Below are 56,285 nucleotides of genomic sequence, written 5' to 3' on the forward strand. Positions count from 1 at the left end.
CCCGAAGTAGGTGGCAGTATGGGGCAGACCCAGCAGAAAGCCGCCCGCCACCTTGATGCTCTCAGTCATGGAGCCGGGCAGATAGTGAAAGGTTTTATAATGAATGATGAAGTGCAGCACCGTGGTGAACACCGCAGTGTAGCAAAAGGGCTTGAGCAGGCTTTTGAGCTGCTGGTGGATGCACTTGCTGATGGAGCGCTTGCGGAAGCCGTAGCCGCTGGCAATAAAAAAGGCCGCCATCAGCGTTTCGCGGTAGATAAAGCCGACAAAGGCCGTCAGCGACAGGCCGCCCTCCAGCTGGAGTGGGTAAAGCTCCGCAGTGTGTCCCAGCACGATGGCCAGCATCCCAGCGCCCTTGAGCATATCAAACATCCCGATGGAGTTGACAGTGCGGGGCTTGGTTGTTTCCATGAAAGATTCCTTCCCTGCGCCGGGCCAATACCCCCTCGAGAAAAAAGCCGGATACGGCGCAAATGATCAGTTTTTATACAGCATTGCCATGATATATGGCTAGTATAATGCTTTTTATAGAGACTGTCAATTTTGTTTTGCAGTCTGCACCATACCGGAACTGGTATTTTGCGCTAAAAATTGTAGCACGAAAACCGGCGGATTGCAACGAAAGGTAGAATTTGGCCGGGGCGTATCCCAAGATATGCAATTGAAAGTTGTCAAAGTGAGAAATTAAATGTTGCAGAAGTATTGCATTGCATTGGAAAATATTGTATACTGAGCACAGTACAGCGCACTGCCGCAGGATGAAATAACAACGCAGGAGGAAAATACAATGATCAAGGTATTGGACAACGTGTATGATCTGGTCACCCTGAATATGGAACAGCGTTTTTCGGAGCGTGTGGCGCTCCGCTTTTATGATAAGGAAACGGACGAGGTGACCGCAGTCCATTATAAGGACTACGCGCGGGACATCCGCCGTGCGGTCAGCTACTTCCAGAGCACCATCCCGGATATCAAGGGCAAAAAGATCTGTCTGCTGAACAAGAACTGCTACGAGTATGCCGTGAACACCTTCGGCATCATTCTGGCGGGCGGCGTGCTGGTACTGCTCAACCAGCATAAGAGCTGGGACGAGCTGTCCTACGAGCTGGGGCTGGTGGACCCCGCTGCCATCCTGACCGACGGCGACGACTACGGCACAAAAGAGCAGCTGCAGGCCGCCTACGGCAGCATTCTGCGCCCCATGGACGGCTTCCGCGCTTATGAGCCGGTGGCAGAGATGCCCCGCTGCATCGGCCACGATGACCTGATGATCCTGATGTTCACCTCCGGCACCACCGGACGCAGCAAGGGCGTGATGCTGAGCGAGCGCAACTTCTTCAGCGTGATGCGCGCCCATGTGCAGATCGGTGAGCGCATGATGGAGTATAAGCACGACCCGGAGCTTGTGGTCAGCCAGTACACGGTGCTGCCCATGTTCCATCTGGGCGCATTCATCTGCCTGTTCTCCTGGGCACACGGGGGCTGGGCGCTGAACATCAGCGGCGATATCCGCAACTTCTATAAGGAGATCCGGCGGATGCCCAGTCAGGTCATGGCGGTGGTGCCGGTGATCATGAACTCCCTGCACAAGGACGTGATGCGCGGCCGCAAGGAGCGCTTGGGCGAGCTGTGGGTGCCCATCTGCTCCTCTGCGATGTTTGACCCGCAGGTGATGCTGGATATGGCCACCAACGGGATGTTCGTGGTGCAGACCTACGGCGCTACCGAGACCTGCGGCGATGGCATCATCAACTACGCGCAGGATGCAAAGCACATCGGCGCTGTGGGACAGGGCAACGATTATCTGGACTACAAGCTCGAGCCGGACGGAGAGCTGTGCATCCGGGGCGACAGCATCATGCTGGGCTACTACAAGGACCCCGAGGCCACCGCTGCGGTCATCGACAAGGACGGCTGGTTCCACACCGGCGACCTTGCCCGGGTGGACGAGGACGGCTACTACTACATTACCGGCCGCAAGAAGAACCTGATCATTCTGGACAGCGGCGAGAACGTCAGCCCCGAAGAGCTGGAGGGCATGTTAGAAAAATGTCCTGCCGTACAGGAATGTATCGTAAAAGAACTGGGCAAAAAGATAGGTGTTGTGGTATACTGTGAAAAGGAGCACCAGCAGACGGTGCGGGACTTTATTGCCCAGATGAACCGCACCGTCCCGCTGTACAAGCGCATTGGCGTGGTGGAATTCAGCGAAACGCCGCTGCCCCGCAACGGCGCAGGCAAGCTGGTGCGCAAGTAAAACGCAACAGAAAGGAAGCATAATACGATGGAACGTGCAGAAATCATTTCTCAGATCACGGCTATTCTGGAGGATGTCGCAGAGGTATCGCCGGAGGATGTGACCGAAAGCAGCGTCCTGATGGACGATCTGGATCTGTCCTCTATGGAGATCCTGACCATTGTGGCAGATCTTGAGGAGACCTTTGGCCTGCGCATCCCGGAAAAGGAGCTGCGCAACTTTGTCACCATGGGTGATCTGGTGGATTATCTGGCAGCAAACGTGGGGTAAAAACCAATGGAAACACAGCAGCGCTCGACGGAATATAACTTTCAGGGAATCATGTACTTTTTCCGTCGGGAAAAGATCCAGTGCCGGTACCAGTTCTCGCTGCGGGATGCGGTGGATATCACCCTTTTGCAGCGGGCACTGACAGCGGCCTTGGCAAGTGCGCCTTATTATACGCAGCGTCTGGTGCAGGAAAAGCGGGAGATGTGGCTGGAGCCCAATACGGAGCCCTGCCTTGTGTACCCCGGCAGCACCATGCGCAATATCCCGGAACAGACGAACGGCTACCTGTTCTGCGTCAGCTGCGAAGGGGATACCGTCTACTTTGACTGGCATCACTTCCTGCTGGACGGCCACGGGGTATCGCCCCTGCTCACCAGCATTCTGGAGCAGTACTGCAACCTGCGTTACGGCACGGCCTTTGCGGTGCCGCAGATCGTGTGCGACCCGCCCTATGATATGGAGGCCATGCTGGCAGAGTACCCGCCTGTGGAGTACGGGAGCGATGTCATCCAGCGGGATGTGGTGCAGACCTACGAGGGTGCGCTGCGCCGCACCCGGGTGTGCCTGAGCAAGCAGAGCCTTGTGGAAAAAGCGCTGGCGAACAACGCAAAGCCGGTAAGCGCTCTGATGGGTCTGCTGTGTATGGCCATGCGGGAGTATCTGGGCAAGGAGAAGATCCAGTATTCCTACTCCTCCGATACCCGCGATGTGGCCGGTGTGCCGAATGCGCTGTACAACTGCGTATGCAGCTTTGGGCATACGGTGCAGCTGCAAGCCCAGACCCGCCTGGCAGATTTTGTATCTGATGTAGATGCAGACATCAAGCGGGACCTGCAGCCGGAGTCCAAGCGTCACCGTATGGCCGACCAGATGGGCTGGGTGTACAAGGTGAACCAGCAAAAGGCACCCCTGCGCATCAAGCAGCGGGTGTTCCAGATGGGCGAGTACATCGGCGGCACTATTTCGGATTTCTGGCTCAGCTATCTGGGCAATCCGCTCATGCCCGCCACTCCGGAACTGGCACAGTACACCACGGATTTTGGCGTCTGGGTGCCGCCGGACGGTGCATCCGTGGGCGTGGAGGCTGCCAGCCTGAACGGTAAGATCATTCTGTGCATCCACAACAAGGCACCCAACCCGGGTCTGGCTGATATCCTCCGCAAGACCTTTGAAAACGAAGGCGTTGCGGTGCTGGAAGCCGAAGATCTGGACTGAGAAATACTTATCATAAAAGAAAAAACTGCTGCACGTTTTGTGCGGCAGTTTTTTTGCTGCTTTTTGTAAGAAAATCCGGTTGCAAAGATGCGAAAAAATGGTTAAATAGAGAAAGGATATTTCCGCAAGGAGAGGAACACCATGGAACAACAGAACACGCGCCTGCGCAATGCGGGCTTTGCGACCTTTTTCTTCAGCGGCATCTGTGCCATCAGCGCAGGTGTGGTGGTCAGTCTGCTGCAGGAGCGCTACGGCTTTGCCTACGGCATGACCGGTACACTGCTCTCCCTGATGAGCGTGGGCAACCTGCTGGCAGGGCTGCTGATGGGCATGCTGCCCAGTGCGCTGGGCATGAAACGCAGTGTGCTGCTGCTGACCATCGGCTATGCGGTGGGCTACGCCGTCATGGGGCTGACCGGCGCAGTGGTGCTGCTGGCAGCGGCCTTTTTTGTGGTGGGCATCGCTAAGGGCAGCGTTATCAACACCTGTACCATTCTGGTCAGCGATCACTCCGCCGACCGCACCCGGGGCATGAACCTGATGCACAGCTGCTACGCCTGCGGCGCACTGCTGTGCCCCTTCCTCATTGCGGCGGCAGCCCGGGTAAGCACCGAGCTGGCGGTCTTTCTGCTGGCAGCCGTGGGCCTTGTGCTCTGGCTGGTGTACGTCTTTACCCCGCTGCGCGGCGGCAAGAGTAAAAGCAGCGCCGAGAAGGAAGCCATCGACTGGAGCTTTCTGCGCTCTGCCCGCTTCTGGCTGCTGACCGGGCTGCTGTTCTTCCAGAACGCCGCCGAGCAGAGCGTCAACGGCTGGATGGTGACCTACTTCAAGGGCAGCGGTATCATTGCGGGCACGCTGGCGGCCTACACCGTCACCGTGATGTGGGGCGCTACGCTGGTGGGGCGTCTGCTCATCGCCTTTGTGTTCCCCTTAAAAAATCCCCGCAAGGCCATGGTGGGCATGAGCGTGCTGTGCACCGTGTTCTATGTGCTGCTGGTCATGGCGCACACGCAGGGCGCAGCCATTGCGCTGCTGTTTGCCTTTGCCATCTCCATGTCCGGGCTGAACCCCACCGCCGTGGCCAGCGCAGGCCGCATGACCAGCGTGACCAGCATGGGCATCATGCTGCCGGTGGCCTCCAGCGGCGCCATCCTGATGCCGTGGGTCATCGGCATCGTGGCCGAGCGTGCGGGGCTTGCCGCCGGTATGGCTTCCAACATCGTGCCCTGCGTGGGTCTGGTGGTCTTTACCCTGCTGGTGGCAAGACTGCCGGAGGAATGATGTGCCGCCTCCCTATAACCCTTTCTGTGAAAATGGGGTTCAGGAAAGTCCGCAGACTTTCCTGAACCCCGAAATTATAAATAATGATTCCGCTGATGATGCGCAAAGCGAAGGCGGAGCGCATTTCAAATCGTTTTGCGTTATCCTTCAATGCCTCTTGCCTTTGCGCTGAACTCGCAGCCGCAGTAGTCCTGCCGGTACAGGCCGTACTGCTCCGAAAGCTGCAGGCTGCGCAGGTAGCCGTTGTGCTTTTTGAAGTCCGAGGGCAGGTGCTTTACCCCGAACTCTGCCTCCAGCTCCTGCCCGATGGCATTGATGCGGGCAGCGTCCTTGTGGGGGCTGATGGACAGGGTGGTGGTGAACCAGTCAAAGCCGTTGTCCCGTGCGTACTGCGCCGCGCGGCGCATCCGCAGCCGGTAGCAGACGGTGCAGCGGCTGCCGCGCTCCGGCTCGTTTTCCAGCCCGGCTACGGCGGTGTAGAACTGCTGCGGGTCGTAAGTGTCCTCCACCACGGTCACCCCCAGCGGGTGGGCGGCTGCTACAAACTTTTGCAGCTCCTCGCCCCGGCGGTAATACTCGGCTGCCGGCCATGTGTTGGGGTTATAGTACAGCACCGTGATCTCAAAATACCGGCACAGCTGTTCCAGCACGGCACTGGAACAGGGGCCGCAGCAGGCGTGGAGCAAAAGCCGCGGGCGGGTATCGCCAAGGCCCGCCAGCACGGCGTCCATCTGCTGGGCATAGTTGCGTTGTGTTGCCATTGGTATCATCCTTTGCTATAATGGTCTTGCCTACATTATAGCATATTTTACGATGAAATACAGGAGGTTCCCCCCATGACAGAAGAAAAGATCGCCCGCATCAATGCGCTGGCCAAAAAGAGCAAGACCACCGGCCTGACCGAGGCCGAAAAAGCCGAGCAGCAGGCACTGCGGCAGGAGTATCTGGCCGACATCAAAGCCAGCCTGCGCAGCCAGCTGGAGCGCACGTCCATTCAGGAACCGGACGGCACCATCCACAAGGTGACCCGCCGCACCGACCTGACCGGGGAGCGCAGCTGAGAACGGGATTTTAAAGGGGGAATCCGCCGCAAAAAGGTGCATTCCCCCTTTTTTTGCGCGGCAGACTGTGCTATACTATAATAGCATTGGTGCATGCCGCAAGGGCAGCAAACCGGTGCGTTTTACCCAAGGTAGCGTATCCCGGGCAAGGTGCACGGAAAAGGCTGTCTTTTGAAAAAAGGATAAAGAGGTCATTTATTATGCTTACTGCAATTACGGGTATCAACTGGGGCGATGAGGGCAAGGGCCGCATGGTCGACCTGATCAGCCAGGAGTACGACATCGTTGCACGGTATCAGGGCGGCAACAACGCAGGCCATACCGTTAAAAACGAGCGCGGCAAGTTCGTGCTAAACCTGCTGCCCTCCGGCATCCTGCGCCCCAACGTCGTGTGCGTTATGGGCAACGGCATGGTCATCGACCCGCATCATCTGGACGGCGAGATCAATAAGCTGCGCGAGCAGGGCATTGAGATCACCCCGGCAAACCTGAAGATTTCCGACCGCGCAACCATCACCATGCCCTACCATGTGGAGCAGGATGGCCTGGAGGAGGCACGCCTGTCCAAGACCGGTGCACAGTTCGGCTCCACCAAGCGCGGCATTGCCTACGCTTACGGCGACAAGTACATGAAAAAGACCCTGCGCATGGGCGATCTGCTGCATCTGGACGACGCCGTGAAGAAGCGTCTGGTCACCATGGTGGATTCCAAGAATCTGGTCATGGAGGGCAGCTACAACGCAGCGCCCATCAGCGTGGACGAGATGTGGGCATGGCTCGAAAAGTATGCCGCCATCTTCAAGGACTATATCTGCGATGTGGGTCAGTATCTGGCCGATGCCGATGCAGCCGGCAAGAAGGTACTGTTTGAGGCACAGCTGGGCGCACTGCGCGATATCGACTTTGGTATCTACCCTTACACCACCTCCTCCAACGTCATCGGTGCTTATGCACCCATCGGTGCCGGTATCCCCGGCCACAAGCTGAACAACTCCATCGGCGTCATGAAGGCCTACTCCTCCTGCGTGGGGGACGGCCCCTTCGCCGCCGAACTGGCTATGACCGAGGAAGAGAAGCACGCTCTGCGTGAGGCTGGCCACGAGTACGGCGCAGCCACCGGCCGTCCCCGCCGCGTGGGCCCCATCGATCTGGTGGCAAGCCGCTACGGCGTGTTCTGCCAGGGCTGCGACGAGGTCGCTCTGACCCTGCTGGATGTGCTGGATTACATGGAAAAGATCCCCATGGTCACCGCTTACAAGCTGACCGACGGCACCACCACCACCCGCTTCCCCATGGGTGAGGCACTGGATACCGCTCAGCCCGTGGTGGAGTACCTGCCCGGCTGGCACTGCGATATCACCGCAGCCCGCAAGTGGGAGGACCTGCCCCAGCAGGCCCGCGATTATGTGGAATACCTAGAAAAGGCTGTGGGCTGCAAGATCACCTATATCTCGGTGGGCGCAGAGCGCGAGGCCTACATCCACCGCGGCTGAGCTGCCGCAAAAAGCAGCCCCCGAGTTTCAGAAAAGGAAGCGTCACAGATGTTTGATATCATTACCGACAGCGCCTGCGACCTGACGCTGGACACCGCCAAGCAGCTTGGCATCGAGGTCGTGCCCTTTTATGTATCGCTGGACGGCGAGCATTACCGCAAGGAAGGGCTGGAGATCCCTGTGCGGGACTTTTATCAGTTCATGGTGGATAACCCGGCGGCCTACCCCAAGACCAGTCTGGCCTCCATCGAGGACTTTGAAAAGACCTTCCGCGCACACGCCGAGGCGGGTCGGGCGGTATTGTGTCTGGTGTTCACCGGCAAGATGAGCGGCTGCGTGGGCAGCGCCCGCAACGCCCGGGATCTGGTGCTGGAGGACTACCCCGATGCCCGCATCGAGGTCATCGACTCTGCCGCCGCCACCGTGACCGAATCCACCATGGTGGAAAATGCCGTGGCCATGCGGGATGCAGGCTGCACCTTGGACGAGACTGTGACTTGGTTGGAAGCAGAAAAATCCACCAACCAGATCTTCTTCACCGTGGGTGATCTGGACTACCTCATCAAGGGTGGGCGCATCGGCAAGGTGACCGGCCGCGCCGCCAATATGCTGGGGCTGAAGCCCATGATCCTGTTCAAGGATGGCGAGATCTTCTCCGGCGGCGTAGCCCGCGGCCGCCAGAAGAGCTTTGAAAAGGCGCTGGAGCAGCTGATGAACTATCTGGATGCCCACGGCGGCACCCCGGACGATTACCGCATCACGGTGGGCTACGGCTACGATGCCGACGAGGGCAAGCGTCTGTGGATGCAGACCCGTGCCGCCCTGCGCGCCAAGTACCCCGGCGCACAGTGTGAGGTAGGGCTTTTGCAGATCGGCTGCACCATTGCGGTGCACACCGGCCCCTATGCACTGGGCATGGGTGTCATGCGCCGCTGGAAAAAGCAGAACTAATAATATATAAAACAGAAGAAGGGACAGCCCGCGGGCTGTCCCTTCTTGGTTTTTATAAAAGAAAAAGCGAAATACAGCCAAGCCCGCAGGCTTGGCTGTATTTCAAATCAAAAATATTTTTTCCGCTGAAAAAACGTTCCGCTTACAGCAGCGGGATGCCGGCCTTGGCGCAGGCCTCGCGGGTGGCCTTGTCCCACACGCTGGCCTGCACCTCACCGATGTGGACGCTGCCCAGCAGCAGCATGCACAGGCGGCTCTGGCCGATGCCGCCGCCGATGGTATAGGGCAGCTCACCAGCCAGCACCGCCTTGTGGAAAGGCAGGGTGCGGCGGTCGTCGCAGCCCGCCATGGTCAGCTGCTTGTCCATGCTTTCCGGGCTGACACGGATGCCCATGCTGCTCAGCTCGTAGCTGCACTGCAGCGGGTCGTTCCAGAACAGCAAATCGCCGTTCAGATCCCAGTCGTCATAGTCCGGGGCGCGGCCATCGTGGGGCTTGCCGCTGCGCAGGGGTGCGCCGATCTTCATCAGGAAGGTGGTGCCGTTCTCCTTGACAAAGGCATTCTCCCGCTCCTTCGGGGTCAGATCGGGGTACTTATCCTCCAGCTCCTGTGAGGTGACAAAGGTTACGTTGGGGGTGTGCAGGGGCAGATCCTGCAGCTGGGGGAACATGGCGTGCAGGTTCATCTCGGTGGCGCACACCGCAGACACGATGCAGCGCACCACGTTTTTCAGGTAGGTCTCGTTGCGGTCCTCCACCGTGATGATCTTTTCCCAGTCCCACTGGTCCACATAGACCGAGTGGAGGTTGTCCAGCTCCTCGTCCCGGCGGATGGCGTTCATGTCGCAGTACAGACCCTTGCCCACGCGGAAATCGTAGTCCTTCAGCGCCTGCCGCTTCCATTTTGCCAGCGACTGCACCACCTGTGCCTCGGTGCCACTGTCCTTGATGTCAAAGGTCACCTTGCGCTCCACGCCGTTCAGGTCGTCGTTCAGGCCGGTGGAAGCCTCCAGAAACAGCGGTGCGGACACGCGGTACAGGTTCAGCGTGGCGCACAGGGTATCAGCGAACAGCCGCTTCACCGTGCCGATGGCGCGCTGGGTGTCGTACAGATTCAGCGCGGGTGTGTAGTTTGCCGGGATGATGATCTTGCTCATAACGTTTACCCCTCATTCTGTGTGGTTTGCGCCCCGCTTTCCCGAGCCGGGGCGTGGCTTTTGCAAAGCCGGAATACTGCACCCATTATGGCACAATTTTTTACGAAAGTAAAGTGATAGCAGAAAAAGCAGTTCCGAAACGCCCATGGGCGTTTCGGAACTGCAAATCAAACTATTTTTCCGTTTACCCGCCCAGATAGGCGTTGCGGACGCGCTCGTTGGTCAGCAGCTCGGCACCGGTGCCGTCCATGACCACGCGGCCGGTCTCCAGCACATAGGCGCGGTCGGCCACCGAAAGCGCCATCTGTGCGTTCTGCTCCACCAGCAGGATGGTCATGCCCTCCTTGTGGATGTCGCGGATGATGTCAAAGATTTCCTGCACCAGCAGCGGCGAAAGACCCATGGAGGGCTCGTCCAGCATCAGCATGGAAGCGTTGCTCATGAGCGCACGCCCCATGGCCAGCATCTGCTGCTCGCCGCCGGACATGGTGCCCGCCAGCTGCTTGCGGCGCTCCTTCAGGCGGGGGAACAGGGTGAACACCTTTTCCTTGTTGGCGGCAATGGTAGAAGCGGGCTGGGTGTAGGCGCCCATATCAAGGTTCTCGTCCACTGTCATGTGCAAAAACACATGGCGTCCCTCCGGTACCTGTGCAAGGCCGCTCTCCACGATCTTGTGGGCGCGCACGCCCTTGATGCTCTTGCCCTTGTACAGCACATCGCCGGTGCGGGGCTTCAGCAGGCCGGAAATGGTTTTCAGGGTGGTGGATTTGCCCGCGCCGTTTGCACCGATCAGGGTGACGATCTCGCCCGCATTGACGGTGAAAGAGATATCCTTTACGGCGTGGATGTTGCCGTAGTAGACGTTGATGCCGTCCACCTTCAGTAATGTATCAGCCATGGCTCAGCCCTCCTTTTTGCCCAGATAGGCCTCGATGACCTGCGGGTTATCGCGGATCTCGTCCGGGGTGCCCTTGGCGATGATGCGGCCGAAGTTCAGCACCGCAATGCCCTCGCAGATGCCCATGACAAGGCTCATGTCGTGCTCGATGAGCAGCACGGCAATGTTGAACTCGTCGCGGATGCGGCGGATGGTCTCGGTCAGCTCGGCCGTCTCGGAGGGGTTCATACCGGCGGCAGGCTCGTCCAGCAGCAGAAGCTTCGGGCCGGTAGCCAGTGCGCGCATGATCTCCAACCGGCGCTGTGCGCCGTAGGGCAGGCTGCCGGCCTGTGCGTTGGCAAGGTCTGCCATGTGGAAGATGTCCAGCAGTTCCAGCGCACGCTCGGTGCACTGCTTTTCCTCTTTCCAGTAGTTCGGCATCCGCAGCAGAGAGGACGCCAGATTATACTTCATGGACTCGTGCAGACCCACCTTGATGTTGTCGATGACGCTCAGCTCCTTGAACAAGCGGATGTTCTGGAAGGTACGCGCCACGCCCATGCGGTTGACCTGATAGGTCTTTTTCCCGGCGGTGGGCATCCCGTCGATCAGGATGGAGCCGCGGGTGGGCTGGTAGACGTTGGTGAGCAGGTTGAACACCGTAGTCTTACCGGCACCGTTGGGGCCGATCAGACCGGCGATCTCGTTGCGGCCGATCATCAGGTTAAAGTTGTCCACAGCGGTCAGACCGCCGAAGTCGATACCCAGCTCACGCACGTCCAGAATGGGCTTTTTGTCCTTGTCGCGGTCGGTCAGAAAACCGCCGGAGGGCACACTGTGCAGTCTGGTCTTGAACTCACTCATGGTCAGCGGCCTCCTTTTTGGTATGTTTGCGGAACAGTTCGCCATTCATGGCCTTTTCCACGATGCGGCTCAGGGAGAAATCGTAGCTGCCCAGCAGTCCGCCCGGGCGGAAGATCATCATCAGCACCAGCACCAGCGAATAGACCACCATGCGGTAGCTCTCAAAGCTGCGGGTAGCCTCGGGCAGGATGGTCAGCACGGTAGCGGACAGAATGGAGCCCAGCATGGAGCCCATGCCGCCCAGCACCACCATGACCAGAATTTCGATGGACTTCATAAAGCCGAAGGTGGAGGGGTTCAGCACGCCGATGTAGCAGGCGTACAGGCCGCCCGCCAAGCCTGCAAAGGCAGCGGAGAAGGCAAAGGCCATCACCTTATAATAGGTGGTCTGGATGCCGCAGCTCTCGGCGGCGATCTCGTTGTCGCGGATGGCCAGCACGGCGCGGCCGTGGCGGCTCTTCATCATGGCGTGGATCAAAAAGCAGGTAATGACCACGCACAGGAACACGTTGGTAAAGTTGGAATACTTGGGGATGTTCTTCAGGCCCTTGGAGCCGTAGAACAGCTTGAAGCCCAGCACATCATCAATGTTGTTCAGGGTGATGCGGATGATCTCGCCAAAGCCCAGCGTCAGGATGGCCAGATAGTCGCCGGTCAGGCGCAGGGCAGGGATGCCGATAAGCACCCCGAACAGCCCGGCGATCACCCATGCCAGCACCAGACCGATGGCAAAGGCCACGCCCTTGGGCAGGCCCGAGGATTTGGTGAACAGGGCGCAGGCGTAGGCACCTACCGCCATAAAACCGGCGTGACCCAGCGGCAGCTGCCCCAGATAACCGGTGGCAACGTTCAGCGAGACGGCCAGAATGATGTTGATGCCCACGGTCAGCAGCACCTTATTCTGGTAGGTGGACAGCATATTGCCGGTCACATAGGAAAGCCCCACGAACAGCAGCCCCACCAGCACCAGATTCATCAGGTAGCGCACGGGCATTTTGAGGGTCTTGCGTTTGGTATTCATCGTTATGCCCCCTTACACCTTTTCCTGCACCTTGCGGCCAAGGAAGCCCGTGGGCTTGACCAGCAGCACGATGATCAGAATTGCAAACGTAACAGCGTCCTTCCATGCGGAAAGGCCGATGGCGGAAACAAAGCACTCGCACAGACCGATGGCAATGCCGCCGACCATGGCACCCGGGATGGAGCCGATGCCGCCCAGCACGGCGGCGACGAAGGCCTTCAGACCCAGCATGGAGCCCATGGTGGGGGTAGCCTGCGGGTAGGAGCAGCAGTACAGCACGCTGCCGATACCCGCCAGCGCCGAGCCCACGGCAAAGGTAAAGGAGATGGTGCTGTTGACGTTGATGCCCATCAGACGGGCAGCATCCATATCCTCCGAAACGGCGCGCATGGCCTTGCCGAGTTTAGTCTTTTGCACCAGAAAGGTGAGCACCAGCATGGACAGCACGGTGACCACCAGCGTGATGATGGAGGTAAGACCCAGCGGCACCTTGCCCAGACGGAAGGTCTGGTTGGTGTAGTAGGCGGGGATCACCTTTGCGCCCGAGCCGAGGATCAGCTCTGCCGTGTACTCCAGAAAGAAGGAGACACCAATGGCGGTGATCAGCAGCGAGATACGGGGTGCGCTGCGCAGGGGGGTGTAGGCGATCTTTTCGATCACCACGCCCAGCAGCGTACAGGTGATGATGGTGGCGCACACAGCGGTGACCGGGCCAAGACCCAGCTGGTTCATGACGAACCAGGACATGTATGCGCCCACCATGATGACATCGCCGTGGGCAAAGTTCAGCAGCAGGATAATGCCGTACACCATGCTGTAGCCCAGTGCGATCAGTGCATAGATGCTGCCAAGGGACAAGCCGTTGATCAGCTGGCTAAAGAACACTGTCATGGTTGGATACTTCCTTTCTTTGCGGCGTTTACACTTTTTGATATAAAAAACGGAGAACGCCTGACCAGAAAAAAGCTGTTCCGGCGTTCTCCAAAAAAATCATGGGGTTTGCTCTGTGCGGGCGGCTCCATCACCGGTGGATGGAACAGCGCGGATCAGAACATTTCCTTCAGCTCGGGCTTGCCGTCCACGTAGGTCAGGATGGCAGTGCTCTTGACGGGGTTGTGATGCTCGTCGAAGGTAAAGGTGCCGGTGATGCCCTCGATGGTGCCGCCGGCAATGGCATCGATGACGGCCTGCTTGTACTCGTCGGAGCCGGCCTCGAGGCCCTGCTCCTCGGCAGCCTTAATGCCGTACACGACGGTCATGGCAGCATCGTAGCCCAGAGGTGCAAAGCCGTTGGGGTAGGCCTCACCGTACTCGGCCTTGTAGGCATCCTCAAACGCGGTGCTGGAGCCCTTAGCGTAGCAGGCGCAGAAGTAGGAGTCCTTCAGCTGGTCAGCGGTGGCGTAGCCCTCCAGACCATCCCAGCCGTCGCCGCCGAGGAAGGGAACGGTCAAGCCGATGCTCTCAGCCTGAGCCAGGATCTGACCCACTTCCTGATAGTAGTTGGGGCAGAACACCATCTCGGGGTTCTTGCCAAGGATGCTGGTCAGCTGGGTCTTGAAGTCCACGTCGCCCTCAGAGTAGCTCTCCTGATCCACGACGGTGCCGCCCTTTGCCTCAAACTCCTTGGCAAAGTTCTCGGCCAGACCCTCGTTGTAGTCCTTGCCCTTCAGGAAGATGACGGCTGCCTTGGTGTAGCCCAGCTTCTCGTAAGCGTAATCTGCCATCTTCACGCCCTGGAAGGGGTCGGTGAAGCAGGCACGGAACACATTCCCGTTCACGGTGTCGGTCTCGGCATCGTAGGTAACAGCCTCGGCAGTAGCGGAAGCGGTGACCATAGGCATATTGTAATCGGCGCTCTCGGCGGCAACAGCCAGCGTGGGAGCGGTGGTTACATCGCCCACCAGAGCGGTGATGCCCTGATCCACCATCTTGGTAAAGCAGGTCACAGCCTGCGTTTCATCGCCCTGCTCGTCCATGGTGATGATCTCCAGCTGCTTGCCGTTGACACCGCCATCGGCATTGACCTGCTTCATGTACAGGCTGGCACCGTTTACAACAGCCTGACCGTAAACGGAAGCGTCACCGGTCAGGGGGCCCATCACACCCACCTTGATAGTGCTGCCGGAAGCAGCAGCGGAACCGGCTGCAGAAGAAGCGGCCGTGCTTGCGGAAGAACCGCCGCAGGCAGTCAGAGCGCTTGCTGCGGCAACAACACCGGCAGCAGCCATGAACTGACGACGAGTGATCATCTTTTTCATAAAAATCTCCTCCTCCGGAGTGTTCTATAAAGTAAATTGATAAAAACGGAAGCAAGGCCCTTCCCCTCTAAAGCGGCCTTGCTTCTGTTCTTGTCTGTTATTATAGCTATCTGGGTTCAAATCCGCAATTCACAAACCGTCCATACTTTTGGGCGCATTTTCTCGGCTTTGTTGATACTTTATACAAAAATTAAAGCGTGATTTTGTGCACTATTTCAAATTGTTCATTTTGTTTATCTGTGACATGAAACAAATTCACAAGTTGCAAAATGGTTACAGGGTCTCCATCTCGGCGTCGGCGGCAAATTCGGCCTCGGCGCGGACTTCGGCGGCCTGTCCCTCGGCCTCGGCAACAGCCAACGGCTCTGCCAGTGCCTTGCGGATGGCGGTGACGTAGAACACCATGGAAAGCGCCGTACCGATGCACCAGCCCACAGGCCATGCCATCCAGATGCCGGTGGAGCCCAGCGCGGTGGCGCTGAGCACGGCGGCAATGCCCACGCGCAAAATCAGGTCGGTGAAGGTGGCAATCATGAACCGCACCATCAGGCCGCAGCCGCGCAGGATGCCGTCTGCCACCAGCTTGACCGATACCACAAAGTAGAAGGGGGAGAGGATGCGCAAAAACAGCATACCGGTGTCAATGGCAGGGCCCTGCGGGTCGTTCATGAACAGCAGCAGCAAAAAGCGGCCAAAGAAGAAGTACAGCACCACCAGCGGCACGCACAGCAGCCACACCAGATTGCGGCCTGCGCCAAAGCCTTCCTTGACGCGGTCCATCTTGCCGGCACCCATGTTCTGGGAGGTGTAGTTGGAGATGCCGTTGCCCAGGGTGGTAAAAGAGGTGATGACCATGTTGTTCAGCTTGACGGCGGCAGAGTAGCCTGCAATGACGCTGGCACCAAAGGTGTTGATAATGCTCTGCAGGATGATGTTGCCCACCGAGACAAAGCTCTGCTGCAGGATGCTGGGCACAGCCACCACGGCCACCTTGCCCAGCATATTCCACGAGAACAGCTGCACATGACCCTCGGTGTGGAAAGCGCGGATGCGGCGGAACACCACCACCATGGCCAGCACGCAGCTGACACCCTGACACAGGAAGGTAGCCCATGCCACACCGGCGATGCCCATCTTGAAACCTGCCACAAACAGGATGTCCACGCCGATGTTGGACAAAGAAGAGACTGCAAGGAAGTAGAAGGGGGTCTTGCTGTCGCCAAGGGCAGAGAAGATGCCGGTGGCAATGTTGTAGAAGAACATGAAGGGCAGGCCCAGAACGTAGATATCCAGATACAGCGCAGAATCTGCAAGGATCTCCTCCGGGGTGTTGATGAGCTCCAGCAGGGCGTCGCAGCCAAACAGACCGATGCCCATCAGCACGGCGCACAGCACGGCAGAGCCGATGAGGGAGGTGTAGACCGAGGTCTTCATCTCGCGGTATTCCTTTGCGCCAAAGTAGCGGGACACGATGACCGAGCAGCCGATGTTGCAGCCGAAGGCAAAGGCGATGAAGATCAGGGTGATCTCGTAGCTGTTGCCCACCGCAGCCAGTGCGTTCTCACCGATGAACTTGCCTGCTACCAGACTATCCGCGATGTTGTACAGCTGCTGGAAAATGATGCTGCCGAACATGGGCAGACAGAATTGCCACAATACCTGTGACGGCTTGCCCACCGTCAGATCCTTATTCATTGCAAAAATCCTCCTCTATAACGACTATAAATGGGAAAACAGCGAAAACGCCGCAACCAGTATAGAACCGAATCACCAAAAAGTAAAGAAAATTTTTGGCATATATGCCATATAAAAAACACATGGTAAGCATAACGTATCCCCGCTGCCGCAAGGGGGCAGACTGTAAACGGGTTTTCCACGGCGGTTTGTGTTCCCGTTAAAAATTTAGGTCTGCAAACATACGCACCGGCTCTTGCGCCGGGGTGCAAAGCGTGGTAGGATATTGACGGTTAGTTATATATAACCGTCTAAATAGAGCAGTTCCCCGTCTGCCCGCCCGGGCAGTACGGGAGAGAAAATGATATTCAGGAGGGTTTCAAGATGAATTATCTGGAAATTGAAGCTGTTGTTGGCCGCGAGATCTTAGACTCCCGCGGAAACCCCACTGTGGAAGCCGAAATCACGCTGGCGGACGGCACTGTGGCGCGCGGCTGTGCCCCTTCCGGCGCATCCACCGGTGAGTTTGAGGCACTGGAGCTGCGGGACGGCGACAAGAGCCGCTATCTGGGCAAGGGTGTGACCAAGGCGGTGGAGAACATCAACACGGTCATTGCGGACGCAGTGGTGGGCATGGATGCCTCCGACATTTACGCCATCGACGCCGCCATGATCAAAGCAGACGGTACCAAGGATAAGTCCAATCTGGGCGCAAACGCCATTCTGGCGGTGTCCATTGCAGCCTGCCGCGCAGCAGCCGCTTCGCTGGAGATGCCGCTGTACCGTTTTCTGGGCGGCGTAAACGGCAACCGCCTGCCTGTGCCCATGATGAACATTCTGAACGGCGGCGCACACGCAACGAATACTGTGGATACACAGGAGTTTATGATCATGCCGGTGGGCGCACCCTCTTTTAAGGAAGCGCTGCGCTGGTGCGCCGAGGTGTTCCATGCGCTGGCTGCCATCCTGAAGTCCAAGGGGCTGGCTACCTCCGTGGGCGATGAGGGCGGCTTTGCGCCCAACCTTTCCAGCGATGAGGAGACCATCGAGACCATTCTGGCTGCCATCGAAAAGGCGGGCTATCTGCCGGGCAAGGACTTTATGCTGGCAATGGACGCCGCCGCCTCCGAGTGGAAGAGCCCCAAGGGCAAGGGCTTCTACAAGCTGCCCAAGGCGGGCACCGAGTTTACCTCCGCCGAGCTGATCGCGCACTGGAAGAGCCTTGTGGAAAAGTACCCCATCATCTCCATCGAGGACGGTCTGGACGAAGAGGACTGGGAGGGCTGGCAGCAGATGACCCGCGAGCTGGGCGGCAAGGTGCAGCTGGTGGGCGACGACCTGTTTGTGACCAACACCGAGCGTCTGGCAAAGGGCATCCAGCTGGGTGCGGGCAACGCTATCCTGATCAAGCTGAACCAGATCGGCTCTGTCTCCGAGACCTTGGAAGCCATCAAGATGGCACACAAGGCCGGCTACAACGCCATCAGCTCCCACCGCTCCGGCGAGACCGAGGACACTACCATTGCGGACCTGGCGGTGGCGCTGAACACCTGCCAGATCAAGACCGGTGCACCCAGCCGCACCGAGCGTGTGGCAAAGTACAACCAGCTGCTGCGCATTGAGGAGCAGCTGGGCGAAAGCGCCGTCTACCCCGGCATGGAAGCGTTTTAAGTAAGACGATTTGGAATGCCCTCCGCGCTGCTATGGGCATTTTCAGCGGAAATAGTATTTTTGATTTGTTGCTCAGAAACGCCTGCGGGCGTTTCTGAGCAACTTTTTCACGGGAAGGGGTCGTAAAGGCAGACGGCAGCTGCATTACTCCCAATATTTACCACCACGGCATTTGCAATCCTGCGGCGGGCTGGTTCGTATATAAAGCAGACCGGCACCCGGCAGCAGTCGGGACGGAATGAAACGAAAGGAGCAAACCTTCCATGTTTCAAGGCCTTGGGCCGCTGCTCAGCCTTTTGGGCGGCGGCAGCTTTGCAAAGCTGCTTCTGTTTTTACTGAAGGGGCTGTTCGGCTGAAACGGACGGTCTGAAAGGAGAATACCATGCTGATCGTATTGGAGCATCTGCTGGGTCGGATCAACCTGCCCGGTATGTGGTGGATCATCGCAGAGCGCTGGCTGTGAGGTGACGCCCCGCAAAGCCGCTGCACTTTTTGTGCGGCGGCTTTTTTGCGTTGCCTTACCTGCCTTTCCATTGGCAAAACTGGCAAAAAATGCTTGCATCTAGGCAGTTTTGATAATAGAATTACACTGTTACAGTATGCCCAAAAGCAGGGTGTACAGGAAGGTAAAGTTTGAAATTGCGGTAACAGGGGGTACTGCGTGCTGCGGCGCGCGGAGAAAAAGGCAGGAAAGGTAAAATGGAAACAGACGAGACAATAAAAAAAGGATTTCTGCGGCTGGAACGCTATGCACAGAATATACCGGGCGGCTTTCACTGCTGCGCAGAGGACCCGGAAAAAGGCTATCCCTTTATTTATATCAGCGACCGCTTTCTGGAGATACTGGGCTGGGGGCGGGCAGAGTTTGCGGCAAGGTTCGATAACCGCTACACCGCGCTGGTGCACCCGGATGATCTGGCGACCGGGCTGCGCTACCGGAACGCGGAAAACAGCGCGACTTACGCCAAGAATGGTGACAACATCTTTCGGCTGTTGGGCAAAAACGGCTACCGCTGGGTCACCAACGCTGCCAATCAGGTGGAATGGTACGGCAAAGGCTATATCGTGGGCACGATCACGGATATCACCCCCTATATGGAACTGCGGGAAAAGCTGGAACAGCAGAACCGTACCCAGCGGGAGGCGCTGGAAACCGCCAACCATAATCTGTTGCGGATGATGCAGCAGATGGAGGAGCAGAAGGCGCAGTTTGCCCAGACCGCTGCCCGGAGCATGGAAAAAGAAAAGCGCTACCGGCATCGGCTGAACCACGACGCCCTGACCGGCACCTACAACCGCCGCTTTTACGAGGAAGTGGTGCGCAATAACCTCGGCCCGGCAGGCATCGCCCTGATGGATATCGACGATTTCAAGATCTGCAACGATACCTACGGCCACCACGCCGGAGATCTGGCGCTGGAAACCGTTGCAAAGGCCATCCGCAGCTGCATCCGGGAAACAGATCTGCTGATCCGCTACGGCGGCGACGAGTTTTTGCTGGTGCTGCCCGGCATCCCGGCGGATTATTTCAAGGTAAAGCTGGAGCAGATCCGCACCGCCGTGCAGCAAACGGTGGTGCCGGGCTACCCCCACTTCCGGCTGTCGCTGAGCATCGGCGGCGCGCTGCAGACCCTTGCCGACCCTATGGAAAACGTGGTGCGCCGGGCAGATTTCGCTGGTGCTGCTGGATATCAATATGCCGGTCATGGACGGCTTTGAGGTGCTGCGCACCATGAACACCAACCACACCATCGAGGACGTGCCGGTGATCATGATCTCCAGTGACGACTCGGAGGAAGCCATCCGCAAGGCCTACGAGCTGGGTGCCAGCGACTATGTCAACCGTCCCTTTGACGCAAAGATCGTCTACCGCCGGGTGTCCAACACCATCAAGCTGTACGCCAAGCAGCGGCGGCTGGTGCAGATGGTGTCTGACCAGATCCGCGCGCGGGAAAAGAACACCGATGTGCTGGTGGGTGTGCTGAGCCAGATCGTGGAGTTCCGTAACGGCGAGTCCGGCTCTCATGTGCGGCACATCCGCATCATCACCGAGACGCTGCTGCACCGGCTGATAGAGCTGACCAGCCGCTACGACCTGACCCCCGAGCAGCAGGATAACATCCCGCTGGCGTCGGCGCTGCACGATATCGGCAAGATCGGCATTGACGAAGCCATCCTGAATAAGCCCGGCAAGCTGACCGCAGAAGAATTTGCGGTGATCAAGACCCACAGTATGCTGGGCGCAGAGATGCTGCAAAAGACTGAAAGCTTTGCAGACCAGCCGCTGTTGCAGACCGCCTACGAGATCGCCCGCTGGCACCACGAGCGCTGGGACGGCAAAGGCTACCCGGACGGGCTGAAGGGCGACGATATCCCCATCAGCGCCCAGCTGGTCTCCATGGCGGATGTGTATGACGCACTGACCAGCGAACGGTGCTATAAAAAGGCTTTCCCGCACGAAACGGCTGTCCAGATGATCACGAACGGCGAGTGCGGAGCCTTCAACCCGCTGCTGCTGCAGTGTCTGCTGGACGTGCAGGGGGAACTGAAACAGGAAATTTTACAATGGTAATGTGAGGACATCTACGCGTGACAAAACAGCGATTCAACCATAAAATACCCCGCCGTACCTTTTTAAAGGTGTGCGCGGCGGCAGCGGCAGCCGGGCTGACCGCTTGCGGCAAAACACAGGCGGCGGCAGCGCTGCCCGAGCTTACGGTGGGCAGCGATAACTACCCGCCTTTTATCTACCTGAACAATGACAGCACGCCCACCGGCATTGATGTGGACATTGCCACCGAGGCCTTTGCCCGCATAGGGTATGCGGTACGGTTTGAAATCATTGACTGGGAGCAGAAAACCAATCTGGTGGAAAGTGGTGCCATCGACTGCATCTGGAGCTGCTTTTCCATGGATGGGCGGGAGCAGCTGTACCGCTGGGTAGGGCCGTATATGGTCAGCCGTCAGGTGGTGGCGGTCAATGCCGATAGCGGCATTGAAACGCTTGCCGACCTTGCGGGCAAGACCATGATGGTGCAAAGCACCACCAAGCCGGAGGAAATCTTCCTCGCCGGCACCGACCCCCGCATCCCGCAGTTTGGTGAACTGCTGAGCGCCGAGGACCGCAGCGTGCAGTACGCCATGTTGAACTGCGGCTATGTGGACGCCATTGCCGCCCACGAGGCCGCCATTTTGCGGTATATGCAGGATTGCAATGCCAATTTCCGCATTCTGGAGGAGCCGCTGCTGGTCACCGGCATCGGCGTGGCCTTTGCGCTGAACGACACCCGCGGGCTGGACGAAAAGCTGACCGAGACCTTTGCCGCCATGCGCGCCGACGGCACGATGAAGCAGATCGTAGGCAAATATCTGCCGGACCCGGAAAAATATCTGGAGGTGGACGCCCTTGAACCGTAACAAGAAAACGTTCACGCCCAATATGCGGGTGGCGGCGCTCTACCTGCTGATGGGCGTGCTGCTTTTGCTGGCAGTGACCCTCTTCTCCGGGCGGGAGTCCATGCGCGCTACCGAGGAATACTTTGACCGCACCATCAACTTTGTAAAGGTGCAGTCCACCAGCTACGAAAAATATAACGATACCATCACCGCAAAGTCGCTGCGCCGGATGGCGGTCTCGGTGCGGCAGCTGGCCGAAAATGATACCTTGGATCTCTACGACCCCGAAAGCCTCCGGGCAGAAACGGAGCCCCTCTGGCTTACCGGCATTGCCGTGCTGGACGAAAATGGAGAATCACTGTGCGAATATACGGATGGTAATATCGGCTATGCGCAGTTTGCGGAATCGCTGCGAGAGCAAGCCGCGCTGAACGTGCTGCAAAACCCGCAAAAGACCTACCTCAAGCGCATTCTGTTACAGGATGGCACGGCGGTGGATGTTGCCACCCGCCGCGCCGCAGCAGGGGACGCCGTGCTGCTGGCGTACCGGGTGACCCCGCCGGAGTTTGTGGAGGGGACAGCCCTGTCCATCCAGAGCGTGCTGGACGGCTACCCGAAGAACATCAGCGGCACCATCTTTATCGTGCAGGACAACAAGGTGATCGCCGCAAACGACCCGAGCCTCATCGGACTGTACACCACGAACAGCCCGCTGGTGCAGGGCATCCGCAAGGCCGGTGCGCCCGACATTCTGACCCACACCCGCGACTGGGCAAATTCCGGCTGCTATTTCGGGATGTACAGCAACGGACAGAATTTTGATCTGTATCTCTATATCGACGAAAAATCGGTGTTCCGCAATTTCAGCAGCGCACTGCTGACGGCACTGATCTTCTATCTGATCTGTGTGGCAGTGCTGCAAACGCTGCGCCGCCGCTCCATGAAGCTAGCGGAGCAGCAAAAAAGGGAGCAGGAGCAGAAGTATCACGCCCAGCTGGAAGAGCAGAACCGCAAGCTGGAGCTTGCCGTCCGGCACGAGGCAGCGGCAAACCGCGCCAAGCGGGAGTTTTTGTTCAACATGAGCCACGACATCCGCACCCCGATGAACGCCATTATCGGCTTCACCTCGCTGGCGGCGACCCATGTTGATAATAAGGAACAGGTGCTGGACTACCTGAAAAAGATCTCCACTTCCAGCCAGCACCTGCTCTCCCTCATCAACGATGTGCTGGACATGAGCCGCATCGAGAGCGGCAAGGTAAAGATCGAGGAAAAGGCAGTGCACCTGCCGGATCTCGTGCACGATATACGCTCCATCATCCAGCCCAACATCAGTTCCAAACGGCTGTCGCTGTTCATCGACACCATGGACGTGGTGGACGAGGACATCATCACCGACCCGCTGCGGTTGAATCAGGTGCTGCTGAACATCCTTTCCAATGCTATCAAGTTCACCCCCACCGGCGGCATGGTGAGCATCCGCATTGCTCAGAAGCCCGGCACGCCCAAGGGCTGCGGCAATTATGAGTTCCGCATCAAGGACAACGGCATCGGCATCAATAAGGAGTTCCAGAAGCACATCTTTGAGGAGTTCACCCGGGAGGAAAGCTCCACCGTCAGCGGCATCCAGGGCACGGGTCTGGGCCTTTCCATCACCAAGAATATCGTAGACCTGATGGGCGGCACCATCGCCCTTGAAAGCGAGCCGGGCAAGGGCAGCGAGTTCATCGTGAACCTCTGCTTCCCCCTCAGCGGGCAGAAGGCAGAGATCAAGCAGCTGCCCCAACTGGAAGGGCTGCGGGCACTGGTGGCGGACGACGACACCAACACCTGTCTGAGCGTCAGCACCATGCTTTCCAAGATCGGCATGCGCCCGGAGTGGACCATCTCCGGCAAGGAGGCGGTTATCCGCACGAAGTACGCCGTGGAGCAGGGCGATGCTTTCAGCGTGTATATTATCGACTGGCTCATCCCGGATATGAACGGCATCGAGATCGTGCGGCAGATCCGCAAGGTCATCGGGGACAGCTGCCCCATCATCATCCTGACCGCCTACGACTGGGCGGATATCGAGGAGGAGGCGCGCGCCGCCGGTGTGACCGCTTTCTGCGAAAAGCCGCTCTTCCTCTCGGAGCTGCGCAAGGTACTGGCAGAGCCCTTCCGGGTACAACCGGAGCAGACGACTGCCCCGCAGCCCAAGGCAGACTTCAGCGGTAAGCACCTGCTGCTGGTGGAGGATAACGCCCTGAACCGGGAGATCGCCATAGAGATCTTAAAGGAAGCGGGCTTCCTTGTGGATACCGCCGGAGACGGCGTTGAAGCAGTGGAAAAGATGGAGCAGTCCGTGCCCGGGCAATATGACCTGATTTTGATGGACATCCAGATGCCCCGGATGGACGGCTACGAAGCCACCCGGCGTATCCGCGCCCTGCCCGACCCCCGCAAGGCGGGCATCCCCATTTTTGCCATGACCGCCAACGCCTTTGAGGAGGACAAGCAGAACGCCCTGAATGCGGGCATGAACGGCCACATCGCAAAGCCGCTGGATATCCCGCACCTGCTGAAGGTGCTGGAAGAAGCGCTGAAATAAGAATCCTCTCAGTTATCGCTGCGCGATGACGGCTCCCCCGAAAGGGGGAGCTTTTTTGTTTCTGCCGGTCAGCATCTTTCCGTTCACGCGGTTTTATCTTCCTGCATAGGATGGTGCACAGCGGAAAAGGGGAGATGACGACATGAGGCAGACAAAGCGGTTTGCGGTGGTGGGCAGCGATGCCCGGCAGGCGGCGGCAGGACGTGCACTGGCGCGGGCGGGGTATACGGTGGGCGGCGTGCAGCAGCTGCCGCAGGCAGACTGCATCCTGCTGCCGCTCCCGCTGGAACAGGCGGATTTGCCGCTGGCGCAGCTGCTGGGCATGGCAAAGCCCGGGGCACTGGCGCTGGGCGGTAAGGTGACGGACAGCGCAAGGACTATCGCCCGGGCGGCGGGGGTGGAACTGGTGGACTACTTTGCCCGCCCGGAGCTGACCGTGTATAACGCCATCCCCACCGCCGAGGGCTGCATCGGCATTCTGCTGGAACGGCGCAGCCGTACCCTGTGGGGCGCGGCGGTGCTGGTGCTGGGCTTTGGCCCGGTGGGGCGGGCGCTTGCGGTGCGTCTGGCGGCACTGGGCGCGCGGGTGACCGTGGCGGCACGCCGCCCGGTGCAGCGGGCCATGGCAGAGGAACTGGGTCTGCGGGCGGTGTCGCTGACAGACCTTGCTGCCGCAGCTGCCGCCTTTGATACGGTGGTGAACACCATCCCCGCGCCGGTGCTGACAACGCAAGTGCTGGCGGCGCTGCCGAAGGGGTCTCTGATCGTGGATCTGGCCTCAAAGCCCGGCGGTACGGACTTTGCCGCCGCCCGGCGGCTGGGGCACACGGCGCTGCACGCGCTGAGCCTGCCGACGGTCTGGGCGCCGGAAACAGCAGGGGAGGCGCTGGCGCGCACGGTGCAGACCATTTTGCAGGAGCGGGAGGAGAAGATATGACCACAGAGAAAAAGGGCTGTCTTGCCTTTGCGGTGTGCGGCAGCTTTTGCACGTTGGAGGACGCCTTGGGCGCGGCGCAGGCACTGACGGCACAGGGCTGGACGCTGCTGCCCGTTATGAGCTTTGCCGCGCAGCAGGATACCCGGTTCGGCACCGGGGAAAGCTGGCGGCAGCGCTTACAGGCCGTTACCGGGCAGCCGGTGCTGGACACCCTGCAGGCGGTGGAGCCGCTGGGCCCCCGGCGGCTGGCGCAGGCGCTGGTGGTCGCCCCCTGCACCGGCGCAACGCTGGCGCGGCTGGCGGCGGGACTTTCGGATACGCCGGTGACCCTTGCCGCCAAAAGCCTGCTGCGGGTGGGCAGCCCAGTGGTGCTGGCAGTGTCTACCAACGACGGCCTTGGCGCCTCCGGCGAAAATATGGCGCGGCTGTGCCAGCGCAAGCACTATTACTTTGTGCCCTACGGGCAGGACGACCCCTTTGCCAAGCCCCAGAGCCTGAAGGCCGACCTTGCCCTGCTGCCCGCCGCCGTGGACGCCGCTTTGCGGGGTGAGCAGCTGCAACCGGTGCTGCTGGGACAAAGGAATGTGTAAATCTCTTTTCAGCGGGGAAAAAATGTGGTATACTTCAAATGATGTCTTGTCGGCATAAAACGGATAAGCGGAGAATACCAGATGAAAAAATTTACCGCAGCACTGTGCACTGTGCTGCTTTTGATAGGCGCTGTGCTGGTGCCCGGCGCAGCAGCAGCCGGCCCGGCGCTGGCCAATACCCGGGCATACTGCATCATGGATGCAGACACCGGCCTTGTGCTGGCGCAGCAGAATATGGACGAGGAGCTGCACCCGGCCTCCATTACCAAAGTAATGACCCTTGGTCTTGCCTGCGAGAAGGCGCAGGGAGACTGGGATGACGTAAAGCTGACCGTGACCCATGAGGATGTCTACTCGCTGGCGGGCACGGATTCCAGCCATATTGCCCTGCGGGAAGGGGAAGAAGTCCCCTTGGTGGATGCACTGTACGCCACCCAGATGGCCAGCGCCAACGACGGTGCCAACCTGCTGGCGGAGTATTTCGGCGGCGGCACCATCGCGGACGGCGTGGCGGCCATGAATGCACAGGTGGAGGAGCTTGGCCTTGCCCACACCCACTTTTCAAACCCCCACGGCATCAGCGACAACGACCACTACACCAGCTGCTACGATATGGCACAGATTTTGCGCTGGGCGCTGCAGCAGCCGGGGTTTGAGGACTTGTTCACCCGCAACGAGATGTACACCATGCAGCCCACCAACATCCAGCCGGTGACCCGCTACTTCTCCCAGCAGGATAAGATCCGCATCGGCTCCAGCCGCTACCATATCGACAGTGTGCTGGGCTCCAAGCTGGGCTATACCAACACCGCCCGGTACAGCTATGTCTGTCTGGCGGAGCAGGACGGGGTGCGGCTGATCTGCGCGACCATGCAAAGCCAGCTGAGCACCGATAAATATAACGATATGCGCACCCTGCTGGACTACGCCTTTTCCACCTATAAAAGCTACACCCAGCTGCCCGGCGGCACGGTCACCGCACAGCTGGCTGTGGCGGGCGGCGGGCAGAGCCTTGGCACCGTTACCGTAGCCGACCCCGGGGTGAAGCTGCTGCTGGCCGAGGGCTTATCCGCGCAGGATGTGACCGTGGACCTGGAGCTGCCGGAGCAGTATCTGCTGGGCGCAGAGCCCGCCGTGTATGCGGTGTACACCCTGAACGGCGGCGCGCAGCAGGAGAGCACCAGCGTGCGGGTAAAGGCGGAGATCACAGGTCTGGCGGAATTGCTGGAGCAGAGCGTCGGCACAAAGCTGGAAGCCGCCAGGGACGTGGAACCGGGCAGCAGCGCATGGGTGCTGGCGGGCATCTCGGTGGGGTGCACCATAGGTGCAGCCGTGGTTACCGTACTGGTGCTGCGGGTACATTCCCGCCTGAAAAAGCGCCGCAAAACGGCAAGGCACCATAAAAAAGCGTAAAAGCCTGTTCAAAACCAGACTTTTCCAGATAAAGAAAAAGCTTTCAGAAAAAAAGAGAGGTACAATATCATGGGTAAGTTTATTTTTACGCAGACCGAGATCCCCGGCGTGGTGGTCATTGAGCCGCAGGTGTTCGGCGACGACCGTGGCTATTTTATGGAGACCTACCAGAAGGACCAGTTCGCAGAGGCCGGTATCGACAAGGAATTTGTGCAGGACAACCAGAGCCGCTCCACCCGGGGCGTGCTGCGCGGGCTGCACTTCCAGAAGAACCACACCCAGGGCAAGCTGGTGCGCGTGACCAAGGGCGAGGTGTACGATGTGGCCGTGGACTGCCGCCCCCACAGCGCCACCTTTGGCAAGTGGGTGGGCGTGACCCTTTCCGAGGACAACAAGAAGATGTTCTATATCCCGGAGGGCTTTGCCCACGGTTTTCTGGTGCTGAGCGATGTGGCAGAGTTCTGCTATAAGTGCACCGATGTCTACGACCCCACCAGCGAGGGCGGCATCCCCTACGATGACCCCACCGTCAACGTGCAGTGGCCGGACTGCGGCTGTGAGCACAAGACCAGCGCAAAGGACAAGCTGCACGAGCCCTTTGCCGCCCAGAAGTTCGAGTATTTTGAAAAGTGGTGATCGCCCGTGGCAAAACTCAAAGCAATGTGGAATGGCTTCTGGCGCTACCGCTATCTGCTGTGGAACCTTGTAAGCCGTGATTTCAAGCTGAAATACCGCCGCAGCGTGCTGGGCGTGGTGTGGAGCGTTTTGAACCCGCTGCTGATGTGCCTTGTGTACTGGGCGGTGTTCAGCAGCCTGATGGATATGCGCGGCAGCGGCATCGACAACTTTGCCGTCTTTCTGATGTGCGGTCAGCTGCTGTTCAACTTCTTCAACGAGGCTACCTCCACCAGCATGAGCAGCGTGCTCAGCGCCGCCCCGCTGCTGAAAAAGGTGTATATCCCCAAGTATATCTTCCCGCTGGAAAAGTGCTGCTTTGCCATGGTGAACTGCATCTTCAGCTTTGTGGCGCTGCTGCTGGTCATGATCTTTACCGGCGCGCCTTTCCACCTGACCATTTTTGAGGCGCTGTACCCGCTGGTGACCTTGTTCTTCTTCAGCCTCGGGGTCAGTATGTTCTTAGCGGCGGCTACCGTGTTCTTCCGGGATATCATGCACATCTGGAGCGTGTTCGTCACCGCGCTGCTGTATTTCTCCGCCATCTTCTACGACCCCACCCAGATGACCTTTTCCATCGGCGGGTTCAATATGCAGCAGATCATCAAACTGAACCCCATGTACTGGTATATCACGGGCTTCCGCCGCACGGTGATGTGGGGCATCCCGCTGGATTGGAATATGTTCCTTGTCTGCGGCATCTGCGCCGTAGTGTCCATGGTAGTGGGGCTGCAGGTGTTCCGCAAAACGCAGGACCACTTTGTGCTGCACATTTAAGGAGGGTGAACAATGGAACCGATCATCAAAGTGGACAATGTTTCCATGTGCTTCAACCTTTCCAAGGAAAAGCATGAGAGCCTGAAGGAGTACTTTCTGGCCATGGTGCAGGGGCGGCTGCAATACGACGAGTTCTACGCTTTAAAGGACGTCAGTCTGGACATCATGCCCGGCGATTTTTACGGCCTTGTGGGATTGAACGGCTCGGGCAAATCCACCCTGCTCAAGACCATTGCCGGGGTGTACAAGCCCAGCAAGGGCAAGGTGACCGTGAACGGCACCATCGCCCCGCTCATCGAGCTGGGCGCGGGCTTTGATATGGATCTGACCGCCCGCGAGAACATCTACCTCAACGGCACGGTGCTGGGCTTCTCGCCCAAGTATCTGGACGAAAAATTTGACGAGATCGTAGAATTCAGCGAACTGGAAAACTTTCTGGATGTGCCGCTGAAAAACTACTCCTCCGGCATGGTGGCACGCATCGGCTTTGCCATTGCCACCATCACAAAGCCCGATATTCTTATTGCGGACGAGGTGCTGTCGGTGGGCGATTTCCTGTTCCAGCAGAAGTGCGAAAAGCGGATGCAGGAGCTGATGGCGGGCGGCACCACGGTCATTCTGGTGTCCCACTCCATCGAGCAGATCGAGCGGATGTGCACCAAGGTGGCATGGCTGAGCCACGGCCACCTGAAAATGAACGGGGATACCCAGACAGTCTGCGCCGCCTACAAGGCGACCCAGCGCGGCGAGGTCTGATATGAATGTACGGTTGAAACGCGCCAAGGAGCTTGCCGGCTATGCCGTGCAGCTGACAAAGGACGAGGGCTTGCCCACCATGGTCAGGCGCGGCGCGGGCTTTGTGAAGCGCCGCTGCTTTGGCAAACGTGCGCGCTACCTGCCCGCCAAAAAGGTGCTGGAAGCCCAGCGCGCAGAGATGGCAGGCAAAACGGCGGCAGACTGCGGTCTGCCCACCATTTCGGTGCTGACCCCGCTGTATAACACCCCGGAAAAATACCTGCGGGAATTTCTGGATTCCTTTGTGGGGCAGACCGCGCCCAACGGACAGCTCTGCCTTGCCGATGCTTCGGACGCTGCCCACGGGGACGTGGAGCGGATCGTAAAGGAATATCAGCAAAAGAATCAACGAATCGTATATAAAAAGATCGAAAATAAGGGCATCGCGGCCAACACCAACGCCGCCGCGCAGCTGGCAACAGGGGAGTATCTGGCGCTGGCTGACCACGACGACATTCTGGCACCCCATGCCCTGTACACCATGGGCAAGGCCATCCTGCAGCTGCGGCAGCGCGGCGAACCGGACGGATTTCTGTACAGCGACGAGGCACTGTTCACCAAAAGCATCCGCCGCCCCATGGTGGCGCACTTCAAGCCGGACTACGCCCCGGATTACCTGCTGTGCTGCAACTACATCTGCCATCTGGCGGTGTTCCAAAAAGCGCTGTGGGAGCAGCTGGGCGGCGAACGCCCGGAATGCGACGGCAGTCAGGATCATGATCTGTTCCTGCGTCTGCTGGAAAAGACCGGCGGTGCCGCCCATGTGCCGCAGGTGCTCTACTACTGGCGGGTGCACGCGGGGTCTACCTCCGGCGGTGCAGACGCAAAGCCCTATGTGGCGGCAGCGGCCAAAAAGGCGCTGGCAGACCACCTGACCCGCACCGGGCGCACCGGCACGGTGGAGGACGGCCTGTTCCCCAGCACCTACCGGGTGAAGTGGGACATCGTGGGCGAGCCGAAGGTGAGCATCCTCATCCCCAACAAGGACCACACCGAGGATCTGGAAAAGTGCCTGCACAGCATCTGGACAAAGACTGAATGGGAGCACTTTGAGGTGATCGTGGTGGAGAACAACTCCACCGACCCCGCCACCTTTGCCTACTATAAAAAGGCGCAGCAGCGCTACGACGGCCTGCGGGTGGTCACCTACCCGAAAAAGGGCTTCAACTTTTCCGGCATCAACAACTTTGGCCGCAAATACGCCACCGGCGAATATCTGCTGCTGCTGAATAACGACGTGGAGGTGCGCAGCGGCGAATGGCTCACTGAACTTCTGCGCCAATGCGCTCACCCCGGCGGGGCGGCAGTGTGCGGTGCAATGCTCTTTTACCCGGACGAGACCATCCAGCACGCGGGCGTCATTACCGGGCTGGGGGGCTACGCGGGGCACAGCCACAAGTACAAAAAGGCAGGCGGCAGCGGGTATCTGTTCCGCACCGCCACGGTGCAGGACTTTTCCGCTGTGACCGGTGCCTGCCTGCTGGTAAAGACCAGCGTGTGGGACGAGGTAAAGGGGTTGGACGAAGCCTTTGCGGTGGCCTTCAACGATGTGGACTTCTGCCTGCGGGTGCGGGATGCGGGCTACCGCATTGCGTGGACGCCCTACGCCCAGCTGACCCACTACGAGAGCAAGAGCCGCGGCGGGGACGAGAAAGACCCGGTAAAGGCACGGCGCTTTGCCGCCGAGCAGCAGCGTCTGTACGAGGTGCACGGCAAGGAGAACATCCTGCATGACCCCTACTACAACCCCAACCTGACCATGGACCGGGAGGATTTTTCCGAAAGCGATGATCTGCGCGGGCTGAAAGAGGGCCGCATCACGGTGCAGTGGAGGGAATAACAGCATGAACATCAAGGGTCATTTCGAGACCATCACCCGGCACAAGCTGCTGGTGATGAAATACTGCTTTGAATGCGGGTTGTATGAGCAGGGTCTTGCCCACGACCTGAGCAAGTATAGCCCCACCGAGTTCATCCCCGGGTGCATCTATTATCAGGGTGACCACAGCCCCAACGAGGCCGAGCGCGCAGCCAAGGGCTACACCTCGGCGTGGCTGCACCACAAGGGGCGCAACAAGCATCATCTGGAATACTGGATCGATTATAGCACCACCAAGACCGGCCTGACCGGCATGAAGATCCCCCTGCGGTACGTCTGCGAGATGGTGTGCGACCGGGTGGCGGCAAGCCAGATCTATCTGGGCGATAAGTACACTGATGCCTCTGCGTGGGAGTACTACCAGCGCAGCAAGGATCACTACCTGATGCACCCGGAGACCCGGGCACTGCTGGAAAAGCTGCTGTGCATGGTGCGGGACCTCGGGCGGGAGCGCACCTTTGCCTACATGAAATTCCTGCTTGGCTGCGAAAAGGATTACTAAGCCCGAAAGGCTGCTGCACAGACTGTGCGGCAGCCTTTTTTGCGTGCAGAAAAGCCCGCGTGCAGACGCGCCTGTGAAAAAGCAATTCCGGAAAATCGGCAGATTTTCCGGAATTGCGAATAAAAAATAATTTTTCCACTGCAACGACGACGACCGCCGCCAGTGGCGGAAACAGGGAGGAGTTGTTGGGGCAGCGGCCAGCAAGATGCGAGTGCCGCCCAAGGCACGATGCGGATGCTGGGTGCCGCAACCCGGAAGGCGCGGCGCGCATTCAAAATGTTCCTGCTTTTGCACGCTTTGCCGAAACTTTCTGCCAAAGTTTGGCGCATCTGCCCATTGACAGCGCGCCGCAGCAGGGGATAAGATGAAACCGGGGAGCAACGCACTCCCATAAGAAGAAAGCGGGGGACCACAGATGAAGCTTTGGAAACGATGGACGGCAGCGGCTCTTGCAGCTGCAATGGCGCTGCTGCTTTTAGCAGCCTGCGGGCCCTCCGGCCCTTCCGCGCCGGATGCGCCGGATAAGCCGGGCAGCAGCGAGACCGGCAAAGACCCCACCGACGAAAAGACCGAGGCGCAGAAGGTGGCCGCAGTGGTGGAAGCACTGAACACAGTGCGCAAGAACTACGGCAATAACACCCCGCTGGAGCTGAACGAGCAGGCCTGTGCGTTCGCCAAGGAGATGGCACAGGTGCAGCTGGATGGCGTCAATGGCAAGTACGGCGAGAATCCGAGTACCAACACGGATTATAGTGCTGCCTGTGCAAAAGTCCGCAAGAAGAAGGTGGGCGAAAAAGCATCGATCGGTGTTGGTGCACTGCAGGGCGCTTACCCGGATGCGATCCAGTTCGAAACGTGGGCAGGCAAGAAGTGGAAAGACGAGACAGAGAAAGCAAGCGTAGAACGCAACAATGCACTGGTCAAGAAGGAAGCCACTCTTGTGGGCGTGGGCGTTGTGCAGAACACCGACCATGCGACAATGGAAAACTGCCCCTTTATGGTGGTCGTGATGACCTACTGATACGAGCAAACGCCGCTGACGAAAAGTCGGCGGCGTTTTTGTGTGGTCTGCCGGATAACGCAAAAACACCCCGGCCGGGCGGTTTTACCGCTTGGTCGGGGTGCTGTTTTGCAAGAAAAATATTACTGCTCGTTTTCGTAGATCTTGATATAGCGCGGGGCGCTTTTATCCTGCCAGAGCAGCAGAATGGCGGTCAGGGCGACAGCCAGTGTGGTGAGGACGGCGAGCAGAGCTTTGAGAACTTTCATGGTTTGGTGCCTCCTTGTGAAGTTCGGGAGCGGAGCGGGGGACGTTCCGCCTGTCATGTTAGGTATAGTATAGCATATTCCCACAGTAAAGGCAAACGGCAGAAGAGGGAGAACAAAAAGAAAAATACGGCAGTTAGTTAAAACTAATCGGCGAAAACGAATAAGAAAGTTCAGGAAAATTCATCATTTGAGCCGTGATGTCGTTGACTTCCCGCGCCAAAATGATACAATAAGTGTGTTAAGCAGCTGCTGTCCCTGTACCAGTGCGCCTGCATGGGCGTGGGGATGGCAATTCAAGCAGAATGGGGGATTTGAAATCCATGTTGAACAAGCTGAAACGTGCGGCGCTTGGCGCGCATACGCCGCATGACAAGGCAACTGCTGCAAGCAAACCTATCCCGATGCCTCTGCCCGCGCAGGTACGCATCCTTATGAGCCAGCACATTGGCGCACCCGCCAAGGCACTGGTGAAAAAAGGCGATGAAGTGTTCGTCGGCACCAAGATCGGTGAGGCGGGCGGCTTTGTCTCCGCAAACATCCACTCCAGCGTTTCCGGTACGGTAGCTGCAGTGGAACCTTTCCGTCTGTCCAATGGCCGTATGTGCGATTCTGTTGTCATCAAGACCGATGGCAAGCAGACCGTAGACCCGGCTGTCAAGGCACCGGAAGTCACCGATAAGGCCAGCTTCCTTGCCGCCGTGCGCGAGTGCGGTCTGGTCGGTCTGGGCGGCGCAGGCTTCCCCACCGATGTGAAGCTGCAGCCCAAGCAGTCGGTGGATACTTTACTGATCAACGCCTCCGAGTGCGAGGTGTGGCTGACCAGCGACACGCAGGAGATGCTGGAGTGCAGCGATGATATCATCCGCGGCATCAAGGCTGTGCTGCAGTATACCGGCATTCCGAAGTGCATCATTGGTATTGAGAACAACAAGCCCGAGTGCATCGACCTGCTGTGCAAAAAGACCAAGGACGACAGCGCTATTGAGGTCAAGCCCCTGCCCAGTGTCTACGGCACCGGCGCAGAGCTGATCCTCATTGAGAAGTGCCTCGGCCGCGAGGTGCCCCACGGCGGTCTGCCCGCCGATGCAGGCGCTATCGTGATGAACGTGACCAGCGTTTCCACGCTGGGCAAGTATCTGGCTACCGGTATGCCGGTGGTCCAGCGTACCATCACCGTGGACGGCGATGCCTGCGCAAAGCCCCAGAACGTTGTTGTGCCCGTGGGCACCGCCTATCAGGACATTCTGGACTATGTGGGCGTTAAGGGCGAGCTGGGCAAGGTGGTTGCCGGCGGTGCCATGATGGGCCCCGCTGTGGAGAACCTTTCCTACCCCACCACCAAGACCACTTCCGGTCTGATCCTGCTGAGCAAGGCAGCTGCACAGCCCGCACAGGTCAACCCCTGCATCCGCTGCGGCCGCTGCGTGGAGTACTGCCCCATGGGTCTGGAGCCCGTGGAGGTCAATCAGGCCTACGCCGCCCGCGATGTGCAGGAGCTGGGCAAGCTGCACGCTGACTACTGCTTCAACTGCGGCAGCTGCTCCTTCGTCTGCCCGGCAAAGCGCCCTGTTACCCAGATGATGAGTCTGGCCAAGGCCTTCTATCTTGGCGAAATCAAAAAAGGAGGCAATAAGTAATGGATACGAAGCTTATTGTTTCGGCTTCCCCGCACGTCCGCAGTGATGAGACCACCCAGAGCCTGATGGCCAACGTGATCGTTGCACTGTGCCCCTGCGTGGTTGCCTCTGCGATCATTTTCGGCGTGCGTGCCCTGCTGGTCACCGCCGTTTCCGTGGTGGCCTGTGTGGTCTTTGAGTGGCTGTACTGCAAGCTGCTGAAGCGCCCGAACCCCATCAGCGACCTGTCCGCTGTGGTCACTGGCATCATTCTGGCCATGAACGTGCCCGTGGGTATGCCCATCGGTCAGCTGATCATCGGCGATCTGGTGGCTATCATCGTTGTCAAGCAGCTGTTCGGCGGCATTGGCATGAACTTTGCAAACCCCGCTCTGGTGGGCCGTATCGTGCTGTTTATCAGCTTTGCCGGCTCCATGAATAAGTGGGTGTTCCCGGATGCAGCGGTGGACCAGCTGTCCAAGGCTACCCCGCTGGCTGTGGCAGATCCCTCCAAGCTGAGCCTGCTGGATCTGTTCATGGGCATCCACGGCGGTGTGCTGGGCGAGACCTGCGCACTGGCTATCGTGCTGGGCCTGATCTATCTGGTGGCTACCAAGACCATCAGCATCGCTATCCCTGCTTCCTACGTTGGCAGCGTGTTCGTGTTCTACCTGATCGCTACCAAGGATCTGCACAGCGCACTGGTTGCCGTGCTGAGCGGCGGCCTGCTGTTCGGCGCTGTGTTCATGGCTACCGACTACGTTACCAGCCCCTTTACCCTGAAGGGTAAGCTGGTGTATGGCGTGTGCCTTGGCATCGTTACCTTTGCTATCCGTTACTGGGGCAGCTACACCGAGGGCGTGTCCTTCGCACTGCTGTTCATGAACCTGTGGGTCCCGTACATCAATGATCTGACCCGTCAGACCCCGTATGGCTATGTGAAGCCTGCAAAGAAAGCGAAGGAGGGTGCTGGCAAATGAGTAAGACTGCAAATTCCAGCTGGGAAACCACCGGTAAGCCCATTGTTGTGCTGACCGTCATCTCTTTGATCGTCAGCCTGCTGCTGGCTCTGGTGAACGGCATGACCGCTCCCGTTATCAAGGAGAACACCCGCCGCACCACGCTGGCTGCTTATGTCAGCGTGATGCCCTCTGTTTCGGACGCAGCTACGCTGGAGGAAGTGACCGATTACACCACCGCCAATGTTACCGGCGTGGTAAAGGCTCCGGACGGCGGCATTGCCATCAAGGCCGAGGAAAAGGGCTTTGACGGCGGCATTCTGACCGTCATCATGGGCTTTGACGCCAATGGCGCCGAGACCGGCATCTGGGTAGACGCTTCTACCCAGACCAAGGGCATCGGCTCCAATGTGTCCACCGATGACTTCCTGGCACAGTTCAACGGCATGGACGGCACCAAGAACATTGTGATGAATCAGGATTTCGATGCGTACAGTGGCGCAACCATTTCGTCCACCGCTCTGTTTGCTGCCATCAATGATTGTATCAACTGCTTCAACGAGCTGGCATAAAAGGAGGTTGGTAAGAAATGGCACAAGAAAATAAGTCCAAGGTAAGCATCCTTACCAACGGCATCATCAAAGAAAACCCTGTTCTGCGTCTGGTTCTGGGCACCTGCTCCATTCTGGCCGTTACCACGGCAGTTTCCAGCGCACTGGGCATGGGCGCCGCCTTCACCTTCGTGCTGGTGTGCTCCAATATCATGATCTCCCTGCTGCGGAAAGTCATCCCCGGCAAGGTGCATCTGCCCTGCTACATCGTTATCATTGCAGGCTTTGTGACCATCGTGCAGATGTTCATGCAGGCCTACATGGAAAGCCTGTACAACGCTTTGGGCGTGTTCCTGCCCCTGATCGTTGTCAACTGTATCATTCTGGGCCGTGCCGAGATGTTCGCCTGCAAGAACAATGTGGTGGATTCCGCACTGGACGGCGTGGGCATGGGCCTCGGCTACACCCTCACCGCTACTCTGATGGCCTCCATCCGTGAGATCCTGGGCAGCGGCACCTGGCTGGGCTTCCAGATCATTCCGGAAAGCGTTGCCAAGGTGTCCATCATGACGCAGGCTCCCGGTGCATTCTTCTGCTTTGGCCTGTTGATGGCCGGCTGTGTGTGGCTGGAAGGCAAGCTGGACGCCCGCATCGAGCGCAAGAGCTGCTGTGATCTTGACAATCTGAAGAAGGAGGCGGAATAAGATGCTCGTCAAACTCGCTGCGATCTTCTTCAGCATGATCCTTGTCAACAACTATGTGCTGGTGAAGTTCTACGGTATCTGCCCGTTCCTGGGCGTTTCCAAAAAGCTGGATTCCGCTGTTGGTATGTCCGGTGCTGTCATCTTTGTCATGTTCATGGCAACGGCCGTTACCTTCCCCATCCAGATCTTCATTCTGGACAAGGCTGGTCTGAGCTATCTGCAGACCATCGTGTTCATTCTGGTCATCGCTGTGCTGGTGCAGTTCATCGAGATCTTCCTCAAGAAGTATGTCGTTGCACTGTATAACTCGCTGGGCGTTTATCTGCCCCTGATCACCACCAACTGCTGCGTGCTGGCCGTGACCATTCTGGTCGTGGGCGACTACGGCGCCGATGTGGCTGCACACGGCTTCGGCTACGCCTACATCGAGGCTCTGATCTGCGCCATCGGCGCAGGCTGCGGCTTTATGCTGGCCATGGTCATGTTCAGCGGCGTGCGTAAGCGCGTGGAAGCCTGCGATCCCCCGGCACCCTTCAAGGGCCTGCCCATCACCCTGATCGCAGCTGCAATCACCAGCCTGTCCTTCATGGGCTTCGGCGGCATCGTCGAAAACCTGTTCAATGTTACGCTGTAAGGGAGGAACAGGACTATGAATATTGTATCTGCTGTTATCCTGTGCACCATCGTGGGCGCTGTGGGTGCTATCGTTCTGGTGGCCGCCGCAAAGTTCATGGCGGTGGAGGAAGACCCCCGCATTGAGGAAGTTTCTGCCTGTCTGGCCGGCGCAAACTGCGGCGGCTGCGGCTACGCCGGCTGTTCCGACTACGCCAAGGCAGTTGTTCTGGACGGCGTGCCCTGTGACAAGTGCGCACCCGGCGGCCCCAAGGCTGCTGCTGCCATTGCCAAGATCATGGGCGGCGAGGCAAGCGCCGTAGAAAAGAAGGCTGTTGTGCAGTGTCAGGGCAGCTCCGAGCACTGCAAGCCCGCCTACGACTACAAGGGCATCCAGACCTGTGCTGCTGCGGCAGCCCTGTACGGCGGCCCCAAGACCTGCTCCTTCGCCTGCATTGGTCTGGGCGACTGCACCAAGGTGTGTAAGTTCGACGCCATCCACATCGTAGACGGTGTGGCCAAGGTGGACAAGGACAAGTGCACCGGCTGTGGTGCCTGTGCCAACATCTGCCCCAAGCAGGTGATCATGATCGATGCTGCCGGCCCCCGCAAGCCGGTGGTCATGTGCTCCAACAAGGACAAGGGTGCTGTGGCAAACAAGCTGTGCACCACTTCCTGCATTGCCTGCGGCATGTGCGAGCGCACCTGTAAGTTCGACGCCATCCATGTTGTGGACGGCGTGGCACGCGTTGATTACGACAAGTGCAAGGGCTGCGGTATGTGCGCCCAGAAGTGCCCCAAGCACATCATCCTGTTCCCGCTGAAGGATGACCCCAATCCCCCGAAGCCCGTGGTGAAGCCCGCCGCTCCCGCTGCTGCTCCCGCAGCAAAGCCGGAAGCCAAGGCTGAGGCAAAGCCCGAGACCAAGGCAGAGTAAACTGTAAACCAAAGCCCGCCGTGCGCAACGCCCGGCGGGCTTTTTGTATCCGTTTATTCCGTCTTAGTGGGACGAATAGTCACCTCGCCGCAGCGCAGCGCCTCGGTGCGCCCGCCCTCCCGCTGCACCACCAGCCGCCCGGCATCGTCAATGGAAAGCGCCTGTGCGGCGTAGGTCTCGGTGCCGGTGCACACGGTCACCCAATGACCGGGCACAAAGCAGCGGGCGCGGTACTCGTCCAGACAGGCAAAGCCCGGGCACAGCGCCAACAGCTCCCGCCCGATGGCACCTGCCAGCGCCGCCCGGCTTACCGGGGCAGGGCCACCGGGGTACAGGCTGCCCGCTTTGGCAGTCAGCTCCGGGGGAAAGTCCTCGGCGGTGGCGGTCAGGTTCAGCCCGATGCCCACCACCAGCCATTCCAGCTGGCCGCTTTCAAGGTCTGTGCCGGCTTCGGTCAGGATGCCGCACACCTTTTTGCCCCTGTAATACAGGTCGTTCACCCACTTGATGGCAAGTTCCAGCCCGCACAGCGTCTGCACCGCCCGGCACACTGCCACTGCTGCGCCGATGGTGGCGGTCTGGGCGTTGGCGGCAGGCAGCGGCGGGCGCAGCACCACCGAGCAGTACACCCCCTTGCCCGCCGGGCTGGTAAAGCTGCGCCCCAGCCGCCCGCGCCCGGCGGTCTGCCCGCCCGCCAGCACTAGAGTGCCGTGGACAGCGCCTTCCAGCGCCAGCAGCTTTGCGGTGCGGTTGGTGCTTTCCAGCGTGTCGTACAGCTGCACCGGGGCGGGGTAGGGGCCTACCGCCTCGGTGCAGAAGGGGTCGCCGCCCAGCAGGCGGTACCCCCGGCGGGAGGCGGCTTCCAGCGCATAGCCCTGCGCGGTAAGCGCCGCTGCCGCCTTGTGCACGGCAGCGCGGCTGACACCCAGCTGCTGCGCCAGCTGCTGGCCGGAAATATATGCGCCCTCGGCGGCGCTGAGCGCCTGTAAAAGCGCCTGACGGGTGGTAGAAGCCATGGCGAAAATCCTCCCTGTGTGCTATACTGCTATTGTACCATATCTGTGGAAGAAGAAAAAGTTTGAAAATATTTTAGTTTTTTGCAGGAACTGCCGCCACTCTCTCGTATTAAAGACAGAAGGGCGGCGCAGAGCAGCGCATCCTGAACCGGAAAGGAGGCCGTGCAGCGCGTTGACAACACAGGAATTCAGCACGATGGTGCAGAAATATCAGGCGCTCGTGTACACGGTCTGCCACCAGCTGGTGCCGGATGTACAGGAAGCGCAGGATCTGACGCAGGAGACCTTTCTGGCGGCGTGGCGGGCCATCGACCGCTGCCCGCCCGGCTTTGAAAAGCAGTGGCTGGCGCGTATCGCGGCCAACAAAGCCAAGGACTATCTGCGCAGCGCATGGGTGCGCAAGATGAACACCCCCGGCGACGAGGTGCTGGCGCTGGAGGGCGCGCCGCCCGGTATGCAGCCGGAGCAGCAGGTGCTGGAGGCGCTGGGCGAAGAGGAGCTTACCGGAATGATCTTAAATCTGCGCGAGCCCTACTGCACGCCCTGCCGTCTGGTGCTGCTGGAACAGCACACTATGGCCGAAGCTGCAAGACTGTGCGGACGCCCGCCCAAAACGGTGGAAGCGCAGGTCTACCGCGCCAAAAAGATGCTGGCGCAGCAGATCTTGCAAAACGACCGCATACCCTGTGAAAGGAGGAGCGTACATGGAACTGTTTGACGCAAAAGGCTGTCTGAGTGAGGAAGGCTTACAGGCACTGGTCGGCGGGCAATTGGACGAAACGCAGCGGCTGGAAGCCGCCGAGCATCTTGCCTACTGCGACCGCTGCATGGACCGCTACACCGCCCTGCTGACCGATGATGTGCTGGAGCAGCCGCCGCGCTCCGCCCGGGGCGCGGTGATGGGCACCATCTGGATACGGCGGCTGATGCAGAACACATGGGGACGCGCCGCTGTGGCCACCGTAGCCGCCGTGCTGGCGCTGACGCTGTGGCGCGCCGGTACGCTGGAGCAGATCCTGCACACCGGGCAGCAGCTGAACACATGGCTGCCGCAGACCACGCAACAGACCGAACCGGAACTGCTGGGCAAGCCCATAGAGGACAAAAAGCAGCTGACTGAAAAACTATCCGATGCACTGGACGCGCTTTTGCACCACAGTGCAGACACCACTGAGAAATGAGGGAACTGATTATGAAGAAAAACGGGATCCTGACCCTGCTGTTTGCCTGCATCCCCGGTGCGGGGCAGATGTATCAGGGCTATATGAAGCGGGGGCTCTCGCTCATCACCATGTTCTGCCTGTTTATTATCCTAGGCAGCACCACGGGGCTGGACGCACTGGTAGTCGGCTGCATCGTTGTGTATATGTACAGCTTTTTCGATACCTTGAACCTCCGCGCACAGCTGGCGGCAGAAAAAGCCCCGGAGGACGATTATCTGGTGCACTTTAACTGGCACGATGCCCGCATGACCCAGTTCATGGGCGAAAGCCACAAGCTGGTGGGCTGGGGGCTCATCGCGCTGGGCGCGATCGTGTTCTACAACAACATCATCATGCGGGTGCTGGGCGATGTGATGTGGCGCTGGGGACAGGATAACCCGGTTTTCCGCGCCATCTACCTGATGCTGGATGCCCTGCCGCAGATCGTGGTCTGCGTGGCGCTGATCGTGTGCGGTATGTGGCTGGTGCGCGGCCCGAAAAACAAAAAGGGCAAGCAGCCCGCCGAGGAGGAACCCGAGGACTTCCACGCCTACACGGCTGCGCCGCAGGCCGAGGATGCCGAGGATGCCGAGGATGCCGAGGGCACTGCGGACACGGACGCCCATTTTGCCATGCCGGAGCTTTCGGCACTGCTGGGGAAACCGGTGACCGGTGCAGAGCAGGACGAAACCCCTGCGGAGGATGACGATGACCGAGCAGAATAAGACCCCCTTGACGGCACAGCCGGGCAGTGCGCCCGCGCCGGAGCAGAAACCGGCAGAAAAACGACCCGCTGAAAAGCCCCTGCGCCGGGTGGGCAGCCTGACCTTGGGCGCGTGTCTCATTGCGGCGGGCGTGTTCTTCCTGCTGTATTTCTTCGTGCCGGGCTTTGATGTGCAGCTGACCCTGAAAATTGCCCCGGCGGTGGCGCTGGTGCTGCTGGGATGCGAGGTGCTGTTCTTTGCCGCCCGCCCCGGCCGCTGGAAGTACGATTTTGTGTCCGTGCTGGTCTGTCTGGTGCTGATGGCGGGCTGCTTCTGCATGGCGATGCTGCCCCTGCTGTGGGACGAGTTGAGCGGCGAAAATCAGCAGACCATGAACCGTCTGAGCGCACAGGCCATTGACGAACTGTACACCGCCTGTAAGCGGGACGCGCAGGATATTGCCATCCGGGATATCAGCGGCAGGCTGTACCTGAGCGGCCCGCAGGTCGAAACTTTGCAGCAGGCCGCCGCCCTGCCCGCCGGGGATACCTGCCTGACCTTGACCGTGGAGCTGTTCGGCCCCTACGACAGCGCCGCCGCCTTTGCCCGGGACTGCTACACCCTGACCGCACTGGCAAAGCAGTGCACCGTGCCGCCGGAAAAGCTGCACTTTACATGGGATGCCCGCAGCCCGGCAGAAAGCAGCCTGAACACCGGCAGTCTGCTGTATACCGAGGACTATTCGCTGGACCTGAGCGGCGCTGTGCAGCTGGACTGGACAGAGCAGCAGATGGATCAGCAGACCGAGACCGAGTATCTGCTGGACGCAGAGAATATCCCCGACGAGGATTAAAAAATACCGCCGCACAGCTGTGCGGCGGTATTTTTGTAGTATGGCTGAAAGGATAAACGAAAACCGCCCCGAAGTCCTAAGACTTCAGGGCGGTTAAGCTGGAGCTGCTATCCAGATTCGAACTGGAGACCTCATCCTTACCAAGGATGCGCTCTACCAACTGAGCTATAGCAGCACATCACAGCTCGATAAGTATAGCACAGCTTTGCCGGCTTTGCAAGCTTTTTTTGCAAAAAATAAAAAATTAGTGCAAAAAGTCCCCGGAGCATCCGCAGACGCTCCGGGGACTCTGGAAATGCGTTTACTTTGCCAGACTGGTCAGGATGGGCTCGCACTGCTCTACGGTGGAGGAGAGCATCAGGTTGTAGGCGGTGACCATCTCTTGAATGGCGGTACGGTTCTCCTTGGTCAGGGCATAGCTCTGGGTGGTGCCGTCCCGGCCAACGAATACGGCGGTGACGCTCTTGGCGTTCAGCCACTCGCTCAGCAGGCTGACCTCCTCGTCACTCAGCTGGAACAGCTCCATGTCGAACCAGCAGCCCAGATCCTGATCGTAGCCGCCGCCGTATTCCTCGTCACAGGTAAAGGTGTACAGCTCGTCATCAGCAGATACGTTGACCGTTTTGATGTCCAGCTTCTTGCTGCCAACATAGGTCAGGATCATATTAAAGGCAATGCTATCGTCCTGCAAGAACATATAGGGGTACAGCCCGCAGGACTTTTTATCCATGCTGGCCTGCTCCTGCGGAGAGGAAAGATCCCAGCCGCCGGTCTCCTCGTCGTAGGTGACGGTGAACTTGGAAAAGGCGGCCTTGAGTTCGGCATCGCTGGGGGCGGCGTTGGTAGCCTCCACTGCAGCAGGGGCGGCGGGCAGTGCGGGCGCAGCAGCCGAAGCGGCCATGCCGCCGCACAGCATGGCGGCAGCGCACAGACCGGCAACGACGCGCCGGAACAAACGGGAAGATCTCATAAGTCAGCACTCCTTTCCATTTTCGAAGGGGGATCTCTGGCTTCAGTATATCGCAGCACGACAGAAAAAGCAAGAAAACTGACACGAAACGCCCTGCCGCTGTCACGAAACGATTTTCGCTTGTCTTTAGCCCACCTGATGCTCTTCCAGCCAGCGGGTCATCTGCTGGGCAATGCCCTTGACGCTGCCCTCAGCAAAAGGCACCTTCAGCCCGGCGGTCTGCAGCAGCTCGGTGTAGCTGGCAAGACCGGCGCGGCGCACCAGTTTGAGGTAGCGCTCCCATGCGTCCTTGTGGTCGTCAAGGCTCAGCAGGAAGAATTGCAATGCTGCCATGGTGGACAGGCAGTAGTCGATATAGTAGAAGGGGCACTCGTAGATGTGCAGCTGGCGCTGCCAGCCTGCACCGCGCCCGTAGAAGGGCAGGTTGTCAAAATCGATCCACGGGCGGTACTTCTTTTCCAGCTTGAGCCACTCGGCGTTGCGCTGGTCGGGGGTCAGGTCCGGGTTCTGGTACATGATGTGCTGGAACTCGTCCACGGCGCAGCCGTAGGCAAGGAACACAAAGCTGTCCTCGGCGTGGAGCAGGGCATACTTCTCGGTATCCTTGCCGAACAGCAGGTGGTGCCACGGCGCGGTGAGGAACTCCATGGCCATGGAGTGGATCTCGGCGCTCTCCATGGCGGGGCATTCCAGATCGGCAGGCACGTTGGGGTCGCGCTCGGCCACATAGCCCTCAAAGGCGTGGCCGCACTCGTGGGTCAGCACGTCCACATCGCCGGAGGTGTTGTTCCAGTTGGCAAAGATGAAGGGCGCCTTGTAGCTGGGCAGGCTGGTCATGTAGCCGCCGGACATCTTGCCGGGGCGGCTTTCCACGTCAAACAGCTCATTGTCCTGCATAAAGTCGATGAACTCCGCCGTTTCAGGGCTGAGCTCGTGGTACATGGTGCGGGCGGCATCCATGCGTGCCTGATAGCCCGGGATGGGCTTGGGGTTGCCGTCCTTGAAGATGATGGGCAGGTCGGTAAAGGTGGGGTGGGTGATGCCGGTGCGCTTGGCGCGCATGGCCATCACCTTTTGCAGCTCGGGCACAACGTCCCTTGCCACCTGATCCCGGAAGGCCTGAATTTCGGCCTGTCCGTAGCCGATGCGGTTCATGCGCACATAGGAAAGCTCGCTGTAATCCTTGTAGCCCAGCACCTTGGCCTGCTGATTCAGGTTCTTGACGATCTTGGTGTACAGTGTGTCCAGCTCGTCCCGGTGGGCGTCAAAGTAACCGGCCTCGGCTTCGTAGGCGGCGCGGCGCACGGCGGGGTCCAGATCCTCCTTGTAGGGGCCCAGCTGGGGGATGGTCAGCTGCTTGCCGTCCAGCTCCACCAGCGCACCGCCGTAGATCTGCTGGTACTGGCTGACCAGCGCGTTGAACTCCTGCTGCAGCTCCACGGTGCGGTCGTCCATGCCCAGCACGGCGTTCTTCATACCGGCTACGCAGGTGGTGCCGAAGTGCTCGGTAAGGGCATCCACATAGGGGTTTGCCAGAAATGCCCGGCTGATCTCCACACTGGCGTTGGTCACGGCGGGGCCGTTGGCATCAAAAAAGTCCTGCTCAGCCTTCCAGTAGGCATCGCGGGTGTCACAGGTGTAGTGGATGTTGGCCAGCTGGGAGGCGGTGGTGTAGTCCGCAAAGGCGCGGCTCTGCTCGTAGTACACCTGAATGAGGGCGTCGCCGTCCTGCGCATCGGCGGCCTTGGCGGCCAGCTGCTTGCACCGTGCCAGCAGGGCGTTGATGTCCGGGCGGGTATAGGTCATTTCGCTGAATTTCATGGAAAATTTCCTTTCCGGGGCAGTTTCCCCTTTGGTATCTTGTGTTCATCTTACCACGTTCTGCGCCAAAAGAAAAGAGGGAGACAGGCAAGCAAAAGTCCTACGTTTATACAACACTGCCAAAAATAAAAACGCTCCTTTGGCAAAGATGTCTGTTTGGGTGCTTGCAGTGCAGCAAAAAAAGGATTATAATGGCATCATCAACAGAGTAAGACCCTGCGCGTTAAGTGCCGCATCAACGGGGAGTTGTGCTGCGGACGAAGGTATTGACCGCGGTGCAGGGTCTGCATCCCGCTGCTGCATGGACTTGGGTGCAGGCGAGAGCCGTCTGCGGTTTTTGCCCGGAAGTGAATGTTGTTGGAATTCACGCCCTCCTTTGTGCGGTCTGTCACAGGGGAGGGCGTTTTTGCGTCCTGCCTGCTGTTCCTTTTTAAGGAGGACAACTACAATGAACGACAAAAAAACTTCGGTGCGTACCCTGACCATGCTGGCTTTGCTGGTAGCCATGAGCATCGTGTTCAGCCGGGTGCTGAGCATCTCCACCGGCTTCGTCCGGTTCAATCTGGGCAGTCTGCCGGTGCTGCTGGCGGCGGTGGTGTTCGGCCCCGGCGCAGGCTTTGCGGTGGGTGCAGTGGCCGATATCATCGGCGGTGTGCTGGCGGGCTACGCCATCAACCCGCTCATCACGCTGGGTGCGGGCGCCATCGGCTTAGTGGCGGGTTTTGCGTGGCAGAAGCTGAGCAGCCTCTCCACCAACCTGCGGCTTGCAGCCAGCGTGCTGCTGGGGCATTTTGTGGGCTCCATGGTCATCACCTCGCTGGCGCTGCGCCTGTTTTACGGCTATCCGTGGGCAACGCTGGCGGTGCGCATCCCCAACGCCCTCATCCTGAGCGCCGTGAACGTTGTGCTGCTGCGCATCCTGCTGGAAAACCGCAGCCTGATGAAGCTGGCAAAGAAGTAAGAGACTCGTAAAATGGAACACCGGAGCGTCTGCCGACGCTCCGGTGTTCCGAAATTTTTAATATTATTCCTTGAATCGAGGCAGTATCTATGAACTACGAACAGGCAATGGAATACATCCACGCGGTGCAGTGGGCGGGGCATAAGCCCGGGCTTACCCGTACCCGCACCCTGCTGGCTGCACTGGGCGACCCGCACAAAAAGCTGCAGTTCGTCCATGTGGCGGGCACGAACGGCAAGGGCAGTACGGCGGCGATGCTGGCTTCCTGCCTGCAAGCCGCCGGTTACCGGGTGGGGCTGTATACCTCGCCCTTCATCAACCGCTTCAACGAGCGCATCCAGATCAACGGGCAGCAGATCCCGGACGAAGCGCTGGTGGAGCTGGTGGAGCAGGTAAAGCCCGCCGCCGATGCCATGGAGGATGTGCCCACCGAGTTTGAAATCATCACCGCACTGGGAATGCTCTATTTTGCGCAGCAGCAGTGTGATATCGTGGTGCTGGAGGTGGGGCTTGGCGGCACGCTGGATTCCACCAATGTTATTGAAAAGCCTGCCTGCGCGGTGATCACGGCACTGGGCATGGATCACGTCAAGGAGCTTGGCCCCACGCTGGCGGATATCGCCGCCGCCAAGGCCGGCATCATCAAGCCGGGCTGCCCGGTGGTGAGCTACGGCGGCGCACCGGAGGCAGACGCCGTGCTGCGCCGGGTGGCGGCACAGCAGCACGCTCCCTTTACCGAGGTGGACTTTGCAAAGCTGCAAATCACCGGCGGGGATTTGGACGCAGTTACCTTCAGCTTTGACGGGCTGGACGGGGTGCGGCTGCCGCTCATCGGCAGCTATCAGCCCCGCAACGCCGCGCTGGCCATCACCGCCCTGCGGGTGCTGCGGCAGCAGGGCTGGAACATTCCGGAAAGTGCCATCCGCGCCGGGCTGGAGCAGGTAAGCTGGCCCGGGCGCTTTGAGCTGCTGCGCCACAGCCCGGCCTTTGTGCTGGACGGCAGCCACAACGCCCACGGGATGCGCGCCACAGTGCAGAGCCTGAAAGACCGCTTCCCCGGGCAGAAATTCGTCTTTCTGGTCAGCATCATGGCCGACAAGGACGTGGACGAGATGCTGGCGCTGCTGGCACCGCTGGCCGAGCGGTTCGTGACCGTGACGGCGCACAACCCCCGCGCCATGCCGGCGCAGACGCTGGCGGAGCATATCCGCGCCTACGGCTGCACCGCCGAGGCTGCGGACAGCATTGAGGCCGGTGTAGCGCGTGCGGAAGAACTGGGCGGCGAAGGCCCGGTGTGCGCACTGGGAACGCTGTATTTCTCCGGCGATGTCCGGCAGGCCTTTGCCAAAATAAATAAAGCATAAAGCGATGGGGTTACTGCAAAATGCAGTAGCCCCATCGCTTATATAATACTATTTATACCCGCAGCTGCTTTTTTGCCATTTGCAGCGCACGGCACAGCGGGCGGTAGAGCAGCAGCATCAGCACAAAATTGCCAACGCCGTGCAGTGCATCGTAGCTCAGGCCGCTGAGCCACCAGCTCAGGGCAAAGGCGGGCGTTTTGGCAAATAGATACACCGCCGCGCACAGCCCGCCGAAGCACAGGCCGTACAGCCCGCTGAACACTGCCCAGAAAAAGGCGTTGTCCATGCGGCGCAGCAGCCATGCAAGCAGCGCCAGCAGATACCACACATACAGGTACATCACCCACCACAGGCCAAAGCCGTACAGCACGCCCTGCAGCAGAATGAATACCGTGATGGCGCCGGGGGTCTCCCGGGGCAGTTCCAGTGCAAACAGGATGATGAGCAGGCTCACCGGCTCCAGATTGGGCAGACCGCTCATGGCCTGCTTGCTCACCACCAGCAGCGCGCCCATCAGGCCGCTGAGCACCAGCCGCAGCACCCGGGTGTGCAGCGCCACCGGCTTTTTACCCCTTGGTGTAGGTAAAGGCATAGCTGTCACCGTCGTGGAGTTCAATGTCGGCCACGCCCACGGTGGTCATCTCACCGGCAGCGTCGGTCAGGCACCACCATGCCTGGTCCTTATCATAGTCGGCAGTCTCGCCGTTCACGGTGGTCACAAAGCCGGCTTCGGCTTCTTCCTGACTGATGATCCCGGCCTCGGCCAGTGCGGTGCTCAGCTTTTCGCCGTCGGTTACGTTCAGCAGTACGCTGGAAACGCTGCCGTCCGCAGCGGTAACGGTGAACTCCACCGTGGCCTGTGCCTTACTGGCAGCGGAAGAAGCAGCCTCAGAAGCGGTCACAGAAGAAGCCACAGAGGAGGCTGCGCTGGAAGCGGTAGAGGAAGCGGAAGCGCCGCAGCCTGCCAGCAGGCAGACGGTCAGCACAGCACTGAGGGTCAGAACGGCAAATTTATGCAGAGTGTTCATGGTTCAAAATCTCCTTGTTTCGTGTTTTGCGTGCAGAGCACACGGCAGATATAGTACCATGAAACCGGCTGGAAATCAACATTTTTTCTGCATAGCTTCAAAATATGCGGCAGCGACGCCCACCTGATTGGCCTCGCTGCTGAAGGCGCAGGGCACGATCTGGCAGCGGGGTAAGCCCTCCATGTAAGCTTGTCCCGCCCGGGAGGCGTACAGTCCATCGTAGGCGCTGCGCAAGCTTTCCAGCAGCAGGGGCTGCTTGCTGATGCCGCCGCCGATGGCCACCTTTTCCACATCCAGCAGAACGGTCAGGTTGTAGATCTGCACCGCCACCGCGTGGCAGAACCGCCGCAGCACCTCTAAGGCCTCCGGCTCTCCGGCATTGGCGGCGGCAAAAAAGCTCCGACCGTCCAACGGGGCATCCTCCGGCAGTGCCTTGCGGGCGCGGTACCATTTAAGCAGATTGCTGGTGCTGCACTGGCAGGCCATGTTCTGGTCCGGGGCGTCCCACGCCTCGGCGTTGGTGTTGACAAAGCTGTACTCTCCGGCGGTAAAGTGCACCCCGCGTACCAGCTGCCCGTTGGCAATAATGCCGCCGCCCACGCCGGTGCCGATGATGAACACCGCAGCGTTGCAGCAGTCCTTCAGCGCGCCGTTTGCCAGCTCTGCCATGGCGGCGGCTTTGCCGTCATTTTCCAGTATGACAGGGCAGCCGCACTTTTCCGCCAGCAGCTGCCCCACCGGGGTGGCAGTGTTGTACAGCAGCGCTCCGCCGTTGGAAACATAGCCGGTGCGGTTATCCACAAAGCCCGGCAGCGCCATGGCAATGCCGCTCACCTCGTCCTTATGGGGCGCATACAGCCGGTAGACTGCATCCAGAAACTGCGCCTGCGTATCCTGCGGCGTGGGCACCGCGCCGCTGTTCGTGCGGTGCATCTGCTCATCCATGACCGAGTATTTGATCTCGGTGCCGCCTACATCAAAAACCATGATCTTCATCTTGTAGCCCTCCCGTAAACGGTCGTTTTCTGTCCCTATTATGGCAAATCATCGCGGGAAAGTAAAGCCCCGGCGGTAAAAAAGAAAACTGCAAAAAACGCACCGGCTTGCGGTTGCAATCCACCCCGCCCTGTGATATCCTGAAAAGAGAGTATCTGTTATATAAAGGAAGAAACTGCCATGGATTGCAAACTGCGTGCCAAAAATTGCGGCGGCTGCCCCCTGCTGGGGCTGGACTATGCCGAACAGCTGAAACAGAAGGAAGAAAAAGTGCGTGCTCTGGTGGGCAAATACGGCCCGGTGCACCCCATCCGGGGCATGGAGCAGCCTTACCACTACCGCAATAAGGTGATTTCCACCTTTGCCACCGGCTGGGGTGGAAAACTGACCTCCGGCATCTATGCGGCAAACAGCCACAAGGTGCTGCCGGTGGAAAGCTGCCTGCTGCAGGACGAGGTGCTGGACAAGACCATGCAGGCGGTGCGTGCTGCCGCCAACGCCTGCCGCTACCAGTCCTACGATGAGGACAAGGGCACCGGCCTTCTGCGCCACTGTCTGCTGCGGCGGGGCGTAGCCACCGGGCAGGTGATGGTGGTGCTGGTGACAGCGCAGCCGGTGCTGCCGGGGGCCAAGAACTTTGTCAAGGCGCTGCTGACCGAGGCAGCGCAGCGCGGCGTGACTGTGACCACCGTGGTGCAGAACGTGAACAGCCGCAAGACCAGCGTGGTGCTTGGCGAAGCGGAAAAGGTGCTGTACGGCAAGGGGTTCATTCTGGACACCCTCTGCGGCAAGACCTATGCCATCAGCCCGCGCAGCTTTTATCAGGTGAACCCGGCGCAGACCGCCGTGCTGTACGGCCTTGCGGTGGAGGCCGCGAAGTTGACCGGCAAAGAGGTGGTGTTGGACGCCTACTGCGGCATTGGCACCATCGGCCTGACCGCCGCCGACCATGCAAAGCAGGTGGTGGGCGTGGAACTGAACCGGGACGCCGTGCAGGACGCCATTGGCAACGCAAGGCACAACGGCGTAAAGAACGCCCGCTTCTTTGCCGCCGACGCCACCCGCTGGATCCGCGAAGCGGCCGCAGCAGGGGAGAAGGCAGACGTGATCTTTATGGACCCCCCGCGCGAGGGCTCCACCCCGGAATTTCTTGCCAGCGTGGCCCGCATGGCACCGAAGCGGGTGGTCTATGTCAGCTGCAACCCCGTCACCCTCGCCCGCGACCTTGCCACCCTGACAAAGCTGGGCTATAAGGCCGAGGGCTTTACCCCGGTGGATATGTTCCCGCATACGGAGCACGTCGAGACGGTATGTTTATTGTCCAAACTTAATGCAAAGCAACATATCGAGGTAGACATCCACATGGACGAACTTGATCTCACCGATGCAGAGAAGAAAGCCACCTATTCGGAAATCAAGGAATATGTGCTGGAGCATACCGGACTCAAGGTCAGCAGCTTGTATATCGCTCAGGTGAAGCAGAAATGCGGTATCATCGAGCGAGAAAATTACAACAAACCGAAGTCCGATGATGCAAAACAGCCCCAATGCCCGCCCGATAAGGAAAAAGCAATCAAGGAGGCGCTCAAGCACTTCGGCATGATCTAAGGAGGGCAAAATGAAGCGTTTACTTTCTTGTGAGTTCAATATGGATACTGCCTGTGTGGAGCTGAAATTTGCAAATGGCAGCATGATTGCCATTGATACGATTGCGGTAGAGAATGAGGTTGCCGATAATATATATCAGCGGTCAGAGCTGGACTGGCTGATTTACAACGATCCGGCAGCCTATGCAGATTTAGTTCTCAACGGCGACCCGGAAACATACCTGAAAACTGTTACAGAATATAAACCTTTGGACTGATTACCAGAGATAAAGCAAGCCGCCTGTGCGGGCATATCAAATGCTCATACAGGCGGCTTTTCCTTTTTGTACTGTGACTTTATCAGTTCTCCGAAATGGACCGCTTAAACAATATCCATGTACTTATGAAGTAGCATATCAGCAGTAAGAAAAGAATACCAATGATAATCCCTACTTGTACCATCAAGGCTCCGCAGCCAATATAAGCTGAGATTTCAGCAGAAACACTTTGAAGAAAATAGCCAATCACAATAATTGCTACAACGATTGCCGCTGTGATCGGCATCCCAAACCAAACACCAAGCTGTTTTAGAACCAAAGTATGCAGGTCCTTCTCTTCCACTCCCATTTTTCGCAGAACCGAAAATCTGTAGTTGTTTTTTTCTGCATCCAGGAGCTGCTGAAGAGCCAGCACGGTAAGACACATCACCATCAGAACAATTGCACCATAGATCAAGGACGCTTTTAGGATAAAGTTAAGGGCGATTATACGGTTCACTTCCGTAGTATGGACAGTTGTACTGTATCCTGCCAGATTGTCTTTATCAGGATCTTCTGGATAAGAACGCCCAAGAAGCTGTTCCAGCATTTCTGCCGTTTTGAAGGGAAGCGGATATTGGGTCATCACAAATCGGTTGCGCTGTACCGGAAGCAAGACTTGCGCTATTTCGTCAGGTATGATATACACCACATCTGTATAAAGATTATAGATGGATTCCCCCACAGGCTCCTGAAACACGGCGTTCTCACTGAGTTTCAGGGTGCCTGCGTCAGTTTCCAATAAGGTATGCTCAGCAATGTAGTTTTCAATATCCTTGTCCTCTGCTGCACGATGCCAGTGGGTAGCAAATTCATCCGTTTGTAAGATAATAGGTTCATATCCCAACATTTTCCGAACAGCGTTATAATCCTTCAGTGCGATCGCCAAGGGAGGAAAATTGTACTTTACTCGCTGGCGAAAGTCGCTTTGCTTGGGAAGATATTCCGAAAAAGTCAAATCGTCCTTTATCGCTATTTTGTTTTGTTCTATGAACGCAGTAATTTCTCCATAGTCTGTATCCGGAAGATTTTCCACTTCATAAACATCGTTGTAGCGGCTTGAAATTTGAATATCATAGACAGCCCGACTGTCCAAATAGCCCAGACTCCATCCCGTTAAAACCGGCGCAATGACAAACAAGCAGATAGAAAAAGTCAGGGTCACACAAATGATCGTCATCGTTTTCGTATTGGTAGCCAGCTTAGAGGAAAGCTGTCCAAACAGAAATAAACTCGTATTATGATATTTGCGGGACACTTTAGACTCCTTCCAGTATAGGAGCGCCGCATTCGATAAATACATGACTGCGGAAATGATAAACAAAATATCCGCAACCCCAAACAGCAAATATTGATTCAGAGTTGGAGCGTCAAATCCAAGGAAGTAGGCTTTTTCCAGTTCTGCGATGGAAAAAATCGGGATAGCGGTCAATACAGCACCAGCCAGAAGTCCGCAAAGATATCGGGAAAACCCTATTTTTCTGTGTAAAACAGCACCTGCGATTGCCCAAAGCAGCGTCAGTGCAGGGAAAAGGACATTCCCCCAATACATGAGCTTTACAGGAAGCGGATGTCTGGAATCGAAGTAAAAATGATATTTTACAGTACCTACCTCCAGCATCCACAGCAGCAGAATGCCATAGAAAATACAGATCATCGGCATCCATCTGCTTTTATGAAGCGGTTTTTCATTCTGACGGTTTGCCGTCATAAGCTCAATAATCCTGCTTTTGTTGAGAATTCTGACATTCCCGACTCCAACCAGAATCTGGCAAACAACAAAGAAGCCCACGGTCAACAGCACAGTATCCGGGAAAAACGACCAAGAAAAAGCGTAGGGTTCCCCAAAAGAAGCAAGCAGCATAGCCGTAATGACCTGAGAAACGACCATCCCCAGAAGGATTCCCACCGACACAGAGAATATGAGCAGGAAAAAAGTCTCTCCAAAAAAGAGCAGGCCTATGGTTTTTTGCTCCATTCCCAAGGTTGCCTCAACGGCAAACTCCTTTTGCTTTTTTCTCAGCATGAAACGATTGACATAGTGGATCAGAAACAACAAAAGCAAACTAATCCCGCAAATTGCCAGTTTCATACCTCCAGCCAGCAGGGAAATATTATATTCCGCACCAATGGTCGGATGATAATGGGTGCTGCTGATAGACAAAAACGCATAGAACAGGGTGACACAGAGTGTCATGGTCACAATATAAATCAAATAGTCCTTCACAGACCGCTTTGCATTTTTGAAAATAAGTTTAGCGTACATCGCTCGTGCCCCCTCCCATCATGGTAAGGACATCCAGGATTTTTTCAAAGAAAGTCCTGCGGGAATCACCCCCCTTACGGATTTCCGTAAAGATTGCCCCGTCCCTCATAAAGAGAATACGATTGGCATAGCTTGCCGAGAAAGCATCGTGTGTCACCATCAGAATCGTGGCTCCGAGATCTTCATTGATACTCTGGATCGTCGAGAGCAGCATCTGGGACGAGTGACTGTCTAACGCACCGGTGGGTTCATCCGCCAAAATCAGCTTAGGCTGATTGATAATGGCTCTGGCACAGGCGCACCGCTGCTTCTGGCCGCCGGACACCTGATAGGGGTATTTGTCCAGAATATCCGTGATATTCAGCTTTCCGGCCATTTCCCGCACCCGCCCATCAATCTCGCCTGCTGGAACCTTGTTGATGGTCAGCGCCAGGGCTATGTTTTCCGAAATGGTCAGCGTGTCCAGCAGGTTAAAATCCTGAAATACAAATCCAAGATTCTCCCGACGAAACCGGGCAATCTGTTTTTCGTTGATTTCCGTCACATCGGTTCCGTCCAGATAGATATGTCCTGCACTGACGGTATCAATGGTGGAAATACAGTTGAGCAGGGTAGTCTTGCCGGAGCCAGATGCTCCCATGATTCCTACAAATTCTCCCTCTTGAACGGAAAAGCTGATGTCCTGAATTGCTTTTGTAACATTTCCGCCATTTCCGTAATATTTTTGGATATGATCCAGTTTCAAAATTTCTTTCATTGTTATCACCTCTGATCTCTATTGTAAAATAAGAGTGGCTTCGTTTGTATCAAGTTTTCTTACAAAGTTCTAACAAAAATGTAAGAAGTGCAGAACGCTTTTCAGTTCTGCACTTCATGAATCAGACAGTTAATGTGAAAAGAAAGGGAAATGGCTGTGCCATGTTCCGACGACTCCGCCGTAATGCCAATGCCCAGCTTTTCACAGAGCCGTTTGCACAGATACAGACCAATGCCCGTGGACTGCTGAATCAGACGACCATTCTGACCGGTAAATCCCTTTTCAAAGATACGGGGCAGATCGGACGCAGCAATCCCGATTCCATTGTCCTCCACGACAAGGACAACCTGATCCTGCCGTTTATGAGTAGAAATGCGGAGAACCGGCTGCTTCGTACGATACTTGACCGCATTGACAATCAGTTGATTTAGGATAAAACGCACCCACTTTTCATCTGAATAAACCGTATCCTGCATTTCCTCCACTTCCAGGCGCATACCACTTTGGAGCAGCAGATATTTGTTATCTGCAATCGCCTGATGCACCACTTGGGACAGTGCCATTTCCCGGACAGAATAATCTTTCTCTGTATGCTCACTGCGGGCATAATAAAGAGCCTGTTCCGTAAAGCGGTTGGTCTTTTCCAGTTCCAGCAGAAGTTCTTTTGTCCAGTTCGTCCGATGGTTTTCACATAGGAGTTTCATGGCAGTAATGGGCGTTTTGATTTCGTGAATCCATTGTTCAATGTATTCCTTGTACTCCAGGCGTTCCCGCTCGACCTCCCCAATCTGCTCCAACATGGATTTTCCAGCCATTTTCAAAATCTGATAGTAAACCTGATCCTCGGCCTGTTCCGGCAGTTCCATCACTTCAGAAATAAGGTATCTCTCGGAGAGCTGCTTCGCCATATCCAGAAGTTTTTTCATCTGCCGCTTTCGTTTCCAGTAAGTGAGGACAAGTCCCATCAGCAAAATCAATGCCCATACGATCAGGATCAATACTACTGCGGAAGCCGAATTGCCGCACACCAGCAAAAATACAGTGAGCGCAGCCATGCAAACAAGGTTCGTCAGCAGAAATGGAAGCCTGTTTTTCCAATACCGTTTGCTGTTCATATCGTGTACCCCTGGCGATGCTTTGTCTTGATAAAATCCGTCAGGCCAATGCCCGCCAGTTTTTCCCGGATGCGGTTGATATTGACGCTCAAAGCATTGTCATCCACATATAGCTGATTGTCCCATAGATAATCTACAATATCATTACGGGAACAAATCTTTCCTGCGTGTTTGAAAAGATAATATAATATTTTCAATTCATTCTTTGTCAGTTCTGCTTGGTTACCGTCATATTCAATCGTGCTACTTTCTAAGTGAAGAATCGCTCCTTGCCAATTCAGACGCTCAATTTGTTCTATCGGGTAAGCTCGTTTCATCAAGGATGAAATCTTTGCCAGCAGAATTGCTGTGTTATAAGGCTTGGTGATAAAAGCATCTCCACCCAGCAAAATACTGTTCAATTCATCCATGTCCGTATTGCAGCTTGTTACAAAGATAATCGGTACATTGGAAAAACTGCGGATTTGAGAACAGATTGAGTAGCCGCTTTCTTGTGGCAGCTTTATGTCCAGCAAAATCAAATAGGGATGAGTATTTTTGACCGCTTGCATAACTGATGTAAAGTCAGTAACTGCGGATGCCTCATATCCGTTTCCGTTTAACAGAACTTGTAATTCAGTTTGAATGATTGGGTCATCTTCGATGATGAGTATTTTATATTTTTCCATGATTACATGTCCCTTTCTTTGAATATTTAGTACCACCAAGGCAGTTCCAGCCAGAAGTTATCCAGAGCCAATTTCTCCGTGGACTTTGCTCTGCTCTCTGACAGATGGAAGTGCTTCGCCGTTTCGCTCAGAGGATGGAGGACATCGTCCTCAAAGCCAAAGCGATACCAGAGATAGGCTTTCTCTCGCTCATCAATCATTTCCAGAGCCGTATGGATTTCTTCGTGGGTTTCCTTTGCAATGAAAATCTGCTCTGGGTTCTGTACTCTGGAATCTGCTATAAATTCATGTTGTCCCTTATTCTCGCCCTTTTTGACCTCATCCAGACGAATGATACAGTCCAGATTTTTGGCTTCAAAGGTAGGATTCAGCCTGCGGATGTAGTCCAGCATGGCATTATGAATAGCCGG

The 56,285-nt window shown here is 57.8% G+C and carries 56 protein-coding genes, 1 tRNA gene and 1 riboswitch (2 of these 58 running past the window's edge); of the genes, 35 read left to right on the forward strand and 22 right to left on the reverse strand.

Annotation, left to right across the window (positions count from 1 at the left end; genetic code table 11):
• A protein-coding gene (locus tag MTP43_RS01930; protein ID WP_005922967.1) for an acyltransferase family protein crosses the window boundary here: on the reverse strand, positions 1-411 show its beginning. It extends 705 nt beyond the left edge of the window; only the first 411 of its 1,116 coding nucleotides appear in the window; its start codon is at positions 409-411; its stop codon lies beyond the left edge, outside the window.
• Positions 412-787: 376 nt separating this feature from the next.
• Here MTP43_RS01930 and MTP43_RS01935 point away from each other — a divergent pair, with 376 nt between their 5' ends.
• The 4 genes from MTP43_RS01935 to MTP43_RS01950 all read left to right on the forward strand — a co-directional run bounded on the left by MTP43_RS01935 (position 788) and on the right by MTP43_RS01950 (position 5,023).
• The gene (locus MTP43_RS01935) at positions 788-2,257 is read left to right on the forward strand and encodes a class I adenylate-forming enzyme family protein (protein ID WP_113620737.1); all 1,470 of its coding nucleotides are present in this window, start codon (positions 788-790) and stop codon (positions 2,255-2,257) included.
• Between the two features lie 27 nt (positions 2,258-2,284).
• Entirely contained in the window at positions 2,285-2,527 is a 243-nt protein-coding gene (locus tag MTP43_RS01940; protein WP_005922973.1) for an acyl carrier protein, read from the forward strand.
• Positions 2,528-2,533: 6 nt separating this feature from the next.
• A complete protein-coding gene (locus MTP43_RS01945) occupies positions 2,534-3,742 on the forward strand; it encodes a hypothetical protein (RefSeq protein WP_113620738.1) in 1,209 nt (402 codons plus the stop codon).
• Between the two features lie 141 nt (positions 3,743-3,883).
• Entirely contained in the window at positions 3,884-5,023 is a 1,140-nt protein-coding gene (locus MTP43_RS01950) for an MFS transporter (protein ID WP_113620739.1), read from the forward strand.
• A gap of 140 nt (positions 5,024-5,163) precedes the next feature.
• On the opposite strand, the gene MTP43_RS01955 is transcribed toward MTP43_RS01950, so the two are convergent.
• Entirely contained in the window at positions 5,164-5,793 is a 630-nt protein-coding gene (locus tag MTP43_RS01955) for an epoxyqueuosine reductase QueH (RefSeq protein ID WP_113620740.1), read from the reverse strand.
• 66 nt (positions 5,794-5,859) lie between these two features.
• Here MTP43_RS01955 and MTP43_RS01960 point away from each other — a divergent pair, with 66 nt between their 5' ends.
• From MTP43_RS01960 to MTP43_RS01970, 3 genes are all read left to right on the forward strand, one after another.
• On the forward strand, positions 5,860-6,084 hold the full coding sequence (locus MTP43_RS01960; RefSeq protein WP_097785386.1) for a DUF896 domain-containing protein: 225 nt from the start codon (positions 5,860-5,862) through the stop codon (positions 6,082-6,084).
• A 200-nt stretch (positions 6,085-6,284) separates the two neighbouring features.
• Positions 6,285-7,577 carry an adenylosuccinate synthase gene (locus MTP43_RS01965; protein ID WP_097782982.1) on the forward strand — a complete coding sequence of 431 codons (1,293 nt, stop codon included), beginning with the start codon at positions 6,285-6,287 and terminating at the stop codon, positions 7,575-7,577.
• A 48-nt stretch (positions 7,578-7,625) separates the two neighbouring features.
• Positions 7,626-8,528 (forward strand): DegV family protein, encoded by a 903-nt coding sequence (locus MTP43_RS01970; protein ID WP_113620741.1) that lies wholly within the window; start codon positions 7,626-7,628, stop codon positions 8,526-8,528.
• Between the two features lie 142 nt (positions 8,529-8,670).
• Here the strand turns inward: MTP43_RS01970 and asnA are convergent, their stop codons facing one another.
• The 7 genes from asnA to MTP43_RS02005 form a co-directional block, all read right to left on the reverse strand.
• On the reverse strand, positions 8,671-9,684 hold the full coding sequence (gene asnA / locus MTP43_RS01975) for an aspartate--ammonia ligase (RefSeq protein ID WP_113620742.1): 1,014 nt from the start codon (positions 9,682-9,684) through the stop codon (positions 8,671-8,673).
• Positions 9,685-9,868: 184 nt separating this feature from the next.
• On the reverse strand, positions 9,869-10,582 hold the full coding sequence (locus tag MTP43_RS01980) for an ABC transporter ATP-binding protein (protein ID WP_005922988.1): 714 nt from the start codon (positions 10,580-10,582) through the stop codon (positions 9,869-9,871).
• A 3-nt stretch (positions 10,583-10,585) separates the two neighbouring features.
• A complete protein-coding gene (locus MTP43_RS01985) occupies positions 10,586-11,425 on the reverse strand; it encodes an ABC transporter ATP-binding protein (RefSeq protein WP_005922990.1) in 840 nt (279 codons plus the stop codon).
• Entirely contained in the window at positions 11,418-12,446 is a 1,029-nt protein-coding gene (locus tag MTP43_RS01990) for a branched-chain amino acid ABC transporter permease (RefSeq protein WP_005922992.1), read from the reverse strand. The genes MTP43_RS01985 and MTP43_RS01990 overlap by 8 nt, the downstream gene beginning before the upstream one ends.
• Before the next feature lie 12 nt (positions 12,447-12,458).
• Positions 12,459-13,337 carry a branched-chain amino acid ABC transporter permease gene (locus tag MTP43_RS01995; protein WP_005922993.1) on the reverse strand — a complete coding sequence of 293 codons (879 nt, stop codon included), beginning with the start codon at positions 13,335-13,337 and terminating at the stop codon, positions 12,459-12,461.
• Positions 13,338-13,492: 155 nt separating this feature from the next.
• Entirely contained in the window at positions 13,493-14,704 is a 1,212-nt protein-coding gene (locus MTP43_RS02000; protein WP_097782984.1) for an ABC transporter substrate-binding protein, read from the reverse strand.
• A 273-nt stretch (positions 14,705-14,977) separates the two neighbouring features.
• On the reverse strand, positions 14,978-16,399 hold the full coding sequence (locus tag MTP43_RS02005; protein WP_005922997.1) for an MATE family efflux transporter: 1,422 nt from the start codon (positions 16,397-16,399) through the stop codon (positions 14,978-14,980).
• A 363-nt stretch (positions 16,400-16,762) separates the two neighbouring features.
• Here MTP43_RS02005 and eno point away from each other — a divergent pair, with 363 nt between their 5' ends.
• The 14 genes from eno (at position 16,763) to MTP43_RS02070 (ending at position 32,624) form a co-directional block, all read left to right on the forward strand.
• A complete protein-coding gene (gene eno / locus MTP43_RS02010; protein ID WP_015537309.1) occupies positions 16,763-18,049 on the forward strand; it encodes a phosphopyruvate hydratase in 1,287 nt (428 codons plus the stop codon).
• A 699-nt stretch (positions 18,050-18,748) separates the two neighbouring features.
• Positions 18,749-19,768, forward strand: a complete 1,020-nt coding sequence (locus tag MTP43_RS14450; RefSeq protein WP_369522021.1) for a sensor domain-containing diguanylate cyclase — start codon at positions 18,749-18,751, stop codon at positions 19,766-19,768.
• On the forward strand, positions 19,728-20,621 hold the full coding sequence (locus MTP43_RS14455) for an HD domain-containing phosphohydrolase (RefSeq protein ID WP_369334294.1): 894 nt from the start codon (positions 19,728-19,730) through the stop codon (positions 20,619-20,621). Before MTP43_RS14450 ends, MTP43_RS14455 begins: the two co-directional genes overlap by 41 nt.
• 17 nt (positions 20,622-20,638) lie before the next feature.
• Positions 20,639-21,466 carry a substrate-binding periplasmic protein gene (locus MTP43_RS02020; RefSeq protein ID WP_154265407.1) on the forward strand — a complete coding sequence of 276 codons (828 nt, stop codon included), beginning with the start codon at positions 20,639-20,641 and terminating at the stop codon, positions 21,464-21,466.
• Complete coding sequence (locus tag MTP43_RS02025; protein WP_223450749.1) at positions 21,456-24,035, forward strand: response regulator; 2,580 nt, start codon at positions 21,456-21,458, stop codon at positions 24,033-24,035. Before MTP43_RS02020 ends, MTP43_RS02025 begins: the two co-directional genes overlap by 11 nt.
• Before the next feature lie 142 nt (positions 24,036-24,177).
• On the forward strand, positions 24,178-24,972 hold the full coding sequence (locus tag MTP43_RS02030) for an NAD(P)-dependent oxidoreductase (RefSeq protein ID WP_112121025.1): 795 nt from the start codon (positions 24,178-24,180) through the stop codon (positions 24,970-24,972).
• Complete coding sequence (locus MTP43_RS02035) at positions 24,969-25,562, forward strand: dipicolinate synthase subunit B (protein ID WP_113620743.1); 594 nt, start codon at positions 24,969-24,971, stop codon at positions 25,560-25,562. Before MTP43_RS02030 ends, MTP43_RS02035 begins: the two co-directional genes overlap by 4 nt.
• Before the next feature lie 81 nt (positions 25,563-25,643).
• Positions 25,644-26,975 (forward strand): D-alanyl-D-alanine carboxypeptidase family protein, encoded by a 1,332-nt coding sequence (locus tag MTP43_RS02040; RefSeq protein WP_112121086.1) that lies wholly within the window; start codon positions 25,644-25,646, stop codon positions 26,973-26,975.
• A gap of 69 nt (positions 26,976-27,044) precedes the next feature.
• On the forward strand, positions 27,045-27,611 hold the full coding sequence (rfbC, locus tag MTP43_RS02045; protein WP_005923016.1) for a dTDP-4-dehydrorhamnose 3,5-epimerase: 567 nt from the start codon (positions 27,045-27,047) through the stop codon (positions 27,609-27,611).
• Between the two features lie 6 nt (positions 27,612-27,617).
• Positions 27,618-28,427 carry an ABC transporter permease gene (locus tag MTP43_RS02050; RefSeq protein ID WP_223450751.1) on the forward strand — a complete coding sequence of 270 codons (810 nt, stop codon included), beginning with the start codon at positions 27,618-27,620 and terminating at the stop codon, positions 28,425-28,427.
• 12 nt (positions 28,428-28,439) lie between these two features.
• A complete protein-coding gene (locus MTP43_RS02055) occupies positions 28,440-29,183 on the forward strand; it encodes an ABC transporter ATP-binding protein (RefSeq protein WP_005923018.1) in 744 nt (247 codons plus the stop codon).
• A gap of 1 nt (position 29,184) precedes the next feature.
• On the forward strand, positions 29,185-31,062 hold the full coding sequence (locus tag MTP43_RS02060; RefSeq protein ID WP_113620745.1) for a glycosyltransferase family 2 protein: 1,878 nt from the start codon (positions 29,185-29,187) through the stop codon (positions 31,060-31,062).
• A 4-nt stretch (positions 31,063-31,066) separates the two neighbouring features.
• Positions 31,067-31,603 carry a DUF5662 family protein gene (locus MTP43_RS02065; protein WP_005923021.1) on the forward strand — a complete coding sequence of 179 codons (537 nt, stop codon included), beginning with the start codon at positions 31,067-31,069 and terminating at the stop codon, positions 31,601-31,603.
• A gap of 415 nt (positions 31,604-32,018) precedes the next feature.
• On the forward strand, positions 32,019-32,624 hold the full coding sequence (locus MTP43_RS02070; protein WP_112121088.1) for a hypothetical protein: 606 nt from the start codon (positions 32,019-32,021) through the stop codon (positions 32,622-32,624).
• A 122-nt stretch (positions 32,625-32,746) separates the two neighbouring features.
• Here MTP43_RS02070 and MTP43_RS14400 read toward each other — a convergent pair whose 3' ends face one another.
• Positions 32,747-32,872: a hypothetical protein gene (locus tag MTP43_RS14400; protein ID WP_015537317.1), complete on the reverse strand. Its 126-nt coding sequence runs from the start codon at positions 32,870-32,872 to the stop codon at positions 32,747-32,749.
• A 320-nt stretch (positions 32,873-33,192) separates the two neighbouring features.
• On the opposite strand from MTP43_RS14400, the gene rsxC reads away from it, so the two are divergent.
• Genes rsxC through MTP43_RS02100 form a run of 6 tightly spaced genes read left to right on the forward strand, consistent with a single transcriptional unit; the run spans position 33,193 to position 38,251 of the window.
• Positions 33,193-34,509, forward strand: coding sequence for an electron transport complex subunit RsxC (gene rsxC, locus MTP43_RS02075; protein WP_223452891.1), 1,317 nt, complete (start codon positions 33,193-33,195; stop codon positions 34,507-34,509).
• A complete protein-coding gene (locus MTP43_RS02080) occupies positions 34,509-35,468 on the forward strand; it encodes an RnfABCDGE type electron transport complex subunit D (protein WP_112121089.1) in 960 nt (319 codons plus the stop codon). The genes rsxC and MTP43_RS02080 overlap by 1 nt, the downstream gene beginning before the upstream one ends.
• The gene (locus MTP43_RS02085; RefSeq protein WP_005923037.1) at positions 35,465-36,019 is read left to right on the forward strand and encodes an FMN-binding protein; all 555 of its coding nucleotides are present in this window, start codon (positions 35,465-35,467) and stop codon (positions 36,017-36,019) included. The genes MTP43_RS02080 and MTP43_RS02085 overlap by 4 nt, the downstream gene beginning before the upstream one ends.
• A 17-nt stretch (positions 36,020-36,036) precedes the next feature.
• Complete coding sequence (gene rsxE, locus MTP43_RS02090) at positions 36,037-36,702, forward strand: electron transport complex subunit RsxE (protein ID WP_005923040.1); 666 nt, start codon at positions 36,037-36,039, stop codon at positions 36,700-36,702.
• 1 nt (position 36,703) lies between these two features.
• A complete protein-coding gene (locus MTP43_RS02095; protein WP_055186232.1) occupies positions 36,704-37,336 on the forward strand; it encodes an electron transport complex protein RnfA in 633 nt (210 codons plus the stop codon).
• Positions 37,337-37,351: 15 nt separating this feature from the next.
• A complete protein-coding gene (locus tag MTP43_RS02100; RefSeq protein WP_055186233.1) occupies positions 37,352-38,251 on the forward strand; it encodes an RnfABCDGE type electron transport complex subunit B in 900 nt (299 codons plus the stop codon).
• Between the two features lie 53 nt (positions 38,252-38,304).
• Here the strand turns inward: MTP43_RS02100 and MTP43_RS02105 are convergent, their stop codons facing one another.
• Entirely contained in the window at positions 38,305-39,267 is a 963-nt protein-coding gene (locus MTP43_RS02105) for a biotin--[acetyl-CoA-carboxylase] ligase (RefSeq protein WP_113620746.1), read from the reverse strand.
• A 172-nt stretch (positions 39,268-39,439) separates the two neighbouring features.
• Here MTP43_RS02105 and MTP43_RS02110 point away from each other — a divergent pair, with 172 nt between their 5' ends.
• From MTP43_RS02110 to MTP43_RS02125, 4 genes are read left to right on the forward strand one after another with little or no spacing between them, the layout of a single operon-like run.
• Positions 39,440-39,985 (forward strand): RNA polymerase sigma factor, encoded by a 546-nt coding sequence (locus tag MTP43_RS02110; RefSeq protein ID WP_236130706.1) that lies wholly within the window; start codon positions 39,440-39,442, stop codon positions 39,983-39,985.
• Entirely contained in the window at positions 39,972-40,448 is a 477-nt protein-coding gene (locus tag MTP43_RS02115) for a hypothetical protein (protein WP_249235028.1), read from the forward strand. Before MTP43_RS02110 ends, MTP43_RS02115 begins: the two co-directional genes overlap by 14 nt.
• 11 nt (positions 40,449-40,459) lie before the next feature.
• Entirely contained in the window at positions 40,460-41,194 is a 735-nt protein-coding gene (locus MTP43_RS02120) for a hypothetical protein (RefSeq protein WP_015537319.1), read from the forward strand.
• Complete coding sequence (locus tag MTP43_RS02125; protein ID WP_015537320.1) at positions 41,178-42,026, forward strand: hypothetical protein; 849 nt, start codon at positions 41,178-41,180, stop codon at positions 42,024-42,026. The genes MTP43_RS02120 and MTP43_RS02125 overlap by 17 nt, the downstream gene beginning before the upstream one ends.
• A gap of 99 nt (positions 42,027-42,125) precedes the next feature.
• Here MTP43_RS02125 and MTP43_RS02130 read toward each other — a convergent pair.
• The 3 genes from MTP43_RS02130 to MTP43_RS02140 form a co-directional block, all read right to left on the reverse strand.
• A tRNA-Thr gene (locus MTP43_RS02130) sits at positions 42,126-42,201 on the reverse strand.
• Between the two features lie 126 nt (positions 42,202-42,327).
• On the reverse strand, positions 42,328-42,996 hold the full coding sequence (locus tag MTP43_RS02135) for a hypothetical protein (RefSeq protein ID WP_015537321.1): 669 nt from the start codon (positions 42,994-42,996) through the stop codon (positions 42,328-42,330).
• Between the two features lie 126 nt (positions 42,997-43,122).
• On the reverse strand, positions 43,123-44,817 hold the full coding sequence (locus MTP43_RS02140; RefSeq protein WP_005923063.1) for a M3 family oligoendopeptidase: 1,695 nt from the start codon (positions 44,815-44,817) through the stop codon (positions 43,123-43,125).
• Between the two features lie 202 nt (positions 44,818-45,019).
• Positions 45,020-45,116: riboswitch (THF riboswitch) on the forward strand.
• 149 nt (positions 45,117-45,265) lie between these two features.
• On the opposite strand from MTP43_RS02140, the gene MTP43_RS02145 reads away from it, so the two are divergent.
• Complete coding sequence (locus tag MTP43_RS02145; RefSeq protein WP_005923065.1) at positions 45,266-45,778, forward strand: folate family ECF transporter S component; 513 nt, start codon at positions 45,266-45,268, stop codon at positions 45,776-45,778.
• A gap of 89 nt (positions 45,779-45,867) precedes the next feature.
• Entirely contained in the window at positions 45,868-47,142 is a 1,275-nt protein-coding gene (locus tag MTP43_RS02150) for a bifunctional folylpolyglutamate synthase/dihydrofolate synthase (protein WP_005923068.1), read from the forward strand.
• A gap of 52 nt (positions 47,143-47,194) precedes the next feature.
• Here MTP43_RS02150 and MTP43_RS02155 read toward each other — a convergent pair whose 3' ends face one another.
• The 3 genes from MTP43_RS02155 to MTP43_RS02165 all read right to left on the reverse strand — a co-directional run bounded on the left by MTP43_RS02155 (position 47,195) and on the right by MTP43_RS02165 (position 49,166).
• Positions 47,195-47,734 (reverse strand): hypothetical protein, encoded by a 540-nt coding sequence (locus MTP43_RS02155; protein ID WP_154251252.1) that lies wholly within the window; start codon positions 47,732-47,734, stop codon positions 47,195-47,197.
• Positions 47,709-48,170, reverse strand: coding sequence for a DUF4430 domain-containing protein (locus MTP43_RS02160; protein WP_005923072.1), 462 nt, complete (start codon positions 48,168-48,170; stop codon positions 47,709-47,711). Before MTP43_RS02160 ends, MTP43_RS02155 begins: the two co-directional genes overlap by 26 nt.
• 75 nt (positions 48,171-48,245) lie before the next feature.
• Positions 48,246-49,166, reverse strand: coding sequence for an ROK family protein (locus tag MTP43_RS02165; protein WP_005923074.1), 921 nt, complete (start codon positions 49,164-49,166; stop codon positions 48,246-48,248).
• 180 nt (positions 49,167-49,346) lie between these two features.
• Here MTP43_RS02165 and rlmD point away from each other — a divergent pair, with 180 nt between their 5' ends.
• Both rlmD and MTP43_RS02175 read left to right on the forward strand, forming a co-directional pair.
• Positions 49,347-50,774, forward strand: coding sequence for a 23S rRNA (uracil(1939)-C(5))-methyltransferase RlmD (gene rlmD, locus MTP43_RS02170; RefSeq protein ID WP_249235029.1), 1,428 nt, complete (start codon positions 49,347-49,349; stop codon positions 50,772-50,774).
• Between the two features lie 10 nt (positions 50,775-50,784).
• Positions 50,785-51,030, forward strand: a complete 246-nt coding sequence (locus MTP43_RS02175) for a DUF6061 family protein (RefSeq protein ID WP_015538088.1) — start codon at positions 50,785-50,787, stop codon at positions 51,028-51,030.
• Positions 51,031-51,112: 82 nt separating this feature from the next.
• On the opposite strand, the gene MTP43_RS02180 is transcribed toward MTP43_RS02175, so the two are convergent.
• The 5 genes from MTP43_RS02180 to MTP43_RS02200 form a co-directional block, all read right to left on the reverse strand.
• The gene (locus MTP43_RS02180) at positions 51,113-53,335 is read right to left on the reverse strand and encodes an FtsX-like permease family protein (RefSeq protein ID WP_249235030.1); all 2,223 of its coding nucleotides are present in this window, start codon (positions 53,333-53,335) and stop codon (positions 51,113-51,115) included.
• Positions 53,325-54,092 (reverse strand): ABC transporter ATP-binding protein, encoded by a 768-nt coding sequence (locus tag MTP43_RS02185; protein ID WP_102287017.1) that lies wholly within the window; start codon positions 54,090-54,092, stop codon positions 53,325-53,327. Before MTP43_RS02185 ends, MTP43_RS02180 begins: the two co-directional genes overlap by 11 nt.
• Before the next feature lie 101 nt (positions 54,093-54,193).
• Entirely contained in the window at positions 54,194-55,207 is a 1,014-nt protein-coding gene (locus tag MTP43_RS02190) for a sensor histidine kinase (RefSeq protein ID WP_102287016.1), read from the reverse strand.
• Positions 55,204-55,875: a response regulator transcription factor gene (locus MTP43_RS02195; RefSeq protein ID WP_015538084.1), complete on the reverse strand. Its 672-nt coding sequence runs from the start codon at positions 55,873-55,875 to the stop codon at positions 55,204-55,206. The genes MTP43_RS02190 and MTP43_RS02195 overlap by 4 nt, the downstream gene beginning before the upstream one ends.
• A 26-nt stretch (positions 55,876-55,901) precedes the next feature.
• Positions 55,902-56,285: the 3' portion of a sigma-70 family RNA polymerase sigma factor gene (locus MTP43_RS02200; protein ID WP_082419129.1), read on the reverse strand. Its footprint extends 258 nt past the window's final position; only the last 384 of its 642 coding nucleotides appear in the window; the start codon falls outside the window, past its right edge; it ends in the stop codon at positions 55,902-55,904.

This window comes from Faecalibacterium sp. IP-1-18 (assembly GCF_023347355.1).
GTDB classification, from domain to species: Bacteria; Bacillota; Clostridia; order Oscillospirales; family Ruminococcaceae; genus Faecalibacterium; species Faecalibacterium prausnitzii.

Coding starts and splice junctions, on each gene's coding strand:
- MTP43_RS01935 (WP_113620737.1), top strand. CDS start 788: ATGATCAAGGTATTGGACAACGTGTATGATCTGGTCACCCTGAATATG.
- MTP43_RS01940 (WP_005922973.1), top strand. CDS start 2,285: ATGGAACGTGCAGAAATCATTTCTCAGATCACGGCTATTCTGGAGGAT.
- MTP43_RS01945 (WP_113620738.1), top strand. CDS start 2,534: ATGGAAACACAGCAGCGCTCGACGGAATATAACTTTCAGGGAATCATG.
- MTP43_RS01950 (WP_113620739.1), top strand. CDS start 3,884: ATGGAACAACAGAACACGCGCCTGCGCAATGCGGGCTTTGCGACCTTT.
- MTP43_RS01955 (WP_113620740.1), bottom strand. CDS start 5,793: ATGATACCAATGGCAACACAACGCAACTATGCCCAGCAGATGGACGCC.
- MTP43_RS01960 (WP_097785386.1), top strand. CDS start 5,860: ATGACAGAAGAAAAGATCGCCCGCATCAATGCGCTGGCCAAAAAGAGC.
- MTP43_RS01965 (WP_097782982.1), top strand. CDS start 6,285: ATGCTTACTGCAATTACGGGTATCAACTGGGGCGATGAGGGCAAGGGC.
- MTP43_RS01970 (WP_113620741.1), top strand. CDS start 7,626: ATGTTTGATATCATTACCGACAGCGCCTGCGACCTGACGCTGGACACC.
- asnA (WP_113620742.1), bottom strand. CDS start 9,684: ATGAGCAAGATCATCATCCCGGCAAACTACACACCCGCGCTGAATCTG.
- MTP43_RS01980 (WP_005922988.1), bottom strand. CDS start 10,582: ATGGCTGATACATTACTGAAGGTGGACGGCATCAACGTCTACTACGGC.
- MTP43_RS01985 (WP_005922990.1), bottom strand. CDS start 11,425: ATGAGTGAGTTCAAGACCAGACTGCACAGTGTGCCCTCCGGCGGTTTT.
- MTP43_RS01990 (WP_005922992.1), bottom strand. CDS start 12,446: ATGAATACCAAACGCAAGACCCTCAAAATGCCCGTGCGCTACCTGATG.
- MTP43_RS01995 (WP_005922993.1), bottom strand. CDS start 13,337: ATGACAGTGTTCTTTAGCCAGCTGATCAACGGCTTGTCCCTTGGCAGC.
- MTP43_RS02000 (WP_097782984.1), bottom strand. CDS start 14,704: ATGAAAAAGATGATCACTCGTCGTCAGTTCATGGCTGCTGCCGGTGTT.
- MTP43_RS02005 (WP_005922997.1), bottom strand. CDS start 16,399: ATGAATAAGGATCTGACGGTGGGCAAGCCGTCACAGGTATTGTGGCAA.
- eno (WP_015537309.1), top strand. CDS start 16,763: ATGAATTATCTGGAAATTGAAGCTGTTGTTGGCCGCGAGATCTTAGAC.
- MTP43_RS14450 (WP_369522021.1), top strand. CDS start 18,749: ATGGAAACAGACGAGACAATAAAAAAAGGATTTCTGCGGCTGGAACGC.
- MTP43_RS02030 (WP_112121025.1), top strand. CDS start 24,178: ATGAGGCAGACAAAGCGGTTTGCGGTGGTGGGCAGCGATGCCCGGCAG.
- MTP43_RS02035 (WP_113620743.1), top strand. CDS start 24,969: ATGACCACAGAGAAAAAGGGCTGTCTTGCCTTTGCGGTGTGCGGCAGC.
- MTP43_RS02040 (WP_112121086.1), top strand. CDS start 25,644: ATGAAAAAATTTACCGCAGCACTGTGCACTGTGCTGCTTTTGATAGGC.
- rfbC (WP_005923016.1), top strand. CDS start 27,045: ATGGGTAAGTTTATTTTTACGCAGACCGAGATCCCCGGCGTGGTGGTC.
- MTP43_RS02055 (WP_005923018.1), top strand. CDS start 28,440: ATGGAACCGATCATCAAAGTGGACAATGTTTCCATGTGCTTCAACCTT.
- MTP43_RS02060 (WP_113620745.1), top strand. CDS start 29,185: ATGAATGTACGGTTGAAACGCGCCAAGGAGCTTGCCGGCTATGCCGTG.
- MTP43_RS02065 (WP_005923021.1), top strand. CDS start 31,067: ATGAACATCAAGGGTCATTTCGAGACCATCACCCGGCACAAGCTGCTG.
- MTP43_RS02070 (WP_112121088.1), top strand. CDS start 32,019: ATGAAGCTTTGGAAACGATGGACGGCAGCGGCTCTTGCAGCTGCAATG.
- MTP43_RS14400 (WP_015537317.1), bottom strand. CDS start 32,872: ATGAAAGTTCTCAAAGCTCTGCTCGCCGTCCTCACCACACTGGCTGTC.
- rsxC (WP_223452891.1), top strand. CDS start 33,193: ATGTTGAACAAGCTGAAACGTGCGGCGCTTGGCGCGCATACGCCGCAT.
- MTP43_RS02080 (WP_112121089.1), top strand. CDS start 34,509: ATGGATACGAAGCTTATTGTTTCGGCTTCCCCGCACGTCCGCAGTGAT.
- MTP43_RS02085 (WP_005923037.1), top strand. CDS start 35,465: ATGAGTAAGACTGCAAATTCCAGCTGGGAAACCACCGGTAAGCCCATT.
- rsxE (WP_005923040.1), top strand. CDS start 36,037: ATGGCACAAGAAAATAAGTCCAAGGTAAGCATCCTTACCAACGGCATC.
- MTP43_RS02095 (WP_055186232.1), top strand. CDS start 36,704: ATGCTCGTCAAACTCGCTGCGATCTTCTTCAGCATGATCCTTGTCAAC.
- MTP43_RS02100 (WP_055186233.1), top strand. CDS start 37,352: ATGAATATTGTATCTGCTGTTATCCTGTGCACCATCGTGGGCGCTGTG.
- MTP43_RS02105 (WP_113620746.1), bottom strand. CDS start 39,267: ATGGCTTCTACCACCCGTCAGGCGCTTTTACAGGCGCTCAGCGCCGCC.
- MTP43_RS02115 (WP_249235028.1), top strand. CDS start 39,972: ATGGAACTGTTTGACGCAAAAGGCTGTCTGAGTGAGGAAGGCTTACAG.
- MTP43_RS02120 (WP_015537319.1), top strand. CDS start 40,460: ATGAAGAAAAACGGGATCCTGACCCTGCTGTTTGCCTGCATCCCCGGT.
- MTP43_RS02125 (WP_015537320.1), top strand. CDS start 41,178: ATGACCGAGCAGAATAAGACCCCCTTGACGGCACAGCCGGGCAGTGCG.
- MTP43_RS02135 (WP_015537321.1), bottom strand. CDS start 42,996: ATGAGATCTTCCCGTTTGTTCCGGCGCGTCGTTGCCGGTCTGTGCGCT.
- MTP43_RS02140 (WP_005923063.1), bottom strand. CDS start 44,817: ATGAAATTCAGCGAAATGACCTATACCCGCCCGGACATCAACGCCCTG.
- MTP43_RS02145 (WP_005923065.1), top strand. CDS start 45,266: ATGAACGACAAAAAAACTTCGGTGCGTACCCTGACCATGCTGGCTTTG.
- MTP43_RS02150 (WP_005923068.1), top strand. CDS start 45,868: ATGAACTACGAACAGGCAATGGAATACATCCACGCGGTGCAGTGGGCG.
- MTP43_RS02155 (WP_154251252.1), bottom strand. CDS start 47,734: ATGCCTTTACCTACACCAAGGGGTAAAAAGCCGGTGGCGCTGCACACC.
- MTP43_RS02160 (WP_005923072.1), bottom strand. CDS start 48,170: ATGAACACTCTGCATAAATTTGCCGTTCTGACCCTCAGTGCTGTGCTG.
- MTP43_RS02165 (WP_005923074.1), bottom strand. CDS start 49,166: ATGAAGATCATGGTTTTTGATGTAGGCGGCACCGAGATCAAATACTCG.
- rlmD (WP_249235029.1), top strand. CDS start 49,347: ATGGATTGCAAACTGCGTGCCAAAAATTGCGGCGGCTGCCCCCTGCTG.
- MTP43_RS02175 (WP_015538088.1), top strand. CDS start 50,785: ATGAAGCGTTTACTTTCTTGTGAGTTCAATATGGATACTGCCTGTGTG.
- MTP43_RS02180 (WP_249235030.1), bottom strand. CDS start 53,335: ATGTACGCTAAACTTATTTTCAAAAATGCAAAGCGGTCTGTGAAGGAC.
- MTP43_RS02185 (WP_102287017.1), bottom strand. CDS start 54,092: ATGAAAGAAATTTTGAAACTGGATCATATCCAAAAATATTACGGAAAT.
- MTP43_RS02190 (WP_102287016.1), bottom strand. CDS start 55,207: ATGAACAGCAAACGGTATTGGAAAAACAGGCTTCCATTTCTGCTGACG.
- MTP43_RS02195 (WP_015538084.1), bottom strand. CDS start 55,875: ATGGAAAAATATAAAATACTCATCATCGAAGATGACCCAATCATTCAA.